This is a genomic window from Celeribacter arenosi, from assembly GCF_039539485.1.
In the GTDB taxonomy this organism is placed as follows: Bacteria; Pseudomonadota; Alphaproteobacteria; order Rhodobacterales; family Rhodobacteraceae; genus Celeribacter; species Celeribacter arenosi.
The window spans coordinates 1-57,095 of the sequence record NZ_BAABDF010000001.1 but is presented as its reverse complement, the minus strand read 5'-3'; the positions used below and the strand labels follow the sequence as shown (position 1 = coordinate 57,095).

General features: G+C 59.2%; 57 protein-coding genes and 1 tRNA gene (1 of these 58 running past the window's edge). 24 read left to right on the top strand and 34 right to left on the bottom strand.

Annotated features, from left to right (window positions below; genetic code table 11):
• The 8 genes from ABD815_RS00290 to dtd form a co-directional block, all read left to right on the top strand.
• Window positions 1–1,084 carry the 3' portion of a toxic anion resistance protein gene (locus tag ABD815_RS00290; RefSeq protein WP_344841866.1) on the top strand. 95 nt of this gene lie to the left of the window's left edge, so 1,084 of the gene's 1,179 nt are visible here — the last part of the coding sequence; the start codon falls outside the window, past its left edge; it ends in the stop codon at window positions 1,082–1,084.
• A 2-nt stretch (window positions 1,085–1,086) separates the two neighbouring features.
• On the top strand, window positions 1,087–2,058 hold the full coding sequence (locus tag ABD815_RS00285) for a DUF2927 domain-containing protein (RefSeq protein ID WP_344841864.1): 972 nt from the start codon (window positions 1,087–1,089) through the stop codon (window positions 2,056–2,058).
• A gap of 4 nt (window positions 2,059–2,062) precedes the next feature.
• On the top strand, window positions 2,063–3,535 hold the full coding sequence (locus ABD815_RS00280; RefSeq protein WP_344841861.1) for an L-lactate permease: 1,473 nt from the start codon (window positions 2,063–2,065) through the stop codon (window positions 3,533–3,535).
• 53 nt (window positions 3,536–3,588) lie between these two features.
• Complete coding sequence (locus ABD815_RS00275) at window positions 3,589–4,692, top strand: SPFH domain-containing protein (RefSeq protein WP_344841858.1); 1,104 nt, start codon at window positions 3,589–3,591, stop codon at window positions 4,690–4,692.
• 10 nt (window positions 4,693–4,702) lie between these two features.
• Window positions 4,703–5,086 (top strand): hypothetical protein, encoded by a 384-nt coding sequence (locus ABD815_RS00270; protein WP_344841856.1) that lies wholly within the window; start codon window positions 4,703–4,705, stop codon window positions 5,084–5,086.
• A complete protein-coding gene (locus ABD815_RS00265) occupies window positions 5,079–6,206 on the top strand; it encodes a TFIIB-type zinc ribbon-containing protein (protein ID WP_344841853.1) in 1,128 nt (375 codons plus the stop codon). Before ABD815_RS00270 ends, ABD815_RS00265 begins: the two co-directional genes overlap by 8 nt.
• 63 nt (window positions 6,207–6,269) lie before the next feature.
• Complete coding sequence (locus tag ABD815_RS00260; protein ID WP_344841850.1) at window positions 6,270–7,190, top strand: carbohydrate kinase family protein; 921 nt, start codon at window positions 6,270–6,272, stop codon at window positions 7,188–7,190.
• On the top strand, window positions 7,187–7,630 hold the full coding sequence (gene dtd, locus ABD815_RS00255; RefSeq protein ID WP_344841847.1) for a D-aminoacyl-tRNA deacylase: 444 nt from the start codon (window positions 7,187–7,189) through the stop codon (window positions 7,628–7,630). The genes ABD815_RS00260 and dtd overlap by 4 nt, the downstream gene beginning before the upstream one ends.
• Here dtd and ABD815_RS00250 read toward each other — a convergent pair.
• The 3 genes from ABD815_RS00250 to ABD815_RS00240 are packed head-to-tail and all read right to left on the bottom strand — an operon-like array spanning window position 7,627 to window position 10,141.
• Complete coding sequence (locus ABD815_RS00250) at window positions 7,627–9,366, bottom strand: sensor histidine kinase (RefSeq protein WP_344841844.1); 1,740 nt, start codon at window positions 9,364–9,366, stop codon at window positions 7,627–7,629. The genes dtd and ABD815_RS00250 overlap by 4 nt on opposite strands.
• Window positions 9,363–9,959, bottom strand: coding sequence for an RNA polymerase sigma factor (locus ABD815_RS00245; protein WP_344841842.1), 597 nt, complete (start codon window positions 9,957–9,959; stop codon window positions 9,363–9,365). Before ABD815_RS00245 ends, ABD815_RS00250 begins: the two co-directional genes overlap by 4 nt.
• Window positions 9,956–10,141 carry a NepR family anti-sigma factor gene (locus tag ABD815_RS00240; RefSeq protein WP_344841840.1) on the bottom strand — a complete coding sequence of 62 codons (186 nt, stop codon included), beginning with the start codon at window positions 10,139–10,141 and terminating at the stop codon, window positions 9,956–9,958. Before ABD815_RS00240 ends, ABD815_RS00245 begins: the two co-directional genes overlap by 4 nt.
• A 95-nt stretch (window positions 10,142–10,236) precedes the next feature.
• On the opposite strand from ABD815_RS00240, the gene ABD815_RS00235 reads away from it, so the two are divergent.
• Window positions 10,237–11,052 carry a response regulator gene (locus tag ABD815_RS00235; protein ID WP_344841837.1) on the top strand — a complete coding sequence of 272 codons (816 nt, stop codon included), beginning with the start codon at window positions 10,237–10,239 and terminating at the stop codon, window positions 11,050–11,052.
• 78 nt (window positions 11,053–11,130) lie between these two features.
• Here ABD815_RS00235 and ABD815_RS00230 read toward each other — a convergent pair whose 3' ends face one another.
• Together ABD815_RS00230 and ABD815_RS00225 are read right to left on the bottom strand one after the other, a co-directional pair.
• Window positions 11,131–11,628, bottom strand: a complete 498-nt coding sequence (locus ABD815_RS00230) for a Dps family protein (RefSeq protein ID WP_344841834.1) — start codon at window positions 11,626–11,628, stop codon at window positions 11,131–11,133.
• Window positions 11,629–11,675: 47 nt separating this feature from the next.
• Complete coding sequence (locus ABD815_RS00225; protein WP_344841832.1) at window positions 11,676–11,849, bottom strand: DUF1328 domain-containing protein; 174 nt, start codon at window positions 11,847–11,849, stop codon at window positions 11,676–11,678.
• Window positions 11,850–12,028: 179 nt separating this feature from the next.
• On the opposite strand from ABD815_RS00225, the gene ABD815_RS00220 reads away from it, so the two are divergent.
• Window positions 12,029–12,355 (top strand): ElaB/YgaM/YqjD family protein, encoded by a 327-nt coding sequence (locus tag ABD815_RS00220; protein WP_344841829.1) that lies wholly within the window; start codon window positions 12,029–12,031, stop codon window positions 12,353–12,355.
• A 9-nt stretch (window positions 12,356–12,364) separates the two neighbouring features.
• On the top strand, window positions 12,365–12,697 hold the full coding sequence (locus ABD815_RS00215; RefSeq protein ID WP_344841826.1) for a phage holin family protein: 333 nt from the start codon (window positions 12,365–12,367) through the stop codon (window positions 12,695–12,697).
• Window positions 12,698–12,763: 66 nt separating this feature from the next.
• On the opposite strand, the gene ABD815_RS00210 is transcribed toward ABD815_RS00215, so the two are convergent.
• The 3 genes from ABD815_RS00210 to ABD815_RS00200 form a co-directional block, all read right to left on the bottom strand.
• A complete protein-coding gene (locus ABD815_RS00210) occupies window positions 12,764–13,402 on the bottom strand; it encodes a ChrR family anti-sigma-E factor (RefSeq protein WP_344841824.1) in 639 nt (212 codons plus the stop codon).
• A 5-nt stretch (window positions 13,403–13,407) separates the two neighbouring features.
• Window positions 13,408–13,923 (bottom strand): sigma-70 family RNA polymerase sigma factor, encoded by a 516-nt coding sequence (locus tag ABD815_RS00205; protein ID WP_344842442.1) that lies wholly within the window; start codon window positions 13,921–13,923, stop codon window positions 13,408–13,410.
• 258 nt (window positions 13,924–14,181) lie between these two features.
• The gene (locus ABD815_RS00200; RefSeq protein WP_344841821.1) at window positions 14,182–14,871 is read right to left on the bottom strand and encodes a DUF4336 domain-containing protein; all 690 of its coding nucleotides are present in this window, start codon (window positions 14,869–14,871) and stop codon (window positions 14,182–14,184) included.
• A gap of 186 nt (window positions 14,872–15,057) precedes the next feature.
• Between ABD815_RS00200 and ABD815_RS00195 the strand changes: the two genes are divergently transcribed.
• From ABD815_RS00195 to ABD815_RS00160, 8 genes are all read left to right on the top strand, one after another.
• On the top strand, window positions 15,058–16,353 hold the full coding sequence (locus ABD815_RS00195) for an NAD(P)/FAD-dependent oxidoreductase (RefSeq protein ID WP_344841818.1): 1,296 nt from the start codon (window positions 15,058–15,060) through the stop codon (window positions 16,351–16,353).
• Window positions 16,350–17,123 carry a DUF1365 domain-containing protein gene (locus tag ABD815_RS00190; RefSeq protein ID WP_344841815.1) on the top strand — a complete coding sequence of 258 codons (774 nt, stop codon included), beginning with the start codon at window positions 16,350–16,352 and terminating at the stop codon, window positions 17,121–17,123. The genes ABD815_RS00195 and ABD815_RS00190 overlap by 4 nt, the downstream gene beginning before the upstream one ends.
• The gene (locus tag ABD815_RS00185) at window positions 17,113–17,838 is read left to right on the top strand and encodes an SDR family NAD(P)-dependent oxidoreductase (protein WP_344841812.1); all 726 of its coding nucleotides are present in this window, start codon (window positions 17,113–17,115) and stop codon (window positions 17,836–17,838) included. Before ABD815_RS00190 ends, ABD815_RS00185 begins: the two co-directional genes overlap by 11 nt.
• 44 nt (window positions 17,839–17,882) lie before the next feature.
• Window positions 17,883–18,344, top strand: coding sequence for a tRNA (adenosine(37)-N6)-threonylcarbamoyltransferase complex ATPase subunit type 1 TsaE (gene tsaE / locus ABD815_RS00180; protein WP_344841810.1), 462 nt, complete (start codon window positions 17,883–17,885; stop codon window positions 18,342–18,344).
• A complete protein-coding gene (locus tag ABD815_RS00175; RefSeq protein ID WP_344841807.1) occupies window positions 18,341–18,949 on the top strand; it encodes a hypothetical protein in 609 nt (202 codons plus the stop codon). The genes tsaE and ABD815_RS00175 overlap by 4 nt, the downstream gene beginning before the upstream one ends.
• Window positions 18,946–19,542 (top strand): L-threonylcarbamoyladenylate synthase, encoded by a 597-nt coding sequence (locus tag ABD815_RS00170; RefSeq protein WP_344841804.1) that lies wholly within the window; start codon window positions 18,946–18,948, stop codon window positions 19,540–19,542. The genes ABD815_RS00175 and ABD815_RS00170 overlap by 4 nt, the downstream gene beginning before the upstream one ends.
• Window positions 19,539–20,531 carry a tRNA (adenosine(37)-N6)-threonylcarbamoyltransferase complex transferase subunit TsaD gene (gene tsaD / locus ABD815_RS00165; protein WP_344841802.1) on the top strand — a complete coding sequence of 331 codons (993 nt, stop codon included), beginning with the start codon at window positions 19,539–19,541 and terminating at the stop codon, window positions 20,529–20,531. The genes ABD815_RS00170 and tsaD overlap by 4 nt, the downstream gene beginning before the upstream one ends.
• A gap of 124 nt (window positions 20,532–20,655) precedes the next feature.
• Window positions 20,656–22,842, top strand: coding sequence for an NADP-dependent isocitrate dehydrogenase (locus ABD815_RS00160; protein ID WP_344841800.1), 2,187 nt, complete (start codon window positions 20,656–20,658; stop codon window positions 22,840–22,842).
• Between the two features lie 53 nt (window positions 22,843–22,895).
• Here the strand turns inward: ABD815_RS00160 and ABD815_RS00155 are convergent, their stop codons facing one another.
• From ABD815_RS00155 to ABD815_RS00120, 8 genes are all read right to left on the bottom strand, one after another.
• Window positions 22,896–23,654: an SDR family NAD(P)-dependent oxidoreductase gene (locus ABD815_RS00155; protein ID WP_344841794.1), complete on the bottom strand. Its 759-nt coding sequence runs from the start codon at window positions 23,652–23,654 to the stop codon at window positions 22,896–22,898.
• Window positions 23,647–24,729 (bottom strand): molybdenum ABC transporter ATP-binding protein, encoded by a 1,083-nt coding sequence (gene modC, locus ABD815_RS00150; RefSeq protein ID WP_344842439.1) that lies wholly within the window; start codon window positions 24,727–24,729, stop codon window positions 23,647–23,649. Before modC ends, ABD815_RS00155 begins: the two co-directional genes overlap by 8 nt.
• Window positions 24,729–25,418: a molybdate ABC transporter permease subunit gene (modB, locus tag ABD815_RS00145; RefSeq protein ID WP_344841791.1), complete on the bottom strand. Its 690-nt coding sequence runs from the start codon at window positions 25,416–25,418 to the stop codon at window positions 24,729–24,731. Before modB ends, modC begins: the two co-directional genes overlap by 1 nt.
• A 2-nt stretch (window positions 25,419–25,420) precedes the next feature.
• Complete coding sequence (gene modA / locus ABD815_RS00140) at window positions 25,421–26,161, bottom strand: molybdate ABC transporter substrate-binding protein (protein WP_344841787.1); 741 nt, start codon at window positions 26,159–26,161, stop codon at window positions 25,421–25,423.
• A 55-nt stretch (window positions 26,162–26,216) separates the two neighbouring features.
• On the bottom strand, window positions 26,217–27,227 hold the full coding sequence (locus tag ABD815_RS00135) for an NAD-dependent epimerase/dehydratase family protein (protein WP_344841783.1): 1,011 nt from the start codon (window positions 27,225–27,227) through the stop codon (window positions 26,217–26,219).
• 1 nt (window position 27,228) lies between these two features.
• Window positions 27,229–28,395: a nucleotide sugar dehydrogenase gene (locus ABD815_RS00130; RefSeq protein ID WP_344841778.1), complete on the bottom strand. Its 1,167-nt coding sequence runs from the start codon at window positions 28,393–28,395 to the stop codon at window positions 27,229–27,231.
• 197 nt (window positions 28,396–28,592) lie between these two features.
• Window positions 28,593–29,285: a sugar transferase gene (locus ABD815_RS00125; protein ID WP_344841758.1), complete on the bottom strand. Its 693-nt coding sequence runs from the start codon at window positions 29,283–29,285 to the stop codon at window positions 28,593–28,595.
• Between the two features lie 258 nt (window positions 29,286–29,543).
• Window positions 29,544–30,884 carry a lipopolysaccharide biosynthesis protein gene (locus ABD815_RS00120; RefSeq protein WP_344841752.1) on the bottom strand — a complete coding sequence of 447 codons (1,341 nt, stop codon included), beginning with the start codon at window positions 30,882–30,884 and terminating at the stop codon, window positions 29,544–29,546.
• 220 nt (window positions 30,885–31,104) lie between these two features.
• Between ABD815_RS00120 and ABD815_RS00115 the strand changes: the two genes are divergently transcribed.
• Window positions 31,105–32,991: an acyltransferase family protein gene (locus ABD815_RS00115; protein ID WP_344841747.1), complete on the top strand. Its 1,887-nt coding sequence runs from the start codon at window positions 31,105–31,107 to the stop codon at window positions 32,989–32,991.
• 37 nt (window positions 32,992–33,028) lie between these two features.
• Here ABD815_RS00115 and ABD815_RS00110 read toward each other — a convergent pair whose 3' ends face one another.
• Window positions 33,029–34,336: a sialate O-acetylesterase gene (locus ABD815_RS00110; RefSeq protein ID WP_344841744.1), complete on the bottom strand. Its 1,308-nt coding sequence runs from the start codon at window positions 34,334–34,336 to the stop codon at window positions 33,029–33,031.
• On the bottom strand, window positions 34,333–34,593 hold the full coding sequence (locus ABD815_RS00105; protein WP_344841742.1) for a spike base protein, RCAP_Rcc01079 family: 261 nt from the start codon (window positions 34,591–34,593) through the stop codon (window positions 34,333–34,335). Before ABD815_RS00105 ends, ABD815_RS00110 begins: the two co-directional genes overlap by 4 nt.
• 256 nt (window positions 34,594–34,849) lie before the next feature.
• Here ABD815_RS00105 and ABD815_RS00100 point away from each other — a divergent pair, with 256 nt between their 5' ends.
• From ABD815_RS00100 to ABD815_RS00090, 3 genes are read left to right on the top strand one after another with little or no spacing between them, the layout of a single operon-like run.
• Entirely contained in the window at window positions 34,850–35,731 is an 882-nt protein-coding gene (locus ABD815_RS00100; protein ID WP_344842436.1) for a glycosyltransferase family A protein, read from the top strand.
• On the top strand, window positions 35,731–36,888 hold the full coding sequence (locus ABD815_RS00095) for a glycosyltransferase (protein WP_344841739.1): 1,158 nt from the start codon (window positions 35,731–35,733) through the stop codon (window positions 36,886–36,888). The genes ABD815_RS00100 and ABD815_RS00095 overlap by 1 nt, the downstream gene beginning before the upstream one ends.
• A complete protein-coding gene (locus ABD815_RS00090) occupies window positions 36,885–37,769 on the top strand; it encodes a sulfotransferase family protein (RefSeq protein ID WP_344841736.1) in 885 nt (294 codons plus the stop codon). Before ABD815_RS00095 ends, ABD815_RS00090 begins: the two co-directional genes overlap by 4 nt.
• Here ABD815_RS00090 and ABD815_RS00085 read toward each other — a convergent pair.
• From ABD815_RS00085 to katG, 11 genes are all read right to left on the bottom strand, one after another.
• Window positions 37,705–38,928: an O-antigen ligase family protein gene (locus ABD815_RS00085; protein WP_344841732.1), complete on the bottom strand. Its 1,224-nt coding sequence runs from the start codon at window positions 38,926–38,928 to the stop codon at window positions 37,705–37,707. The two genes, ABD815_RS00090 and ABD815_RS00085, sit on opposite strands and share 65 nt — an antisense overlap.
• A gap of 31 nt (window positions 38,929–38,959) precedes the next feature.
• The gene (locus ABD815_RS00080) at window positions 38,960–40,132 is read right to left on the bottom strand and encodes an acyltransferase family protein (RefSeq protein ID WP_344841729.1); all 1,173 of its coding nucleotides are present in this window, start codon (window positions 40,130–40,132) and stop codon (window positions 38,960–38,962) included.
• Window positions 40,129–40,983, bottom strand: a complete 855-nt coding sequence (locus tag ABD815_RS00075; protein WP_344841725.1) for a sulfotransferase family protein — start codon at window positions 40,981–40,983, stop codon at window positions 40,129–40,131. Before ABD815_RS00075 ends, ABD815_RS00080 begins: the two co-directional genes overlap by 4 nt.
• Window positions 40,980–41,717: a hypothetical protein gene (locus ABD815_RS00070; protein WP_344841722.1), complete on the bottom strand. Its 738-nt coding sequence runs from the start codon at window positions 41,715–41,717 to the stop codon at window positions 40,980–40,982. The genes ABD815_RS00075 and ABD815_RS00070 overlap by 4 nt, the downstream gene beginning before the upstream one ends.
• A 144-nt stretch (window positions 41,718–41,861) precedes the next feature.
• Complete coding sequence (locus tag ABD815_RS00065; protein WP_344841719.1) at window positions 41,862–43,835, bottom strand: polysaccharide biosynthesis tyrosine autokinase; 1,974 nt, start codon at window positions 43,833–43,835, stop codon at window positions 41,862–41,864.
• Between the two features lie 148 nt (window positions 43,836–43,983).
• A complete protein-coding gene (locus tag ABD815_RS00060) occupies window positions 43,984–44,973 on the bottom strand; it encodes a glycosyltransferase family 2 protein (RefSeq protein ID WP_344841715.1) in 990 nt (329 codons plus the stop codon).
• Between the two features lie 40 nt (window positions 44,974–45,013).
• A complete protein-coding gene (gene rfbA / locus ABD815_RS00055) occupies window positions 45,014–45,886 on the bottom strand; it encodes a glucose-1-phosphate thymidylyltransferase RfbA (RefSeq protein WP_344841712.1) in 873 nt (290 codons plus the stop codon).
• Entirely contained in the window at window positions 45,883–46,734 is an 852-nt protein-coding gene (gene rfbD / locus ABD815_RS00050) for a dTDP-4-dehydrorhamnose reductase (RefSeq protein WP_344841709.1), read from the bottom strand. The genes rfbA and rfbD overlap by 4 nt, the downstream gene beginning before the upstream one ends.
• Window positions 46,731–47,774 (bottom strand): dTDP-glucose 4,6-dehydratase, encoded by a 1,044-nt coding sequence (rfbB, locus tag ABD815_RS00045; RefSeq protein WP_344841703.1) that lies wholly within the window; start codon window positions 47,772–47,774, stop codon window positions 46,731–46,733. The genes rfbD and rfbB overlap by 4 nt, the downstream gene beginning before the upstream one ends.
• Before the next feature lie 3 nt (window positions 47,775–47,777).
• A complete protein-coding gene (gene rfbC / locus ABD815_RS00040) occupies window positions 47,778–48,338 on the bottom strand; it encodes a dTDP-4-dehydrorhamnose 3,5-epimerase (RefSeq protein WP_344841699.1) in 561 nt (186 codons plus the stop codon).
• 205 nt (window positions 48,339–48,543) lie between these two features.
• The gene (gene katG / locus ABD815_RS00035) at window positions 48,544–50,754 is read right to left on the bottom strand and encodes a catalase/peroxidase HPI (protein WP_344841696.1); all 2,211 of its coding nucleotides are present in this window, start codon (window positions 50,752–50,754) and stop codon (window positions 48,544–48,546) included.
• A gap of 99 nt (window positions 50,755–50,853) precedes the next feature.
• On the opposite strand from katG, the gene ABD815_RS00030 reads away from it, so the two are divergent.
• Window positions 50,854–51,759 (top strand): hydrogen peroxide-inducible genes activator, encoded by a 906-nt coding sequence (locus ABD815_RS00030; RefSeq protein WP_344841691.1) that lies wholly within the window; start codon window positions 50,854–50,856, stop codon window positions 51,757–51,759.
• Here ABD815_RS00030 and ABD815_RS00025 read toward each other — a convergent pair.
• The 5 genes from ABD815_RS00025 to ABD815_RS00005 form a co-directional block, all read right to left on the bottom strand.
• Entirely contained in the window at window positions 51,756–52,589 is an 834-nt protein-coding gene (locus ABD815_RS00025; protein ID WP_344841688.1) for an alpha/beta fold hydrolase, read from the bottom strand. The two genes, ABD815_RS00030 and ABD815_RS00025, sit on opposite strands and share 4 nt — an antisense overlap.
• Before the next feature lie 192 nt (window positions 52,590–52,781).
• Window positions 52,782–53,360: a hypothetical protein gene (locus ABD815_RS00020; RefSeq protein WP_344841682.1), complete on the bottom strand. Its 579-nt coding sequence runs from the start codon at window positions 53,358–53,360 to the stop codon at window positions 52,782–52,784.
• 35 nt (window positions 53,361–53,395) lie between these two features.
• Window positions 53,396–55,771, bottom strand: coding sequence for a calcium-binding protein (locus ABD815_RS00015; RefSeq protein ID WP_344841678.1), 2,376 nt, complete (start codon window positions 55,769–55,771; stop codon window positions 53,396–53,398).
• A 646-nt stretch (window positions 55,772–56,417) separates the two neighbouring features.
• On the bottom strand, window positions 56,418–56,609 hold the full coding sequence (locus ABD815_RS00010; protein WP_344841676.1) for a hypothetical protein: 192 nt from the start codon (window positions 56,607–56,609) through the stop codon (window positions 56,418–56,420).
• Between the two features lie 297 nt (window positions 56,610–56,906).
• Window positions 56,907–56,983: transfer RNA gene (locus ABD815_RS00005), tRNA-Met, on the bottom strand.
• Window positions 56,984–57,095: the final 112 nt, after the last annotated feature.

Here is a 57,095-nt window from a genome sequence, read left to right as displayed (position 1 = left end):
GCCGCTCGAAGGGCCCGATGCGCCCGTTGCGGCAGATGTCAAAACGGCCATGGCCGAAATCGACATGACAAACACGCAATCCATCGTGCGTTTCGGTTCCGCCGCTCAGGCGGAATTGCAGGAAATCTCGCAAGCCATGCTGGCGGATGTGCGCAACAAGGACGTCGGCCCCGCCGGTGACAGCCTGCGCAACATCGTCTCCACCATTCGCGGGTTTTCGGTCTCCGAACTGGACGTGCGCCGCAAACGGTCGTGGTGGGAACGCCTGCTCGGTCGCGCCGCCCCCATGGCGAAATTCGTGGCACGCTACGAGAACGTGCAGACCCAGATCGACAAGATCACGGACAGCCTTCTCACCCATGAGCACAAGCTGCTCAAAGACATCAAATCGCTCGATGTGCTCTACGAAAAGACGCTCAACTTCTACGACGAGTTGGCGGTTTACATCGCAGCCGGCGAGCAGAAACTGAAAACCCTCGACGAGGTCGAAATCCCTGCCATGGCCGCCGCTGTCGATGCAGCACCCGAAGACAAACAGGTGATCAAAGCGCAGGAATTGCGCGACATGCGCGCCGCGCGCGATGACCTCGAACGCCGTGTGCACGACCTCAAACTGACCCGTCAGGTCACGATGCAGTCCCTTCCTTCCATCCGCTTGGTGCAGGAGAACGACAAATCGCTCGTGACCAAAATCAACTCGACGCTGGTCAACACTGTGCCGCTCTGGGAAACCCAGCTGGCGCAGGCCGTTACGATCCAACGCTCCGCAGAAGCCGCGGGTGCGGTGCGTGAGGCCTCTGATCTGACCAACGAACTGTTGACCGCCAACGCCAAGAACCTGCGTCAGGCCAACAAGGTCGTGCGCGAGGAAATGGAACGCGGCGTCTTCGATATCGAGGCTGTGAAAACCGCCAATGCCGAACTGGTCGCGACCATCGAAGAAAGCCTTCAGATCGCCGACGAAGGCAAACGCAAACGCGCCCTGGCCGAGCAAGAACTCAAAGAGCTGGAGGCGCGCCTGCGCGACACTCTGGCTTCTGCCAAGTCGACAGCGAACGCGTCTGGCACTGCAGTTCCGACCTGATCATGCCACGCGCGCAGAATTTGCGGTGCCTCGGCGCGGGAGCCTTTGCTCTCGCGCTGTCCGCCTGCGTGCCCGCGATCGAAAGCCCAAAACCGGCGGCGCGCCCCACGACCGTTTCTGCGCCCTCGGCACAAGCGAAGCCCGAAACACGGCCCTCTGCGCAAAGCCGTGCGCTTTCGCAGTATTACCGCGACCTGCAGTCCGATCTTTTGGCCAATGACCTGTTGCGCACCGACGGCGGTGGCCCCGACACGCCGTTCAGCGCACGCACGCTCGCGCGCAACTTTGAGGACATCGCACTCTTTGATGAATACGCCAGCATCAATGGCCAATATGTGACCCAGACCACTCCCACGACGCTCCATCGTTGGGACGACTCCGTGCGGCTCGGGCTCGTCTTTGGCGAAAGCGTAAGTGCCGCCCAGCGCAGCGAGGATCGCAAAACGCTCACCGCACTCGCGGCGCGCCTTTCCGCGGCGACCGGACACCCGATCGGGCTCAATGCGTCGCCGAATTTTACCATTTTCATCATCGGGCATGATGATCGCGCCGGTCTCGGGGCGCAGATTGCCCAACGCATTCCGGGCATCAGCGCGGCGGCCCTGCGCACGGTCGAAACACTGCCGCGTTCGATTTACTGCCTCGCCTTTGCATCCGACCCCGACAACGACGGGGTCTACGAGCGTGCCGTTGCCGTCATCCGCGCCGAACATCCTTCCCTCCTGCGGCGCGCGTGCTTGCATGAAGAGGTCGCCCAAGGCCTCGGACTCGGTAACGACAGCCCGCACGCGCGGCCTTCAATTTTCAACGACGACGAAGAATTCGCACTGTTGACACGACACGACGAACTGCTGCTTTCGATCCTGTACGATCCCCGTCTGTCGCCCGGTATGAACGCGCAAACCGCACGCCCGATTGTGGCGCGGATTGCACAAGAGCTTTTGGAGGACGCGCCAACTGGCAGCGTACAGTGAACCGATGACCGCCCTTCTCGCTGCCCTGCCGCTCGCCGTAATCCTGCTCGCCATGGGCGTTCTGCGCCTATCGGCGGCCAAGGCCGGTTTGATCGGCCTGATCGTCGCGGTCGGTCTTGGCGTCACCCTCTTTGATCTCTCGGCCGCTCCGGTTGCCCTGCTGAGCGGCATTAGCGCGGAGGCCATTTTTACCACCGGTACCATCCTGTGGATCATTTTCCCTGCCCTCGCGCTCTACGAGTTTCAGAGCCGTACCGGTGCAATTGACCACATCCGCGACGCCCTCAGTCACCTCACAGAGAACCGCCGACTTCAAGCCATTCTAATCGCGTGGTTTTTCGGTCTCTTCATTGAGGGCGCCGCAGGTTTCGGAACACCGGTCGCCTTGGCCGCCCCCCTATTGGTGGGGCTCGGCTACCCGCCCGTTCAGGCGGTTGTTCTCGCCCTCTTGGGGCATGCGGCGGGCGTTTCTTTCGGGGCAATCGGGACGCCGACCATCACGCAGGTCGAGCTTTCGGGACTGGATGCAGTGCGGTTGGCAGGTACCGTCGCCTCACTGCACGCAGCGCTTGGCACGATGCTTTTGGTGGCCACGGTTCGGCTCGCGGGCGAAGGCCCCCTGACACGGACCGACTGGTCATGGATCCTTCGCGCGGCTTTGGCGTTCTTTATTCCCTTTCTGCTGCTTGCATGGCTCGTCGGGCCGGAACTGCCCAGCCTCGGTGGCGGGCTCTTCGGGGCAATCGCGGTGATATTTATCATAACGCGCGGCAAAAAGAGCACCGGTCTGGACCTGCGCCTCCTGCTGCGCGATCTCGCGCCCTACCTCATCATCCTAGCGCTGGTGCTCACATCGCGCCTCGCGGCGCCGCTCAAAGAAATGCTCCTCGCCCCGACACTCGGCTGGCAGTGGCAGGGTCAGTTTGCCGGCAAGTTCCAGCCCCTATATCACCCCGGAACGCTGCTCTTGCTCGGTCTGGTTGCGGCCGCACTCCTCACGGGGCGCGCATCGGCGCTTGCGCCAAGCCTCGGCGCGGCATTGCGCAAACTCGGCGGCGTTGCTTTGGCCCTCTTGGCGATGTTGGCGCTGTCTCGCGTCATGGTCCACTCGGGCATGATCGATCGTCTCGCAGAGGCCGCGGCGGGCCTCGGATCCGTCTGGCCGCTACTCGCGCCGGCGCTCGGCGTGTTGGGCACGTTCATCACCGGATCGGCCACCGCCTCCAACATCCTCTTCACCGAATTGCAGCTCTCGACAGCCGCGGCACTCGGCCTCGGGGCGACCAAAATGGTCGCAGCCCAGGGGTTCGGCGCCGCCATAGGTAACGTCATTGCGCCACATAACATCATCGCAGGAAGCGCCACCGTGGGCCTTGTCGGGCGCGAAGGCGACATCCTGCGCAAAACATTCTGGATCGGGATCGGATACGCCTTCTTGGGGGGCGTTTTGATCTTTGCACTCACATTGACGGGCTGACAGGCCCGCCGTCACAAAGGTATAAACGCACAGAGCGTAAGAAAGGTTGAACCATGGGTATTCTCGATTTCCTAACCGGCGAATTCATCGACGTCATTCACTGGACGGATGACACACGCGACACGATGGTCTGGCGTTTTGAGCGCGAAGGGCATGCCATCAAATATGGCGCCAAGCTCACCGTGCGCGAAGGTCAGGCGGCTGTGTTTGTCCACGAAGGACAATTGGCGGATGTCTTCACGCCGGGTCTCTACATGTTGGAGACCAACAACATGCCGATCCTGACGACGATCAACCATTGGGATCACGGCTTCCGTTCGCCCTTTAAATCCGAGATCTACTACGTCAACACGACGCGGTTTTCCGATCTGAAATGGGGCACCAAAAACCCGATCCTGTGCCGTGATCCGGAGTTCGGCCCGATCCGCCTGCGCGCCTATGGCACATACACCGTCAAGGTGTCCGATCCGGCCCTGTTCCTGACCGAAATCGTGGGCACCGATGGTGAATTCACCATGGACGAGATTTCCTATCAGGTCCGCAATATCATTGTGCAGGCCTTTTCACGCATCATCGCGCAGTCCAATATCCCTGTCCTCGACATGGCTGCCAACACTGACGATCTGGGCAAGCTTGTTGCGACGGAAATCTCGAAAGTGGTTGCGGAATACGGCCTGACCATTCCCGAGTTCTATGTCGAAAACATCTCGCTTCCCGAAACGGTCGAAGCCGCACTCGACAAACGCACCTCGATGGGGATCGTCGGCAGCCTCGATAACTACATGAAATTCAACGCGGCCGAAGGCATGGGGGCCGAAAACTCCGCCATGGGCGCATCCATGGGTGCGGGCATGGGCGCGGGCATCGGCATGTCCATGGCCACACAGGCCGGACCATGGGGCTCACGTCCGGTATCGGTGCAACCCGTTCAGGTTCCCCCACCCCCGCCTGTGGAGCACGTGTGGCACATTGCGGTAGCCGGTAAGACCAAAGGCCCCTTCTCCAAAGCCGAGATCGGACAGATGGCTGATAAGGGCGAAGTCGCCCGCGACACCTATGTCTGGACCCCGGGTCAGGACGGATGGCTCAAAGCAGATGCGGTCACTGAACTGGCACAGCTGTTCACCATTTCTCCGCCCCCGCCCCCCGCCGACTGAGGAGGCCCCGATGCAGACGCGGGTGACACGGTCCCCCGAGTGCGGCAACGCGCCCGAAAACGCCCGCGCCGAGGCAATCGCGCTGGCGCTGATGGGCGTGGGCAGACTCGAAGAGGACGCTTTGGCAGAGATTGTAACATGGGACCGCTCGCAATCCGCCGTTGTCGTGGGGCGCGAAGCGGTAAGCCACGCGGTGGCAAAGGTGGATCCACCCGCGTCGATCTCTCTCGCAGAGGTCGTCACACACGGGCGCGCGGGCACGGTTTCCGGCCGCATGACCCGCGACGGGGCGGGCACGGTCCTGTTTTGCCATGTGATCCGGTTCACTTCGCCGAGCACGCACCAAATCGCGCAACTCGTGTCGTTCGAGCGCCAAGAGGTGTCCCATGGATGAGGTCGCAACAGTCCACGACGACCACCGCTTTCCCTGCGGCACCTGTGGCGCAGATATGCGCTATGCGCCGGGTACACGGCGGCTGATTTGCGACCACTGCGGGGCCACGGAACCGTTGGATACCGCAGGCGCGATGCCGCCCCGCGAACAGGACTTTGCGCGCGCAATCGCGACCGGCCTGCACGCGGATGGTGCTGAAACCGAAGAAATTCGCGTGTCCCACTGCCCCAACTGCGGTGCGACGGTCGAATTTCATGCCACGCTCCACGCATCCGAATGCCCCTACTGCGCAACGCCCGTCGTGGCCGACACCGGCGGACATCGCCAGATCAAACCCCATGGATTATTGCCCTTCGCTCTCGACGAAAAGACCGCCCATGCGGCCATGTCGGATTGGCTCGGGCAGTTGTGGTTCGCCCCGAACGGCCTGCGTGCCTATGCGCGCAAGGGGCGCCGACTGTCGGGCGTTTATGTGCCCTACTGGACGTTTGATGCGGACACGCAGTCGGGCTATCGCGGCGAGCGAGGCGATGACTACTACGTGACGAAAACGATCCGCCGCAATGGTGAGAACGTTCAAGTGCGCCAACGTAAGACGCGCTGGCGGTCGAAATCAGGGCGGGTATCGCGGTTCTTTGACGATGTGCTGATCCTCGCCTCACACGCCTTGCCGCGAAAATACACCGAAGGGTTGGAGCCTTGGGATCTCTCCGCGCTGGAGCCCTATCTGCCTGACTACCTCGCCGGATTTCGATCCGAAGCCTACGCTGTGCGCCTCGACGAAGGTTATGCGGGCGCGCGTGAGTATATGGATCGCGTGATCCGCCGCGACGTGAAATTCGACATTGGCGGCGACCGCCAGCGCATCCACGACATTGACACCAAAGTGCGCGATGTGACCTACAAACACATCCTGCTTCCGGTCTGGATGGCGGCCTACAAATACCGCGGACGGACCTATCGTTTCGTGGTGAATGGCCGCACCGGCAGGGTTCAGGGCGAACGCCCGTTCTCGGCCTGGAAAATTGCATTCGCCGTCCTGCTCGGTGTAATCGTTGCAGCGGGTGTCGGATACGCGATTGCGCTCAACGAACAGGGCGCGTTCACGTCCGCATACTGACGATTTCACTTGTTGTGTTGGCGCTAACAGTCCTAAACAAGGGCGAATAGAGGAGTAGTAAAGATGATCCTTTGCGCGGGCGAAGCCCTGATAGACATGTTGCCACGTCAAAGCACGGAAGGTGAGGACGCATACGCTCCCTATGCCGGTGGCGCGGTGTTCAACACCGCCATCGCCCTTGGCCGCCTGGGCGCAAAGGTCGGGTTTTTCTCCGGCTTTTCACAGGATTTCTTTGGCGACCTACTCAAACAGAAACTGGATGAAAGCGGCGTTGACGCATCGCTGGCCATTACGGCAGACCGGCCCTGCACGGTTGCCTTTGTCAAACTGGTCGACGGCCATGCGACCTATGCTTTCTACGACGAAAACACAGCCGGCCGCATGTTGAGCCTACAAGATTTGCCGACCCTGCCCGCAGACATCGGCACGGTTTTTTGCGGTGGGATCTCTCTGCCCGTTGAACCCTGTGGTGCGGTCTACGAAAAACTGTTCGTGGATGCCTCCGCGACACGCGTCACCATGATCGATCCGAACATTCGCCCCGGATTTATTCGCGACGAAGCCCGTTATCGTGCACGTATCGAACATATGCTCGCGCATGCGGATATCGTCAAAATCTCGGATGAAGACCTCGACTGGATCGTTGGAAAAGGCGATCTGGACACGCAGGTCGCGGGCATTTTGGAAAAGGGTCCAAAGCTCGTTTGCCTCACCATGGGTGGTGAAGGTGTGCGTGGCTACACCGCGCGTGGTGCCGTCACCGTCAAGGCCGTGAAAGTCACTGTCGCCGATACCGTCGGCGCGGGGGACACCTTTAACGCAGGCCTCCTCGCCAGCCTTCAGGAGGCGGGAAAATTGACCAAGGACGCAATCGCGACGCTTGACGATGACACCATCCGCGCAGCCCTGACATTGGGGGCCAAAGCCGCCGCAATCACCGTATCACGTGCCGGGGCAAACCCGCCTTGGGCGCGCGAACTGTGAGGGCACTGGTTCAACGCGTCAGCGAAGCCAGCGTGCGCGTGGACGGCGAGGTTATCGGACAGTGCGGTCACGGGCTTTTGGTGCTGGTCTGCGCCATGGCGGGAGACACGGAGGCTGAGGCAGAAAAGCTCGCAGCCAAGGTCGCCAAGCTGCGCATTTTCCAAGATGACGCCAACAAAATGAACCTCTCCATCCGCGACGTTGGTGGATCTGCCTTGGTCATCAGCCAATTCACACTCGCGGCAGAGACCAAAGGCAACCGGCCCGGGTTCTCCAATGCCGCGCCCCCCGCAGAAGGGCGCATCGGCTACGAGGCGTTTTCGCAGGCCCTCGCGGCCAATGGCGTGCCGGTCGAAACCGGTCGTTTCGGCGCGGATATGAAAGTCAGCCTGATAAACGACGGGCCCGTCACCATCTGGCTCGACACCGTCGCGTCCTAGGTTTCAGGTTCGTCCTCGGTGAAATCGGCCACGTCGAAACTGACACGTAGGGTATATCGACTGTCGGTTTCGATCACCTCGTTTTCACCTTCAAGCTGCGATGTGAACGCCCCGATCAGCTGGTTGCCCAAACCCGTCCCGTCCTGCGCACCCAGCGTGAGAAGCAATGGGCCCTTTGAGTTGGTAACCTCCAACACGGCCTTTGTGCTGTTGGGATCCTTGCGCAGCAGAACACCCATCTCGACCGATCCGCCCTTCTGACAGCCTGCGTATTTCATCGCATTGCTTAGAGCCTCAGACACTACCAGCGACAATGGCACCGCCTGATCGGGATAAAGGACAACGCGATCAAAGTGCTCTTCCACCTCGATTTTCGCCTCTCCTTGACGACCCGCGGTGAGAACGTTTTGAACGATGGAGCGTAGCAATTCATCCGCCCGCACACGCCCTTGTAGCGAGGTTTCGTAGAGATTGCGGTGCACGGTAGCGAGGCCCATGACCCGTGTCTGAACATCACCGAGCGCGCGCCGCGCATCATCAGTTTTCGCGCGCCGTATCTTCATGCTCACAATGGACGAAATGAGTTGGAGGTTGTTTTTGACCCTGTGATGCACTTCGCGCAGAAGCACGGTTTTGTCGTGTAGCGTGTCTTCCAGCTCCGCCTCGTCATGCAGGATGCTCTTGGCCATCAACGCCCATGTTTCGTCGATTTCACGAAATTCCCGTGCAGGTCTGGGTCGCACGTTTTCAAGCGTCGCAAACTGTCGAGAGCGCATGAACAACAACATTCGCGCCCGCAGGTTTCGCGTCGGGCGGATCACCTGACGCTGGATAGCGACGTAGGCGACGGTCAGGCTGGCCAGCCACATAATGACCGGAAACAGCAAAGGTGCGGTTGTCCAAATACGCTTCCACGTCAGGCCGAGATCGTCTGCGTCCCAACTCCCGATGCCGTAGATCAGGTCAGGGATGATCGGAACGACCGCAAAAACGCGCCGCTCCCCGTTTATCGTCATAGCCGTGAAGGCACGGTTTCCCCCAAAGGCAAAAGACCGAAGATCTCGCCCCTCCGGGAGACCGTCCGCGATATGGGACAAACCGCGCTCCGAGGAGAGGGGTTCGCCATCGACATTGAACGTCACGAGATCAACGGGGCGGCCACTGGCCAGCTCTTCGAATTTCTCGAAAAGCCTCGTGTGAGGGAGCGACACCGCCGCATAGCCATTGAACTCACCGGCCTCGGTGAAGGCGGGTTTGGAGATGATGACCACGGAGGTTTTGGAAATCGGGGCGTTGACGTTCACCGTCGCACGAATGCGCGGATCGTCCATCTGTTGTTTGAACACCGGCAGGTCCGACACGTCAACTTCAGAGCCGGCACTGGAACAGGTCGTCTTACCCTCTGGGCTGACGTAGCCGACAAAGGAAAATGACCCTTCTTCATCGCGCAGCTTGCCCACCAACTCGTGGCACAACTCCGGCGTTTGAGACAAAGTCGGCGCGAGGGCCGCGACCGCTTCGGTGGCACCGAGCGCTGTGCGCAGCATCCCTTCCTCGACCGCCGCAGCTTCCGAGGTGAGCGCGAGCAAAGCCGCCTCATTCTGCGCACGGCTCTCCTTGAGGAGAGCCATCGTTTGCGCAATCGCGATGATCCCGATTGGCAATAGCGCCAAAGCGAGGATAAGGGAGACGCGAACCGCGAGGCTATCTGCCTGCGCGGCCATTTTATTCATCATGCGCGAAAGCCCCCGGTGGCGGACTGGGACCCGATAACGGCCATCGTGGATTTGTCCGTCATATCCATGCTGTCGTCTTCGGACAGATGCAAAAGCTCCGCGAGCTTTTTGCGACCGCGGTTCACGCGGCTTTTGATGGTGCCCACGGCAACGCCACAGGTTTCGGCCGCTTCCTCGTAGGAAAAACCGCTGCCCCCCACCAGAGTAAGCGCTTCGCGTTGCTCATCGGGCAGTTTGGCAAAGGCAAACTCGAAATCCCGCATGGCCAAGCGACCGTCATGTGCAGGCTTTTCGGCCAGACCACCCGCCATGACGCCATCCACATCCTCGACTTCGCGTTTGGCGCGACGCCGGCCGGAGTAAAATGTGTTGCGCAGGATGGTAAAGAGCCATGCGCGCATGTTTGTGCCCGGCTCGAAGGTCGCGATCTTGCTCCATGCCTTTACGATGGTGTCCTGAACCAGATCGTCCGCAGACGACCCGTCACGGGTCAGCGACATCGCAAACGCGCGCATTGCGCCGAGGTGCTGAATGATTTCATCACGTGGATCGCCGGATTTTGACGCCGGATCGTCGCCAACAGGTGCTTTCATTGGGAATTCTCCCCATCATCACCGGCATCCGGATCAGAAGAGGCTGCATCCTGTTCTTTCAATTGGGCAAGAAGGGCCGCAAACCGGTCAGGAACGGGTTCCTGAACGGTTTTCTCGTAAACCTTCTTTAGATTCGCTTCAATCTGGGCCTCAAAGCTGGAATTTTGTTCCTGGCGAGCCATTATCTGTCCTGCACATTTTTCATTGTCGATTTATGGGAACTTAACGCAGGTGTTTGGCGTTTAGTTCCCGTCGACTCGAAAAAAGGTTAGAAAAAATGACAGTGACACCACAAGCACCCAGCTTGGCCGAGATTATTGCGGGCCATCTGCCCTACTTGCGCCGCTACGCACGTGCTTTGACGGGGAGCCAGAAATCCGGGGACGCATATGCGGCGGCGACCCTTGAGGCTCTTTTGCAGGACCGGTCTGTTTTCACAAAAGAGATCAGCGAAAAGGTTGCCCTCTTCAAAGCCTTTCATTTGATCTGGAACAGTTCCGGCGCGCCTGTCGCAGAAGCGGACAGCCTTTTGGCAAAACGCGCGCAGGCCCATATGGAACGTTTGACCCCGAACTCGCGCGAGGCATTGCTATTGGCAACGATCGAAGAGTTCTCGACTGCTGAAATCGCGAAAATCATGGATACCGACACGGACGATGTCGCGGCTCTGGTTTCGGCGGCCCGCGCGGAAATGCAGGACAGCATCGCCGGTCGCGTCCTCATCATCGAAGACGAAGCAATCATCGCGCTGGACCTGCAGTCCATCGTCTCCGACATGGGTCACACAGTCACCGGCGTTGGACGCACCCGTGAAGGTGCGGTGAAACTGGCGGCCAAGGAAAAACCCGACCTCATCCTGTCCGATATCCAGCTTGCCGATAATTCGTCCGGCATTGATGCGGTCAACGATATCCTTGCGGAAATGGACGAACCGGTGCCTGTGATCTTCATCACCGCCTTCCCCGAACGCCTCCTCACCGGTGAGCGGCCTGAACCGGCCTTTGTGATCACCAAACCCTACACCGACGAACAAGTGTCCTCTGCGCTGAGCCAAGCGATGTTCTTTTCGTCAACCGAAACGCTTCTCGTCTAACGCGCGACACGTCGAACCAAACAAAAGCCCCGCCGGTAATTCCCGCGGGGCTTTTTCGTGGCTTCATGCCGGGGCGGGTTATTTCCCCAGTGTCGCGCGCAACATCCATGCGGCCTTTTCGTGAAAGCCGGAGCGCGCCGTCGCGAGGTCTGCGGTTACCGGATCATTGGCCCCTTCGGCGGTTTCGATGAGCGCGTGCAGGCGATGCGCCACGCGTTCGTGATCCTCGGCCAGATCCGCGATCATTTCCTCCGCGGTCATTTTGCCATCGGTTTCCCCAACCGCGTGATCGCCAACAACATCGCCGATTTTCGACGGCGCTACGTGGCCCAGCGCGCGGATACGTTCCGCCAGCTCGTCGGTCGCCGCGAAGAGGTTATTATATTGCGTCTCGGTCAGTTGGTGGATCGGGTAGAACATCGGCCCTTCCACGTTCCAATGGTAAATGTGCGATTTGATCAACAAACGGTAGGTGTCGCTGAGCACGTCGGCGAGACCATTTGCGACCTTTGATGTGTCCTTGGTGCCAGTGTCGAAGTCTTTGACCTTGGCGACGGATTTAAGTGCTTTTGCCATGATGTGTCCTTTCAGGATTCAATCGGATTTGGGGGTTCCGGCGCGGGTTAAACCGGCGGGTTGCCCCGCATCGCACGTGCGATCATCGCGATCACGAACAGGGCGATGAATACGAAGAACAGAATTTGCGCGATCCCGACGGACGCAGAGGCGATGCCGCCGAAACCAAAGAGGCCCGCAATGAGAGCCACGACGAGAAATGTGATTGCCCAACCAAGCATGGGAAGTCTCCTTGATGCATGTGTTTTCGACGCGGATAGATCCGGTCGTTCTGGGGTATCAACGGACCGGTCCGCGTGGTTGTTCCAAACTTTATTTCATCGCCTCGGCGGAACTTTCGCGCCGCGCCCCGCGTTGAGTGAGCGAACTTGAAACGCAAACAGCACGAAGGAGAAACGTCATGGCACGTTCCACCGCTGCGACAGAAAATGCGACAACCGAAGACCTTCAGGCGCAGATCGCGACCCTGAAAAAAGACATTTCTTCGCTCACCAAAACCTTTGCAGATTATGGCCGCGCCCAAGGTGAACAGGTGCGCAATGGCGCCACAGAGGCCTATGATGCGGCCCGTGTCGCGACCGAAAAACAGGCAGCAGACCTGCAAAAACAGGCCCTCGCCGCCTATGGCGACGTCGAGAATAAGGTGCGCGAAAACCCGTCCGCCTCCATCGGCGTTGCTGCCGGCCTCGGATTTCTGGTGGGCCTCGTCACCGCGGCACGCCGCTAAGGGCGCGTCATGGGCTTTTCCCTCCGCCATAAAGCACGCGCCGCCGCGCGACAGGCCGCTCTGGGCGCAGTCGGCGCCACGTTGATTGTGGTGGGCGTCATGTTCTTGACGCTCTCGGCCTACATCGCGCTGTCACTGGCGACAGAGCCCGTGGTTGCGGCTCTGATCCTCGGGGGCGCCTATTTGGGCACGGGGCTCATAACCTTGGCCTTTATCGGACCAAAGGAAGCTGATCACGTCCCTCCCCGTGATCAGCTCACCGCAAACGGTGACACGCTCGCATCCGCTTTCCTCCAGGGGATGCAAACCGGCACAGTCGTGCGACAGACGTTGCGCAACTGAACGCCACGCGCAAAAAATGCGCCCCTGAAACACGGGGCGCATTTTCTTTGTTCGGGTGGCTAGAATTCAGATCCGGAAGATCGGCTGGAATATCCGCGGGATGAGAGAGGAGAATTTCAACGGCGCGTCCGAGGCGGCCAGACAAATACATGCCTCACCCTGCTCTGCAATCGGCGTATGCTCCAAATCACTGTCCGCAACTTCAAGATCGCCGCGCCCATACCGTCCCGTAACATCGCGAAACGCGCCCTGAAGAACGAGGGTCAGTTCCAGCCCGTTGTGGCTATGGTCGGGCACCTCATATCCGGGCGAGATTTTCAACAATCGCACGGACCCCGCCGCCCCATGTTCCAGAATACATTGGCTCGCACCGGGACCGAGGCTGCGCCATTTCGGTTTGCGCCCGCCCAGCGCCTCGACAACCGGCGCGGGCAATGGCCCGTCTGCCTGAACCGGCGCGGGTTCTGGCGCGACTTCGTCATCAAGCGACGCCAAAACGCGCTCGCGAAGATCGGACGAAACCTCGATCGGCTCGAAACTGTCCAAAATCGCGCCCCCCGCCGCCTCATGCGCCAACATGGCCGCACGGCAGGTTTCACACAGCGACACATGCGCCGCAACAACGACCCCGAATGGACGCGGCAGCGCGCCCGATACATAGGCAGCCAACAGGCTGTCGGGAATATGGTGATGGATGGATTGCATCGCTCTCACCTGTCTCCTTTCAATTCGTGTCGCAACCGCTCGATACCGAGCCGGATGCGGGATTTTATCGTCCCCAGGGGTAGGCCGGTTTCGGCCTGAATTTCTGCGTGCGTGAGATCGCCCATATAGGCACGCTCCACCACGCTGCGTTGTTCGGGGCTGAGCGCGGATAGCGCCCTGCGAAGCTTTGCCGCCTCCTGTTCAAGGGCGACGATTTGCTCGCCGTCAGCTTCATCAACCGTGGGCTCAGAGAGATCTTCGGGCACAGGCCTGCGTTCGCGGCGAATGATGTCGATCTTTCGATTGCGCGCGATCTGGAAAACCCAGCCGGCAACATCTGCGCGCTCGGGATTGAAACTGGCCGCCTTGCGCCAGACTGACAGCATGACGTCCTGCACGATGTCTTCCGCCTGCGCCGCAGACACGCCCGAGCGCATCAGCATACCGCGTAGTCGCGGCCCGAAGTGATCAAACAGACACGCAAATGCCGCCTTGTCGCGGTGATCGCGCACCGCAAGCATCCATGTCGTTTGCGCCGAATAGGCAATTGGCTGGCCGTCTTGCACCGGGGAATTCCCCTCCGCGATCACGGGGTTGCATGGGCGCACAGGAGCGCTCCACCTCTCATATCCCACATGTTCAATCTGGTTCAGCATATGTCAATTACGCGCGTAATCGACCCATGGATCATACGTTACTGCAAAAAATATCTGGGGACCCGAAATCGCGCAATCACCACCCACCTAACCCGGCATAAATCACCCGAGACCGGCGGGACGTCACACCTTCAACCATGCAAATGCGCGGGCTAATGCCCCTTTGGCATCACGGGTCACGGGCGAACCATGCGCCATCACCAGTTTTTGCGCAGGCCAAGCCAATATGCGCCTCATTGCCTCCCGCGCCGCCTGTCGGTCCTTAAACGCCACACGGAATTTCCGTGGAACAGCAGGCTCCGGCGAGACCATCAGATCCAGTTTCGCGACGATTTTACGCCATCCCGAAAACCAGTTGTCAGGAAACTGCTGGAGCAGGTCCGTGAAAAGCACCGTTTCACTCCGCCTGTGGAAAAAGACCACCTCCGAGGTTATCGCGTTACCCTGCACGACCACCTGATCAATGTCACCGGCCCAAGCAGCGTTGGCTTCGTCCCCTAGGTCTTCGTCAAAGCGGATATCGGGCCGCTTGTCGCGCAACTTGGGCGGCGCATAGGTTTTTGCGGCGGGATATGCGCGTTGCCAATCGAGCACGGACAAATGATGGAGCGAGTTTGGCGCCACGATGTGAGCCACAACACCCAGCGCATCAACCTCAGCGCGAAGCTCATCACTCAGCGCGATGGGCGACCACACAAACAGGCTTTCGTCAGACAGCCGGATGAGAACCATGCGGGTGGGATATCGAAACCCCAAAACCTCAACTGTCGATCCGTCCGTCGTCCAGATGTCATCGCCAAACTTTTCCAACATATCCGACCCGTTCTGAGCACGCTCAAAGCGTAAAAGATATCGCCGCGCCTGACCAGTTGCCCCACCCTCAACTCATAGTGAAATTCCGGCGAACACAGAAATGTCGGGGCAATTGCGCCCGAATATGATCCAGTGTGGCGCAATGTGCGTAAAGCGTATGAACAAACAAAAACGGATAAGAAAAACATGTCGTTCGACGCACCGTTCCGCCCCAAACGACGCATCGCCATTGTCGGTGCAGGAATCTCCGGCTTGGCCAGCGCCTATCTTCTCGCACCCGATCACGACGTAACGGTGTTTGAGGCCGAGAACCGGTTGGGTGGTCACGCACGAACGATCATGGCGGGGCAACGTGGCAATGTCGCCGTGGACACAGGGTTTATCGTTTTCAATTATCCCAACTACCCGAATTTGACGGCGATGTTCGATGCCCTAGACGTGCCGGTCAAAAAGTCTGACATGTCGTTTGGCGCCTCCATTGACGGCGGGCGCATCGAATATGGGCTGCAAACCCTCAATCAGGTTTTTGGCCAACGCCGCAACATGGTGCGCCCCGAATTTTTGGGGATGGTGCGTGACATCCTGCGGTTCAACAAAGGCGCGATTGACGCGCTGCGCGATGACAACCAGACCATCGGCGACTTGATCGACGAAATGGGGCTGGGCGATTGGTTTATGCGCTACTACCTCATGCCGCTGTGCGGTGCGATCTGGTCTACCCCGCCCGCAGGCGTGCGCGCCTATCCGGCCGCCTCGCTGGTGCATTTCTTCAAAAACCACGCATTGCTGTCCACGACGGGTCAGCATCAATGGTGGACCGTTGATGGCGGTTCGATCGAATATGTCACCCTTCTGGAAAGACATCTGCGCCGTTTGGGCGTGACCTTCCATATGGGCGCAAAGGTCCGCGCCGTTACACGCACCGCAAACGGTGTCACAATCCGCGCTAAAGGTGGCGTCGCGATGCATTTCGACGAGGTCATTATGGCCAGCCATTCTGATCAGTCCCTCGCCATGCTCACCGACGCCACGCCTCAGGAGCAATCCGCGCTTGGTGATCTGACATATCAACCCAACCGAGTGCTCCTCCATGCAGACACCTCCCAGATGCCCAAACGGCGTTCGTGCTGGTCGTCGTGGATTTACAAAGCGGACAATGCGGGGGCCGAGACAAAGCTCGGCGTGACCTACTGGATGAACCGTTTGCAGGGGCTGCCGGAAAACGATCCCCTGTTCATTTCCCTCAACCCTGCCAGCTCGGTGCGCGAAGAGCTCATCTACGACGAAGTCTCTTTCGATCACCCTCTGTTCGACACTGCCGCGATGGCCGCGCAGAAACGTCTGGCCGCGCTTCAGGGCACAAATCGCACGTGGTTCGCAGGCGCATACATGCGCAACGGTTTCCACGAAGACGGCTTTCATTCGGCCGCAGAAGTCGCCCGCCAGATCGCCGACACCTCGGTCGCAATGGCCGCGCAATGACCCATTGGCCCCAACACATCGCCGGGCATACCGTCCACGGCAGACGTGGGGGGCCTCGCAATTCGTTTCGCTATGGCGTGGATTGCGTCCTGATCGACCCCGATGCCACAGAAGGTCCGCGCCTTTTCTCGCGCAACGGGTTCAACCTCGCTTCCGTGCATGATCGCGACCACGGCGGCCCTCTGACCCAAGGTATTGGGGCCACCTGGGCGCGCGCAGCCTTTGCGCAGGCAGGGTTGGGCGACCTCCGGTTGGAGTTGCTGACGCAGCCACGGTTTCTCGGCTATGCATTCAATCCGGTGTCGTTCTGGTTCGGTTGGCGCGGCGCGGACCTCATTGCGGTCATTGCGGAAGTGTCGACCCCATTTGGCGACCGCCATTCCTATCTCTGCTTCAATCCCGACCATGCACCGATCCGCAAAGATCACCGCATTACCGCCCGAAAACACCTGCACGTTTCCCCGTTTCAGGATGTGGCGGGGCTGTATCATTTCAATTTCGACATCGACGCGCAAAAGATTGCCATCCGCATTTTCCACGAAAACGGTGCCAAAGGCGTCATAGCGACCCTGCATGGCAAACGTGCCCGCTTAACCAATCGCGCGATCCTGCTGGCGACCCTGCGCCGCCCGTTCGGGCCGATGCGCACGATCGCCCTGATCCATTGGCAGGCACTGAAACTGAAACTGAAGGGCGCGCGGTGGCGCAGACAACCAACGCCCCCGACCCACGAACTCACCCTACCCGAGGCCTCCTCACATGACTTTTGAAGGACAAACATGGTGGCTTATCGGGGCATCTGAGGGCCTCGGACGCGCAATTTGCGAACAAATGACCGCAAAAGGCGCAACAATGATTCTCTCCGCGCGCTCCCAGGACCGGTTGAGGGAACTCTGCGCAGAATTTGGCGGATGCTCGGCGCTCCCGCTGGATGTCACAGACCCCGTGTCCGTCAGATACAGTTTCGACCTCGCACAGAAGGCGGATGGCATCATCTATTGCGCGGGCTTCTACGAACCGGTGAGCGCACCGGAGTGGGACGCAGAAGCGGTCGAGCGGATGATTGACGTCAACTTCACCGGCGCCGTGCGCGTGCTCTCCCATATCGTCCCGCATTTTGCGCGTCGCGGTCACGGGCGCATTATGTTGATCGGATCTTTATCGGGCTATCGCGGCCTGCCGGGCGCGATCGGATATGGTGCGTCAAAGGCGGCGCTGATGCATCTGGCCGAAAACCTTTTGGTCGATCTCGGCGGGAGCGGCGTCTCGGTACAAATCGCAAATCCCGGATTCATCGATACCCGCCTGACGAAAAAGAACGATTTCGCCATGCCCCAAATGATGACGCCCGACGCGGCCGCACGCCACGTTGTGCGCGCCCTTGAGCGCGGTCGGTTTGAAACCGCATTCCCGCGCCCCTTCGCATGGCTCTTCACGATGGGGCGCTACCTGCCGCGCACGTGGTTCAACCGTATCTTCAAATAGCGCCAACTGGACGTGGCGCGCCGTTTGGCCTAAAGCCTCACGCCATGACCACGACCGCCAAAATCCACGTCCCGGACGAGACCGCGAGTACCGCCCTCGCGCAAACCCTCGCACCGCATTTGCGGGCGGGCGACATTGTGATGCTCGACGGGGCACTGGCGGCGGGAAAGACGTTTTTCACACGCGCGCTCGGACTGGCGCTTGGCACCGACGATCCGGTAACGTCGCCGACCTACACGATTGCCAATATCTATGATCTGCCGCGTGGAAACCTGATTCATATCGACGCCTACCGCCTTAAAAATGAACGTGAATTTCATAATCTAGGGCTCGAGGATGACATGGAGCGTGCCATCACGGTCATCGAATGGGGTGCACGTTTGGGGGATGCGTTTCCCGAAGCGCTTTCGATCCGTATCGATCTCGCGAACGGCGAAACCGCGCGCAGCTACACGGTGACGGCCACGGATGCCCGATGGGCCCCTGTGCTGGAGGCTTTGGCATGAGCGCTTTGACACTGCTCCTTCAGGTTTCCAATGGCGCGCCCATTCTCGCCTTGGCCGAGGGTGAAAACATCCGCTTCGACACGCGATCCGATCCCGCTTTCGAGGACAACCGCGACTACCGCGCCATGTTGGAAGCCGGGCTGCGGACGCTGGGTGCCGCGGTGGGCGATCTCGAAATCCTCGCCAGTGATATCGGCCCCGGCGGTCTGGGCGCCACGCGCACCGGCGCGGCGTTTGTAAACGCGTTGGGATATGCCCTGTCAAAGCCCGTCATTGGCCTTCCGGCCTTTGAATTGTTGGGGCGCACGGTTTGGACGGGCAAAGGACCGGTCGCGATTCTGCGCAAAGCCGCGCGGCCCTTTGTTCATTTCGGAATCTTCGAGAACAATGAACTTGTACGATACGAATATTGCGAACGTGACACCGCGCTCGATGCCGTCAAAAACCTGTCAAATGTCGACATTGCGGGGAATGTGCCTCTCGACGGCTATCCCGCCCCGTTGACCAATGTTGCGGACATGGGAGTCATGGCGAAAATGGCCATGCACGCCCCCGGGCTGCCCAGTGATGCACGGGCCAGACCCATTGTGGAGACACTGCAATGACACCCGATGTCGTGGTCGCCGCCCTTAAGGCGGGCAAAGTGGTCCTACTGGCGACCGATACCGTTCTCGGCCTCGCCGTCTCACCCGCGCACGAAGATGCCGTCGAACGTCTCTACGCGCTCAAAGATCGCCCGCGCGAAAAGAACCTGCCTGTTATGGTCGCCGATCTGGATCAGATTGTTGCAATCGGTGGGATCATGACACCCAGTGCAACCGCGCTGGCGACCAGTGAATTCATGCCCGGCCCGCTGACGATTGTACTCGGCCTCGACCCCGCACGCACACCGGCGTGGCTGAAGGGGCGGAGCGAAATCGCCGTGCGCATTCCCGATGACGATTTCCTGCGCGCGGTCCTGCGGGACGCGGGACCCCTTTTCGTCACCTCCGCGAACCGGTCGGGGCGGCCAACCCCCGCAACCAGCGCCGCCGCCGCGGCCGATCTCACAGATGCACCTGACCTCGTGGTCACGGGGACTTCGCGCACCGAAACACCGTCGACCTTGGTCAATTGCCAAACCGTGCCTCCCAAAATCGAACGTCTTGGCGCGGTCTCGCGGGCGCAAATCACCCAAATTCTGGGGGATGTGACATGAGCCGCTTTGTCCTCGGGATCGAGACCTCCTGCGACGACACCTCAGTGGCCTTGGTGGATCGCAACGGCAATGTCGCAGCGATTGAAACCATGACCCAGTTCGACGTGCATGAAGCATTCGGTGGCGTCTATCCCGAACTGGCCTCGCGGGCGCATCTCGACGCGATCCTGCCGACCGTGCAAAAAGCAATGCAGTCCGCCAATGCGACCCCTGCCGATCTCGCCGCGATTGGTGTCACACGGGGGCCGGGCTTGATCGGTTCGCTCCTCGTCGGGTTGGCCACAGCCGATGCGCTATCTCTCGTGTGGGGCGTACCTGTCATCGGCGTGAACCATTTGCGCGGCCACCTCCGCTCGGTCGGATTGGACGGCGGATCCATGCCTTTGCCGGCGATCGTGATGTTGGTGTCGGGTGGCCATACGCTCATCGCGCGCATGGAAAATGAATGGGACATCTCCCTGCTTGGTTCCACACGCGATGACTCCGTGGGCGAATGCTACGACAAGGTCGCGCGCACGCTTGGCCTCGGCATGCCGGGCGGACCGGCGATCGACCGGCTTGCCCGCGAGGGTACCCCTGCCCTGCGCCTGCCCCGCCCGATGAAAGCGGAGGGGTTCGAATTTTCATTCTCGGGCCTGAAATCCGCTGTCGCCCGTCAAATGGAAAAAGCGCCCGAAACGCCCGTCGCCGATATGGCCGCGGCCTTTGTCGAAGCGACCATTGACGTACTGAGCACAAAGGCAGATCGCGCCCTGAGCGAGCATCCTGCAAAGGCTTTGACGATTGTCGGAGGCGTCGCCGCATCCCCGCAGGTGCGCGAGGCCATGCAGACCGTGGCCCAGACCCACAACGTCACCCTGTGCCTGCCGCCGACAAAATGGGCCACGGACAATGGTGCGATGATCGCCTTGGCGGCGTGGGATTATATCGAGCGCGACATTTCTCCAGCGCCGGTTCCCAAACCCAACCTGCCGTTGGGAACGCCCTGACAAAACGCCGCGCAGGCGCATTGTATACAGCGGGATACATTGACTTGAGCGCGCCGAACCGCTACGCGCATGGGCAACCGGCGCAAGCATTTTGCGCCCGCGGATTCGACCACTGGAGGACACCATGGCCAAGACACCCGATATTATCTACACCATCGTCGATGAAGCCCCCGAGCTCGCGCGCGGATCGCTTCTCCCGATCATCCAATCCTATGCCTCCGCGGCAGGGATCGAGGTTGAAACCCGCGACATTTCGGTGGCCGGTCGGATCCTGTCGATCTTCCCCGACTTCCTCACGGACGATCAAAAGATCACCGATGATCTCGCCGAACTCGGCCAGCTCGTCAAAACGCCCGAAGCGAACGTGATCAAACTCCCGAACGTCTCGGCCTCCGTGCCCCAACTTGAGGCCGCCGTCGCCGAATTGCAGAGCCAAGGCTACGCAATTCCCGACTACCCCGCCGACCCCAAGACCGATGCGGAAAAAGAAATCCGTGCGCGCTACGACACCATCAAAGGGTCGGCCGTGAACCCCGTTTTGCGCGAAGGTAACTCCGATCGTCGCTCCGCAAAGGCCGTCAAAGAATACGCGAAGGCAAACCCGCACCGCATGGGCGAATGGACGAAAGACTCCAAAACCACTGTGGCCTCCATGTCCGGGCGCGACTTCTTTGCCAACGAAAAATCCACGACCATCACCGCGGCGCAGGCCGGTGGCGCGAAAATCGTGTTCACCGCAGCCGACGGTACCGAAACGGTTCTCAAGGACGGTCTGTCATTTGACGAAGGCACCGTTGTTGACGCGACCTATATGTCGGCGTCCGCGCTGCGCGACTTTATACGGGCGGAGATCGCATCCATGCCCGAGGGCGTGCTGTTCTCCGTGCACCTCAAAGCGACCATGATGAAGGTCTCCGACCCGATCATCTTTGGCCACTTCGTTGCGGTCTACATCGAAGAGTTCCTCGCCAAACACGGTGATGCGCTTGACTTCAACCCGAACGGTGGCCTTGGCGCGCTCGAAAAACTGATCGCGGGTAACGCGCAGATGGAGGCCGATCTCAAAGCCGCCCTCGCCGCCCGCCCGCCGCTCTACATGGTCGACAGCGACCGCGGCATTACCAACCTGCACGTCCCCTCTGACGTCATCATCGACGCCTCCATGCCCGCCGTGATCAAAGCAGGCGGCATCGGTTGGGGCCCTGACGGCAAGGCCGCAGACACCAAATGCTGCATCCCCGACAACTGCTACGCGGGCGTTTATGACGAAACCATCGAGTACTTCAAGGAGACCGGAAAACTCGACGTCACCTCCTGTGGCGCGGTCTCCAACGTCGGCCTGATGGCGCAGAAGGCGGAAGAATACGGGTCCCACCCGACGACATTCGAAGCCCCTGCCAATGGCACGATCTCTCTGGTTCTCGCCTCCGGTGCTGTGTTGCACTCCCACGAGGTTGAAAAGGGCGACATCTGGCGGTCCTGCACAGCCAAAAAGGCCCCGATCGAGGATTGGATCCAGCTCGGCATCGAGCGCTACAAAGCCACCGGCACCGCTGCCTTCTGGCTCGACAGTGCACGTGCGCATGACGCCGAACTCATCAAGGTTGTCAAACCCGCGCTGGAAAAAGCCGGTGTGGAAATCCCGATCCTCGCACCGCGCGAGGCGACCCGCTTCACACTCATCAACATGCGTGAGGGCAAGGACGTCGTGACGATCACCGGCAACGTTCTGCGGGATTATCTGACCGATCTGTTCCCGATCCTCGAACTGGGGACGTCGGCGAAAATGCTCTCCATCGTGAAACTGATGCAGGGTGGCGGCCTCTTTGAGACCGGTGCCGGTGGCTCCGCGCCAAAGCACGTCCAGCAGCTACAAGAAGAAAACCACCTGCGTTGGGATTCCTTGGGCGAATTCTGCGCCTTGGGCGAAAGCTTCAACTTCCTCGCAGCGTCGCGTGGCAAGGTGAAAGCCGCAGTCCTCGGTGCCGCCGTTGAGGACGCGACCCAGAAGGTCCTCCTCGAAGGTCGCTCGCCAGAACGCAAAGTCGGCCAGAACGACAACCGCTCGTCGCACTACTGGTTCGCACGTTACTGGGCCGAGGCGCTCGCGGCACAAGGCGAAGACGCAGATCTGGCCGCCCACTTCAAACCGATTGCAGAGAAACTCTCCGCGAACGAAGAAAAGATCCTGGCTGAACTGAAAGCCGCTGAGGGTCAGCCCGCGGATATGGGCGGCTACTACCACGCCGACCCCGCGAAGGTTGCAAAGATCATGCGCCCGTCCGAGACGCTCAACGCCATCATCGGATAAGCGGGTCCCGATAATGATAGAGGGCGCCTTCGGGCGCCCTTTTCGTTGGAGGCCTATAAATCGTAGTCTGGCCAAGGCGCACGGGAAAAGACGCCGCCATCAACATACAACGTTTGGCCGGTTACGAACTGCGCGGCATCCGATGCGAAAAACAGAACCGGACCTGCGACATCTTCCGGCGTTCCCACACGGCCCAAAGGCGTCAGTGCCGCCCATTTGTCTGCGTATCCATCTGCCTCTTCCGCCGTTCGATCCGTCGCGATCGCGCCCGGCGCCACGCAATTCACCCGAATGCCATGAGGCCCGAGTTCCATTGCCGCGACTTTGGTCAATTGCTCGATCCCGCCCTTCGAGGCCGCGTAATCGGCGAGTCTCGGGAAGCCAAGTTTGTTGCAGCCCGACCCGATATTGACGATGGATCCCGCTACACCAGCGTCCCGCATCGCGCGCCCCGCAGCCTGTGTGTTGAGAAAACAACCGCGCAGGTTGGTGCGGATAACACGGTCGAAATCCTCCGCCGCAAGGTCCAGAAGGGGCGACCACGTTTGAATTCCTGCGTTGTTCACCAATAGATCAGGAACGCCGCCCAGGGCTTTTGCGACCGACGCATGACAGGCCGCGACCTGATCGGCGTCACCCGCATCGCATTGAAACGCGCGCGCGCCGGTGATCTCGGCCTCCAGCGTCTCGGCCGCCTCTGTAGAGGCATGATAGGTGAACGCGACGCGATAGCCCGCGTCAGATAGCGCCTTCACAAGACCGCGCCCGATCCCTGTGCTTCCACCCGTGACAATCGCGCGTTTCTCAGTCACCTGCCATGTCTCCTTTTGCGATTGCAATGGTCTTTACCACGGCAAAAACCTTCTGCCCTTCCTCCAACGCCATCGCGGCCACCGACCGCTTTGTGATCCGCGCAAATAGTGGCCCGGCAGGCGTTTCCAGAGTGACCAACACGCTCGCCTCCCCGCCATCGCGAAACCCGACAATGCGTCCCGAGACCACATTAAGGGCCGATATATCCAGAGGTCTGTCGCGCGCCAACATCACGTCAGAAGCCGAAATGCGTACACGGACCTCCACCCCGATATTGGCGGGCACCTGCGGCAGGAAAAACGCCACACCGCCTGCATCCAGCGCGCTCAACCCGTCGCTGTCATGCGAAACCACGCGCGCCGAGATAAGCGCCCCAGCCTCACGATCCCCATCGGGAAGCAGGGCCGGATCAGACAAGACATCCGCAGGCGCACCCGTCGCGATGACCCGCCCTGCGCCGAGAACCACGACCTGTGAGGCCAGTCGCGCGACCTCAAAGACCGAGTGGCTCACATATAGAACCGGCAACCCCGCCTCGTCCCGCAGCCGTTCGAAATAGGGAAGAATGCCCGCTTTGCGATCCCGATCCAACGCCGCGAGCGGTTCGTCGGCGAGCAAAAGGCGCGGTGCGGAAAACAACGCGCGCCCCAGAGCAACCCGCTGCCTCTCGCCTCCCGAAAGCTTCGCGGGGCGACGATCCAGCAAAGGCCGGATGCCGAGCATATCAATAATCCGCGCCTCCTCGGCCTCCCCCAAGGGCGTGCGCGCGTATCGCCGACCGTAACCGAGATTACGCGCGACACTCATATGCGGGAAGAGGCGTGCATCCTGAAACACCGTCGCAATGCCGCGTTGATGAGCAGGCAGATTGATACCCGATTTCGCGTCAAAAAGGACGGTATCCCCAAGCGTGATACGCCCCTCGTCGGGCATCGAAAGTCCCGATATCGCGTTGATAACAGATGTTTTTCCTGCGCCGGAGGCCCCGAACAACGCGGTGATCCCTTGGGGCGCATCAAAGCGCGCAGTGAGATCAAATGCGCCGAGCCTCTGTCGGATATCCACGGTCAACATCACGAACCCGCCAATCGCCGCGCCGCGCGTCGTGCGAGCATTTCAGACACCAATAACGCTCCCGTCGCAATGATGATGGACACCACCACGAGACGTAACGCTGCCCCCTCTCCGCCCGGCACCTGCAGGAATGCGTAGATCGCGGATGGCAGCGTTCTGGTTTGCCCCGGAATGTTGGACACAAACGTAATCGTCGCGCCAAATTCTCCCATGGCCTTCGCAAAGGCAAGGATTGCGCCAGTCAGAATACCGGGCAAGGCAAGGGGTAAGGAAATCGTTGCGAACACACGCATCGGCGGGGCACCGAGGGAGGCTGCGGCTTGCTCCAATTTGGGATCGGCGGCCTCGAAAGAGAGGCGAATGGCGCGCACCATGAGCGGGAACCCCATCACCGCCGCCGCAATCGCCGCGCCGGACCAACGGAATGCGACCGGCAGCCCCACGACCTCCAAAAATCGCCCCATTGGCGCATGAGGACCCAGAATGCTCAGAAGGATGTAACCCACGGCGACCGGCGGCAGGATGAGTGGCAGATGCACCAATGCGTTGACCAGCTGTTTACCGCGAAACTCATATCGCGCGAGAACGTAGGCCACGAAAATGCCGAATGGCAGGCTCGCCAGCGTTGCCCATGTCGCCACTTTGAGCGACAGAGCCACCGCGTCCCATTCTGCTGCGCCAAAACCCATCCCTATTTCTCCGGCATTGTGAAACCGGCGGCGCCAAAGATCGCACGCGCAGTTTCGCTTTGCAGGTAAGCGAGGAACCCGGCGTCGTCACCGCCCCTCACGCGGGCCGCCGGATAGACGATGTCAGGATGGCTGGCGCCCGTAAACTCCGCCACGATACGCACGCGCGGCTCCGCAATTGCGTCCGTTCGATAGACGATCCCGAAGGGTGCTGCGCCCTGCGCCACCAGAGCGAGAGCTGCGCGCACATTATCCGTTTGGGCGACCCGCGTCTCCAGTTCGCCCCATATGCCGGCATCAACCAGCGCGGCTTTGCCATAAACCCCCGCCGGCACGGCATCCACCAGAGCCATGGCCAACCGTCCCGACCCGAGTTGTTCGGGGAGCATTTCAATCTCGAACGGAAGCGCCGTCGGCCCACCTATGAGCACCAGCGCGTTTCCAAGGAGATCTACGCGCGACACAGCATCAATAGCCGCCTCGTTTTCGAGCACATCCATCCAGTCGATGTTCGCGGAGATAAACACATCTGCCGGCGCGCCTGCCGCGATCTGGCGGGCGAGGATCGCGCTACCTGCGTATGAAACCACCACGTCCTCACCTGTGTCATCGGAAAACGCATCGGCAACTGCGTCCAACGGTCCAGCGAGGCTGGCGGCCGCAAACACCGTCACGTCCGCACGGACCATGCCCGCCGACAGCGCGCTAAGTGTCAGTATTCCCGCAGCAATCGTGAGTTTCACCGGATGTCTCCCTTGGCCGCCCATAATGGGCGGCAGGCAGGAAAGCGCAAGACGCTTAGGCGCGGTAATAGTCGCGGTACCACGCCACAAAACGCCTCACGCCCTCGGCCACGGGTGTCTGTGGCGCATAACCAGTTAGTGATGTCAGGAGCGTTGTATCCGCCCATGTTGCGGGCACATCACCGGCCTGCATGTCCATGAGGTTCTGCGTCGCGCTCAGACCGGTTGCGTCCTCGATCGCCTCGATGAAGTCGGTGAGCTGAACTGGATTGGCGTTTCCGATGTTTACAACCCGAAAGGGCGCGACGGGAGAAATGCTGTCCCCCTCCGGCACGATCCCATTTTCGGGCGTCGTAGGGACCGCATCCATGAGGAGACGGATCGCGCGGACCAGATCGTCAATATAGGTGAAATCGCGCCGCATGTTGCCGTGGTTGTAGACATCAATCGGCAGCCCTTCGAGGATCGCCTTGGTGAATTTGAAAAGCGCCATATCGGGGCGCCCCCACGGCCCATAGACCGTAAAGAACCGGAACATGGTGACGGGCAAACCAAAGAGATGCGCATAGCTATGTGCCATGCTTTCCGTGGATTTTTTGGTCGCCGCATAAAACGACATCTGGTGGTCGGCTTTGTCGGCCTCGCGGTAGGGCATCGCCTCGTTCGCGCCATAGGCAGAGGATGTCGACGCCATCAGGAGGTGCCGTGGCGGATGCGCGCGCGCGGCCTCCAGCAATTCGAAAGTGCCCACGATATTGCTTTCCAGATAGGCACGCGGATTTTCGATTGAATAGCGCACCCCGGCCTGCGCCGCGAGGTGGATGACGACATCGGGCGTCTCTTCGGCAAACAGTCCGGCGAGCAAACCGGAATCCTCGACCATGCCATGGACACTGCGATAATTCTCAGACTGTAGCAGCATCGCCTCGCGCCGTTGTTTCAGCGCCACGTCGTAGTAATCCGACAGGCAATCCACCCCGACAACGCGCCATCCTTCATCCAGAAGCAGGCGCGAAATTGCCGCGCCAATAAAGCCTGCAGCACCGGTGACGAGCGCGGTGGGCATATCAGTTTGCGCCAAAGAGGTCTCGGGTGAAGACCTTTTCAGCCACGTCCTTTACGTCGTCCGTCAAACGGTTTGCGACGATGACATCGGCCTCCGATTTGAAGGCGTCGAGATCACGGACCACGCGGGAACCATAGAAGTCGCTGTCCTCTAGTACCGGTTCATAGACGATAACCTCGATCCCTTTTGCCTTGACCCGCTTCATGATGCCTTGGATCGAGGACTGGCGGAAATTGTCGGAACCCGCCTTCATCACGAGGCGGTAGACCCCCACGACTTTCGGGCCTTTGGCGATGATCTGATCCGCCAGAAAATCCTTGCGGGTGCGGTTCGCATCAACGATTGCGCGAATGAGGTTCTGGGGCACTTCGGAATAATTCGCCAACAACTGCTTGGTGTCTTTGGGCAGGCAATAGCCGCCATATCCGAAAGACGGGTTGTTGTAGTGCTCGCCGATCCGCGGATCGAGACCGACACCCTCAATGATTTGGCGCGAATCCATCCCGCCAGCCATGGCGTAGCTGTCGAGTTCATTGAAAAACGCGACGCGCATCGCGAGGTAGGTATTGGCGAACAATTTGATCGCCTCGGCCTCTGACGGGTCGGTGAAGAGGAGTTTGACGTCCTTTTTGATCGCCCCTTCGAGCAGCAACTCGGCAAAGACGCGCGCGCGCGGCGAGCGTTCGCCGACAATAATCCGGCTGGGGTGAAGGTTGTCGAAAAGGGCGCGCCCCTCGCGCAGGAACTCGGGGCTAAAAATGACCTGATCATTCCCGAGCTTCTGTCGCAGGTTGGCGACATAGCCGACGGGGATGGTGGATTTGATAACAATGGTGGCGCCTGAATTGAGTGCGATCACTTGATCAATCACCGCCTCGACGCTCGACGTGTCAAAGTAATTGGTGTCCGCATCGTAGTTCGTCGGCGTCGCGACGATAACGAAATCCGCGTCCGAATAGGCCGCTTCGGCATTTGTCGTCGCAGTCAGGTGCAGATTTCGGTTGGCCAGAAAATCAGTCAACTCGTCGTCGACGATCGGACATTGTCCGTTGTTCACCATGTTTACACGGCGTTCATCGACGTCAACGGCAATGACATCGTGATGTTGAGCCAGAAGAACAGCATTGGACAGGCCAACATAGCCAAGACCGGCAACCGCGATTTTCATACCAAACCCTTTCGTCACGCCCCCTGTTTGGGGTTAGCGCGCATGCCGCGCTGTGGCAATGAAAAGCGGGACGGGACTATGGCGCGGCGCTATGGATTTCTGCGCGGCGTCGCATTTTCGCCGCGCCTGCATAGCGTTGGTTGCATTTTGAGCCGCCGGGAAACCGGAGTGCCGCGGCTCAAATGGCTATCGTGAAATCAACACCCCGTGCGAACGAGGACGGATTTTACGGTTTTGAACACGATGAAGAGGTCGGAAACGAAGGACAGTTTCGTCACATACGCGATATCGAGCGCGACGCGATCGGGGTAGCTGACGGCGTTGCGCCCACTCACCTGCCAAAGGCCTGTGACACCGGGGCGAACGTTGAGGACCGAGGCCGCCTGCGCGCCATAGCATTCAATTTCGGGGGCGGTGACGGGCCGCGGGCCAACCACCGACATCTCGCCTGACAAGACGTTCAGAAACTGCGGCAACTCATCCAGGCTCGTGCGACGCAGAAAACGACCCAGACGGGTGACGCGGGGATCGTTTTGAAGTTTGAATTCCCGATCCCATTCCATGCGAGCTTCCGGATTTTCCGCCAGATGTTGCACCAGTCGCGCATCCGCGTCTGCCACCATGGAGCGCAGCTTCCAGCAGGTAAAACGCTGCCCGTTGCGTCCGACACGTTCATGGCCATAGAACGCGGCCCCGCCGTCCAGTCCGATGATGACCGCCAGAATTCCAACGATCGGCAAAATGATAGGCGCCACCAAGAGAACGAACACCACATCAAACACCCGCTTGCCGATTTGGGCATAGGGGCCACGGGTGCGTTTTGGCATCGAACGCATGCCGGCTGCATTGGGCACTTTCACAGAATAGGCTTCGATCATCCCGTCGTACATATTTCAGCGCTCTCCGCATTCAGGGGCTCCGAAGGCCCCGTAAAAGGTCAAAATCGCGCGCCTTGCACCGACTGAAACGATGCGAATTCGCGTGTCACCTTTTGGTAGCTATTGGAAACTGGTAAATGCGCTCTTAACGCTGAGAGAAGACGTAAAGCAGTCCGCACAACCTAGCGAAAAGCGCCAAAAAAATGGGCGTCGAAAAGGTTAATAGATATTTAATTTGTTACACTTGAGGGAAGTACCTCAAGTATTGCATTAATCTACGCGGCGCATTACCGAGAGAGCGCCAAGGATAGATGGATCCATCCCCGTCATATGGCGCGCAGAGAGCCAAAGAGCGATTGATCCGAACGTAAATGCCGCCACAAAACCGATACAAACGGCCGCTGTTCCACCGCCCATTTGCAGCACGCCAAATGCGCCCAAAGGCAATAGCGCCAGCGTGACCGACTGAACCCAGAAAATCCGCCGACGCGCTCCATGAACGAGAAGGACGAGGTCGGCCTTTCCAAAGAGTGCCTTCACAAATGGTATGGCTACAACAATCCAGACGAGGCCACGCGACTCGATATAATGGTCGCCGAACAGGCGCAGGATTGGCGTTAGAAATAGCGCAAGAGCCAGCGCCCCAATAACCAGAACCACCAGCTTCGCCACCAAGGCAGTGGCGAACAATCGCTGTGCCAAGCGATCTTCTTTTGCGTGGAGCGCGCGCGAAAGCTTTGCGGAAAAACTGACCTCGACGGCAGTCACGGCGAAGCTGAGCAATCCGGCGATGCTCAGTGCCACGGTGACGCGCGCAACCTCGCTCATTGGAAGAACAGCCGACGCAATGACGATCATCAACAGCTTTGCGTTTTCATTCAGCAGCCGAGTGGGCAAAAGGAAGAACCCCGTTTCGATGAGGTTGCGCCCGTTGGCAACCGCAGCCCCTTCAACGGAGCGCGGGCCAACCGCAATGCGCAGCGCCCAGAACTGCGCCAGAAAGGTCAGCCCAGCGCCCAGCGCCAAAATAGAGAGCGCCCTGCCCGACGATAGGTCGTAGCCCGCCCCATAGACCGCCAGCAGGATCAGGAGAAAGATCAAGGGGCGCAGGAATTCGCGTGGTATTTGGCTCAGCACAGCGCGGTCATAGGCGACACCCGTTGCGGCCCATACCTGAACCAGCCCGGAGAGTGGAATGGTAAGGGCCAGAACCGTCGCGCCGATCCACGCCTCGCGCCCTGTAAGACCGTATCGATACGCCACAATCGCGGCGAAGAGCGCACAGGCAGGAACAGCCATAAACGCGATGACGTGCCATGCGAAACGCACAAAACCGCGCGCACGCGCCTCGTCGCCTGCATGGCGGGCGGCCACAACTTCCTTGATCGCCACGGGCGCGAGATTGAGCGTCGCCAATGGCACCAATAACAATGCCAGCGCCCAGAGCGCCGAAACTGTCCCGAAATCCTCCGGCGCCAGAAGACGCGTGAGGAGAACAGTGTACGCCAACGTGGCCAAAGTTCCGCCAACACGCGCAAACATCACGCCTGAGACTGAAACGAGGGCCTGCAATGTCTGCGACGAAGCGAGTCGTTGCCGGATGATTTCCACTATCGCTCCTTGTGCGGGTTGAGCGCTGCTTTCGGCGGGCGCCCCATGTTGGTGTTTAAGATCGCCCCTTTAGGTCGCGCAATACGACGGTGAAGAGCACATGCTTTGGAAATGGTTTCGCCGCTTTTCGTTAACTCTGCCTTAACCACGATCCCGTTAGGCAAAACAAAGCGATAAAAGAACCACACGCCCCCTCGCCCTGTGTCATGAAGGCTACGCAGTGACCAATTACAGACCGGAAATCGACGGGTTGCGCACCCTCGCTGTCCTCCCCGTCATTCTATATCACGCGGATGCGACGCTCATCAGTGGCGGCTTTGTCGGTGTGGACGTCTTTTTTGTAATCTCCGGATACCTCATCACGTCGATCCTGATTTCGGAACTCGATGAGGGGCGCTTTAGCCTGATGCGGTTTTACGAACGCCGGGCGCGTCGAATCCTGCCTGCGCTGTTCACGGTGATGATCTGCTGCATCCCCTTTGCGTTGGCATGGATGCCGCCCCGACAAATGGCCGAGTTCGCGCAAAGCCTGATCGCCGTGGTCTTTTTCGTCTCGAACATGCTGTTCTTTCGCCAAAGCGACTATCACGCGCCCGCCGCAGAGGAAAAGCCCCTGCTCCACACATGGAGCCTTGCAGTTGAGGAGCAGTACTACCTGTTCTTCCCGATCCTGCTGTTCATTCTATGGCGCTTCGGACGGGGTCGCGTTGTGACTGTTCTGGCCATTACCGCGGGCATTAGCCTGCTTCTCTCCGAATGGGGATGGCGCAACCACCCCACCGCAAATTTCTACCTCGCGCCGGGGCGTGTCTGGGAACTCTTTGCCGGTTCGTTTTGTGCATTCGCCCTGTCGCGACGCACAATCGAAGGCCACGGGGGCCTTGCCGCCATCGGTATCACGTTGATAGTGCTCGCAAACTTCGCCTTCACGGAGATGACCCCGTTTCCGGGCCTTTATACCTTGGTGCCTGTTATCGGTGCCGCACTCATCATCCTGTTCGCCACGGGTTCGACCATCGTGGGAAAGGCCCTCTCCCTGCGGCCCATGGTCTGGATGGGGCTGATCAGCTATTCGGCGTACCTCTGGCATCAACCGATCTTCGCCTTCGCCCGCATCCGCAGCGACGCCGTACCTGGCACCCCCGCGATGCTCGCGCTTGCCATGGCGGCGATCGGGCTGGCCTATTTGACGTGGCGCTATATCGAGCAACCTTTTCGCACGCGCACGCCCATCTTCCCGATGCAAAAACAGGTATTTGGCGCAAGTGCGGTGGGAATTTCTGCGATGGCAATCATCGGCTACCTCGGTCAGTTGGATGACGGCCTCCAGTCACGCATGTCTGCCGAATTTCGCACACGTACCGCGCAGATCGACAGGCTCGCCAACCAAAGGCTTGAGGCAATCGGATATGGCACTTGCCACTATGACCGTTCAGAGACCACAGCGCAGTTCGTAGCAAACTGGACCTGTGCGCCGGACCGCATGGGCGCGCCCCTTCGCGTTGCCATTTACGGAGACAGCCATGCCGCCGATAAGGCCGCGGTTCTACGTCGTTCCGGTTTGGATGTAATCCAAATGACCGCGCCGGGATGTCCCTTGGCCGGGGATGGTGGACCAGCTTCCTGCTCGGTACTTCGGGCTGCTTTTCAGGACGCCATCGGGGCAAACCCGCCCGACGTTCTGATCCTCGCCAACCGGTTTTCCAGCAACGAATTGTCTGCTCGACATTTGCAGATGGTCGTAGATCAATGGGCATCCCGCGCCGCAAAACTCATCATCGCATCCCCCGCGCCGGAATTTTACAACTTCGATGACATCTACGCCCAAAGAGGCCGAAATGCCGCCAAGGCTTTGCACCATGATCCGGCGCCGTTGGAACGGTTTACCCATGCAATGGCAAAGGTTCATCAGCCCGAAAACGTGCAGGTTCTGGATGTTCTACCGCTTTTCTGCGAACTGAGCGGCACCTGCGCGCCTGTCGCAGATGGCCTCTTGCTCGTGGATTATGGACACCTCAGCCCAGAGGCCATGACAGCACTCGCCCCCGCCCTGCGACGTGAAGTGGACACGCTTGCCGGCATTCGGATTCTGAGCGAGGCGCACTAATGGCGGCGACAACAGCCGCCGCCAACTTTCAGCGCCTTTAAAGCAGCGCGCTCAGCGCCTGCCCCAGCACACGCCCATTCACCTGCATGCCATGTGCGTTAAAGTGTGGATCGGCAGAGTCTCCGGGGATCAACTCGTTTCCGGTCGGCGGACGACAGGTTTTGAGCCCCGCGACAGCCACCGGTGATCCGCTGTCCTGATCGAGACGCTCGATCGACGCAAGCATTCGGGTCCCGCGATCATCCTGTGGGTTAAAGTGTTCACCAACGGTCAGCCATGCAATGGGCAGATCAGGCGAAACATCGGCCCGCAAATCCGCCACGAACTGAAGCGCGATCGGCTCCCAAACCTGCGTATAATCCGCGCCGGTCGTGTCATTCGCACCCAGAGACACCACGGCCCCGACGATTTCATGCGCAGGCCCAAGCGCCGCGACAGCCGCCAACATATCGAGCATTTCCTGATACATACGGCCGCCCGTCGTGGCCTGGGAGGACCCTTTGCGCCAGTCTTCGGTATTGTTCAACCCCGATCCCGGATCAGCGAGTGACAGAATCAAAAGAGGTCGGTTGCGGGCCGCAGACCACCCCACCAACTCCCCAGCGCAGGCATGCACCGGCGACACGCGCTGTGCTGCCGCGGCTGTTTGAACCGGCTCAATACACGGCTGTGGAACGTGACGGGCACTTCCGGTCGGGCCAAATGTGGACGACGCGCGCAAACACGGAACATACCAAATGCGCGGATCAAACGCCGTTTCGACATTGGCCTGCGATGCGTAATCGGACACGGCATTCGACAGGTTGCTGTCCCCGAGACAGAGCACGACGTCGCACGCGACGGTATTGGGATCGACAGTCGACAGATCAAACAATGCAGGTTCGGCGAGCACCGCGTCGAAATTGTCGTCGTTCGGATTGAACCCGATACGGGTATAGGCACCCGAAACGCTTGATCCTGCAAAATACTCGAGCTGTGGAAGGGTTTCGTCGGCGAAGTGAAGCCGCCCGACCGCGCTCCCGCTCCCCCCGAACTGGACCTTAACGCCGCCGGTCGTGCCCGGTGTCACAACGCGGTGGGTGAACACATGCGGATGACCAGCGATCACTGGCGCCGCGAGGTCGATCCGAAGGTCATTGGCGCTACCGTTGCCCAAAACCTGCGACAGCGTACCGTTAGAGACAGTCCAGTTGCTGCGCAGGTTCACCGAGGACAGATCGCTCAACGCCGTCTGCTCGGGGGAAAGGAGATTAGCCGGCGCTTCCAGCACCGGCCCGACCTGTGGTGGCTGCGCATCGACAATCACCGACGGCTGCGCACCTAGCGAAAGCCCGATACGCATCATGAAAGACCCACGATACCCGTGGCATCCGTGCCGGTTGCCCATACACGCCGCGCGCGAATGGGGAAAATCGAGCCCGCCGGCATGAAAATCGTCCCCTCGCTGCCCGACACTGTCGTAACATGCACGAAACCGCTGCCAGCGACATGAAGCGCGCGTGTCGTTTCATTCAGGTCATTTGCATCGTCCGGTGTGATCGGCTCGATATGCGTCGCAGGGCTCTCAAGGCCGGCACTGGTATTTTCGAAACGGTCTGACATGCTCATCTCCTGAAATTCTGGCTCGTATCCTCTCGCGGACGCGATCGGTCTTCTGCGCACCCTACGCCGGACCCCTTGGCCATCCCCTACCTGTGCGCGCGCTCAACACGATGAATTGCAACGCAAACACCAAAGAATTGAGACTTGAGGGGGCTATCTGGCTTGACCTCAGACGCACGCCATGGGTTACTCGAAACAGGAAAAATCAACCTAAGGTCGCATATTGACTGTCTCTTCCCCTCACATCTCGGTTGATGTGTTGGTCTGCACGTTTCGCAGGCCACAATTGCGACGCACCCTTGAAAGCCTGAGCGACCAAGATCTTCCCGGATCGCTAAAAATGCGGGTGATTGTAGCTGACAATGACGAAACCCCGTCGGCACGCCCCGTCGTGGAGGCTGCCAAATTGGATTTCGGCCTCGACATAGATTACCTGCATGCCCCTGCCCGCAACATTTCGCTGGCGAGAAACGCGTGCCTCGATCATGCCTCGGCCGATTGGATCGCGTTCATTGACGACGATGAATTCGCTCCGCCGGACTGGTTGAGCGGCCTCATGGACGCCGCCCAATCTCACAAAGCGGATGCTGTCTTTGCGCCTGCACTCGCCGTCTATCCTGACGCAGCACCCGATTGGATCATCGCCGGCGGATACCATTCAAACATTCCCGTCGCGCACCGGACAAAGGTAACGACGGGCCATACCTGCAATGCCCTCCTGCGTTGGGGAAACGTGCCTTGGCGGGAGTTGCGCTTTGACATCGCGCGGGGTCGGAGTGGCGGGGAAGATACCGCCTACTTCCTGATGGTCGCCGCGCGAAACGCAAATATGATCGCGGTTAAAACGCCCGCTGTTTTCGAAGACGTCGATCCCGCGCGCCTGACCTACCGGTGGATTGCCCAGCGCAAGTTCCGATCGGGTCAAAGCCACGCCGCATCGGCAACAAACCCGCGTGCGCGCCTCACGCTCGCGATCCAAGCGTCAGGAAAAGCGGCATATTGCGCCCTTCGCGCTGCCACCTGCGCCTTTCACCCCCATCGCCGCCGGTTCTGGGCCCTGCGTTGCACATTGCATGCGGGCGTCGTTGCAGGATGCGCCGCACTCCCCCAATCCGAAATCTATGGGGGCACATCATAATGTCGCGCGTGTTGTTCTTTGCCTCCGACCGCGCCGAGATCGCGCAAATTCGTCGCATCCGCGCGGTGCGTCGGGCGGGCCACGATGTTCAATCAGTCTCAATGGTCAAATCTGACGGTCAACTGCGTGGAGACGTAGATTGGAAAGATATTGACCTCGGCACAATCACCAACGGACGATTGGCCATGCGCATGCGTCGCTCTGTAGCAGGCCTCTATCGAATTTGGCGCCACCGCGCAGCGCTCAGAAAAACGGATGTCATCATAGCGCGAAACATCGACATGGTGTTGCTCGCCCTGTCGGCCAAGGCCCTGTGCCGCATCCCCGCGCCGGTCATTTACGAATGCCTCGACATCCACGGCATGTTCATCGGCGATGACATAAAAGCGAAACTCGCGCGGCGCGTGGAGAGATGGGTCCTCGCGCGCACCGACCTGCTCGCTGTGTCTTCGGACGGATTTGTGGACGGCTATTTCTCACCCATCCAGAACTACACGGGGCCAACGCAGCTCATCGAAAACAAACTGACCTTTGATGGCCCGCCGCCCCCACGTGCCAGCGCGCACCCCGTTCCTGATCGCCCGCTTACCATCGGCTGGGTCGGCACGATACGATGCGAACCGACACTGCGACTATTGTCACAAACCGCACGCCAACTGGAGGGCCACGTTCAGATCGCGATCCATGGCATTATCCATCACCATGCGCTTGCGGACTTCGACGCCACCCTCGCAGAACACCCGAACATGACCTACCACGGACCCTATCCCTATCCCGATGGTTTGGCACAGGTTTACGCAGGCTGTGACCTTGTCTGGGCACAGGACCTTTGGCAAAGCGGATCGAACTCCGACTGGCTCCTGCCCAACCGGATATATGAAGCGAGTTGGTTCGGGTGCCCCTCTGTCGCGCTCGCCACCACGATGACCGGACGGACAATCGCCCAGCGCGGGCTCGGCTTCACAATTCCCGAACCGACGGTGGACGCACTAAAAACCCTTATTGCCGGACTTGGCCCACAGGACCTTACATCCGCTCGTGAACGCCTTGCGCGTGTTCCCGACGACGCACTTTGCCAGACCTCCGCGGACATCGACAGGTTGTTCGCCGCGCTTGAGGCACCAAAATCGCTGACAAAATTGGCGTCCCCCGCATGACGTCCGATGGTCCCACTCCGCATGTCATCGTGATCGGCGCCATGAAAGCTGGCACTACAACGCTATACGACTACATGGCGGCTCACCCACAAATCGGAGTCTCCTGCGAAAAAGAAACCGATTTCTTCATCGCCGAGAAAAACTGGAAACGCGGTCTGGATTGGTATCGATCCCTCTTCCCACCCGGCTCCAAGATAACCGTCGAAGCCTCCCCGAATTACACCAAACGCGCGGCGTTTTCTGGTGTTCCCGAACGGATCCACGCGACGCTGCCCGATTGCCGGTTTATCTACATCACTCGCAATCCCGTTGCGCGCGCAGAGAGCCAATATCGCCATGCGGTCGCAGCCGGGGCACCTGTTCCACCAGTTGAAAACTTGCTTGGGTCCCACACATTCGACCACCTCGTAGATACAAGCAGCTACGGGGCGCAGATCACCCCTTGGCTCGAACTGTTTCCGCGCGACCGTTTCCTGTTTCTCGACTTTGACGAATTGGTATCGGCGCCATCAACGCTGCAATCGCGCCTCGCCGCCTTTCTAGGTGTGGATGATAACTGGCCGACCCCGACCAAAACCGCCGCCAACAAAGGTGACGGATTGTCCCGACTGCCGCTTTGGGTCTTTCGTTGGCGCGAAGCCCGCCTGGTTTCCACCATAAAGCGCTATCTGCCACGGAGTGTCGTTGAGCGCGCCAAATCGGTGGTATCAGGCAAACCCAAACGCGTACCGCCGAGGTTTGCGGAGGAAATCAAACAGGCAATACACGATGCAACAAACGAAGATCTGTTGGCATTTGAACGGATCCGACCCCCGGCTACAACTGCTCCCGCAGCGCACGAGTTGCAAATACATAGCCCATCACAATCAGCACATGGTTGAGACCGTGTAGGGTAAACGTGACGTTGTCCGACAGTCCCGCGAACAAACTGACGAGCAGGATCATCCCCCATAGGATCGCCACGACACTCCCGCTGCGCACAATCCACCGCAAAGCTTGGCGCAGGAAGCGGACGATAACCAATGCCATGATTGCGGCGCCCAGAATTCCACCGCCGACCAGCATTTCGATGTAGATGTTGTGAAACCAAAACAGCCCGTCTTCGATCGTCGCATGGATATAGCGGATCGCAAATGAATCGACCGCCCAATAGGCTTTGAACCCGACCCCGAGTAGAGGATGTTCGCGAAACGACTCCAACCCGAACTGCCAGATCACCGTGCGTCCCGTGAGAGTTGGCGATTTTCCTGTGAATTCCAGAAGCGCGGTAATTGGTGAGCCTCCAGACCCGACATAGGCCAACCCGACCAACGTCAGCGCCAGCAAGGGAAAGATGATCCAGACCGCGCGTACCTGCGCAGACCGGCGCGACACCATGGCCAAGAAAAATAGCGCCGGAACGAGCAGGTATGTCATCAACGCACCCGCCGACATCGCCATGCGAACAACGGCAAAAAGTCCGATGTAAATGACCACCGGCAGAAGTGGGATGCGATAGAGGCGCGCCAGTCCCACCAGAATAAGCCCCCCCATGACGGCCGCTTTTCCCATCATGTTTTTCTGCGTGTAGATGCCTAAAAGCGCTCCGTTGTGTTCCCAAACCGGCGCCATAAAACCAGTCGCCACGTTCAACAGCGACAGAGAAATTCCAACGGCATAAACCCCACCCGCCACAACGAGCGCGCGCTTCGGATCAATACTCATTGCGATGCGTACGGCGATGATCGTCGTCATCAAAAATTGCACCCCACTCCACGCCGTCTGCATCGGCGCGATGCTCCAAAACGTGGACAAGATCGCGTAGAGCGGTGGAAGAAACACGACGGCATGCATCCAGAACGCGCCTTTCGTGCGGCCCCAATCATGCAGGCACCACAACGCGGTGGCGCCGTAGATCAGCATCCAAATTTCGGATTGGAGACCGCTGCGGATCAAAAGACTCCCCGCATTCGCACAGACCAGCGCAAAGAACATGGCGACTACCGTTGAGCGGCGGATTGCATAGCGCCCATGCGACGGCGCCAAAGCGTGATAGCTCAAAGAATGGGCACCATGCTCAGCCAAATCGCCCTCACTTGCCATCGCGCAATAACATCCGCTTCATGACCGATTGGCCGGGAAGCTCGATGTAGCGATAGGTGAAGGTCGATATCACAATGACAATGCCGAGCAGTAACAGGTTTATCGGCGTCGCAAGGTGGGTGGCGATTGCCAGATGACCCGGCGCAATCTCCGTGCGCTCAAGATTAAACAGCTGCTTCATCACGAACCCGCCAGCGCTAAGCACGATCGCATGGACGAGGTAGACGGAATACGAAATGCGGCCCAAAAACCGGAAAGGCGAGAGCGACAGAGCATCACTGAGTATCCCCCGACCCGAAGAGAAGACGAAAATCAGGACCACGAAACTGGCGATAGACGCCAACTGCATGCCCCGATCAGCGACGGAATTCACCACACAGTAGATCGACAGGCACAGTGCCCCAATCTCGACCAGGCTCGAAAGACCTCGCGAGAGGCAAAGGGGATAGCGTTGATATAGACCGTAGACGGCTGCGCCAGCAAAGAAACCCGCGATGCATCTCAAGAGGCCGAAATCGTGGCTGGCAAGGATCGACGGGCTGTCGCGCAGAATGCTGATGAAAAAGAGCCCCAGTGTCGCGGCGAGTGAGGCGAGTGTTATGGCAGTGTATTTGACACGCATAAAAACGCTCAAAAATACGAAAAAGATCAAATAAGTGTAGTACTCAGCCGATATGCTCCACGATGGATAGTTCCATGTCAGGTGATCCATGACGCCGAGCGAATGAATGAGGAGCACGTTGTAGACAAACGAAAGCAACGACGTGTCCCCGAACTCACCGTCCCCGATGCCCGCCCATTTGTGCAGCACGACTTGGGTGCCGATGTAGACAACCCAGACAAACAGCATTGCCATGTGCAGTGGCCATAGGCGCGCCAGTCGCAGTGCTGCAAAACGATAAAACCCCATGCCCGACTGAACGCGGCCCAGATAAGCATGCATCAAAACAAACCCCGACAGCACAAAGAAAAAATCCACGTAGATATTGGCAGGGCGCACCAGAAGGGGCTTTTCGAAATAGACAAATCCGGAATGAAACCAGGCCACGAGCAGTGCTGCGAAACCGCGAAAGGCTTCGAGTGGCGCAAAAAACGCACGCTGCCCAGTCGCAGCTTTGGGCACCACACCTATGGGCCCCGCTTCGATCTGCGCGATACTCATGCTGCGGCCTCGTGCAAAGACGTCCAAGGCAGATCGGAGCGCCCAAGGAGCGTCGATAGATGCGCGGCATCTGCTGCAAAGAAATCTCTGAGAAGCGCCCGTGTCTCGGCCTTCATGGGTGGAATCTCGCACCGGATATCAACCGAGTTGGCACGCATCAGCCGGGAAACGGGCCCCATGGCTTTCGCCCGCGCAAGATGAGCCTCCAGTCCATTGGCACGCAGAAAGTCGCCACCCGCCCGCAGAGCATTGCGCAAAAGCGGGACACGCGCCCGGTCGCTTTCATTGCGTCTCTCGTGGTGGATCGGCGAGCGGAAGGCGTCATCAACCCCCACAAACCGGTACAGGCGCGAAATAGCTGCCTCGGCATCGGCGGAAATTTCCTCTGCAAACAGAACCAAGACCTGATCCCGTGGGAACGCTGCGAACCAGCGCGCCAGATGCGCCCCATACCGGCCCTGATCGAGATAACCGGGATTATTGCGCAAACCCGTCTCGAAATCGACGGGACCAATGTGGCCTTTGATCACTTCGTGCAGGTGGTTGGAATAGGCCCGCTCAACCGGATCGCGCAACAAGGCGACGATTTTCAGTTCCGGAAAATAGGTCGCAACACGCTCTGGTGCGCGCGGGTCGTAGAGGTAACTTGGCGAGGCCTCATAGGCATGGTGCGATGATCCACAGTCCTCGAAATGCCGCTCATACCACGCGTAGCCTCGATCGAAGTAATAGCTGAAGAAATCGATCTCTTTGGGGGTCGACACGCTAATCTCGGGGTGACTTCCCATCACTGTATGCACCCATGAAGACGCACATTTTTGTGCACCGATCCCGATCACGGTTGGTTTCATGCGGCACGCTCCTGATGTGCGACGCTGATCTGTCGGGCATGATCGAAAATCGCGCGATCAGGGGCCGTCATTTGAACCATGCGCGCGCGTTGATCTTCGCTCAGCCCACTCGCACTCGAAGGCGCGGCATTGAGCACGGGGATGCGCAGCCGGACGCCAAAGACGTCACGGTAGCGTCGTTTGAAACTGCCGAGGTCGTCGAGAAAACCGATTACGTCAAATTGCGCCAGCCGCGACTTCGCCGTCGCAACTGCGGCCGCTATTTGGGTCTCCGACAGGTCCTGTTTTCCGCTGAGATACCGCAAATAGACCTGCGCATGTCGCCGCGCGAGCGGCCCATCGAGATAGGCATCCACGTCCGCATCGGCCAAACCAGCACGTTGCGCCATTCGCAGGTTCGAAATCATGCGCTCAACCGGATCGCGCAACAAGGTCACATAGGCGTAGCGGGGCCCGAAATGACGCTCGGCACGCTCCGAATAGAGGACATGACCGTGGATCATGAAACTGTCCCATGCCATGTGCTGCAACAGGACCTGCTCGCGAAACCCGAAAACCTCTTCGCCCCGCGCGAGATCTTCGTGACATAGGACAGCGTCATCTGCGTCATGATACGATAATGCCGCCGCACGACGCGTCGACACTGCGTCGAGCACGGCGAGACGTTCGGTGATAGGAACGGTCGCATACATAGCCTCGGAAACCGACGTACCGCCGCATTTGGGCATATGCATGAACACTGAGCGCCGACGTGGCGCCATGCCCGGCAGACTGTGGAAAAGCCGTCCGGATGCAATCGCGACGCGTCGCCGGGTTCGGTCTATGAAGGGCGCTTTGCGTGCCATACTACTCCTGTGCCGGCCAAATCATGACCGCTTTCATCGAACGATCCCCTTGCCCGTCATCCAGTTGTCGTAACCACGCCGCCCTGCATAGGCGCGCATTTTCTTTGGATTGATGCGGGAGAGGAACAAGCCAATTGAAGAAGGCGGGATATCGTCGATCCGCTCGAGCGCCTCCGCCACGGCTTCCTTGTTGGTGCGCGACCATTCCACGCCGAGAAGGACGCGATCGACATCCTGCAACATGATGCGCGCATCGGGCACCGCGAGGAGTGGCGGTGTGTCGAGAATTATAATGTCGTAGCGGCGGCGCAAATCGTCGATCAACTCGCCAAACCGGCGCATGGCCAACAGATCGGCGGGACTTCCGTGATAGGCATCTCCGGGCAACAGGTCGGCTGCGAACCCGTTGTGTGCCTTGACGATGACGTCCTCGGGTGTGGCGTTACCTTCCAGCAATGCAACCAGCCCCCGCTCACGCATATGGGGGAAATACTCGCCCAATACACGCCGACGCAGATCTCCTTCGATGTAAAGGACGCGACGCCCGAGCGCGCCGAAGCTATGCGCCAGCGCCAGCGCGGCAGTTGTTTTGCCTTCGTCGGGGTGCGCCGAGGTCACACCAATGACCTGCACAAACGCGCCAGGGGCGGTGAATTCGATGGATGTGCGCAGCCCACGCACCGCCTCTGCGACGGCGGACGTCGGCCGGTCTAGAAGATAGCGCAACACGCGTGCACGCCCCTTGACCGGAATCTTTGGCACCGCCCCAAACACCCGCAATCCCGTCGCGGCGGCAAGGTCATGAGGCGTCGAGAAGCCGCGCGAAAACAGCCCCCGCACCAGCACCAGAGCACTGCCGAGGATGACCCCGAAAGTCAGACAAAGGGCGAGAATTCGTGCCTTTTGCGGGCTGGCCGGATGGGATGGGGTAATGGCGGGCGACAGGATACGGCTGTCTGCGCGTTGAATGCCCTGCTGCGCGGTGGCTTCCTTGAGGCGCCCGAGAAAATACTCATAGAGAACCCGCACAGCTTGGACTTCACGGGCCAATTGTTGCACCTCGAGCTGATCCTCTCCGCCACGCTGCACCGCGCGTGCGAGGCGGGCCTCTTCGGCCTTCAGCGCTGTCAGATCGTTCGAAATCCCACGGTCCTCCTGCGCGGCGATTGTCGCCCGCAACTCCTTTAGATGCGTTTCCTGTGCGGCGAGGGTCGCAGTCGAAACGAGGGTCTTTGAGGTGTTGAAATCCGCCACCGCCTGTTCGGCCGCCGCGAGTTCCGATCCCAATTCTGCCACGCGCCCTGACAGCCAATCTGTCGCCTGTTCGGTCGCATTGAACTTGGTCTGGATCTGATCGCGGATGTACAACTCCACGAGGGTGTTTGCGACAAGTGCGGACTTTCGCGGATCGCTAGATTCCACAGTTACGTGGAATAGATAGGTCGTCGGCACATTGCGCACCGTCACCTTTTGCATCAGCGACCGCGTCACATCAAAGCGGATCTGCGCGTTCATCTCTCCGGTATCTTCCATGACCAGAGGCGCGTCCTCTTGTCCGAACAGACCGTCAAATAGGTTGCGCACCTGACCCTCAAAAGCGGCGAGGCCGGTCGGGGGGGCCAGACGCCCGTTGAAAACGGGATCATTGATCAGATCGAGCTGGTCCACGACCTGCGCGGCCAACCCGCGCGATTGGAGGACCTCAACTTCGGTGTTGAGCTGCGTCTCCCCTGCCCCGAGACGGCCAACGACGCTCTGCAGGTCAACGACCATTTCCTCGCGTGTGTCGAGGACGATCGTCGCGGTCGAGCGATAGGTCTCCTGCGCGAGCCCGAAGGCATAGTACCCGCCCAGCGCAACCGCGATGAGCGTAGAGGCAGCAATGATCCATTTGCCGCGCCACAATTGGCGGGCAACGACGAACAGATCGACAATCGTCGGGTCCGCTTCGCCGACACGTGCCAAACGGCCATCGCGCATCATGTGATCGAGGGGTTTGTGGTGCATGCTCCCGCCCATAAATCGTACCGACTGGCCGGTAGCACGCATGGCGCGCACATCAGGCCGTTGTTAACTTATGTATGGGGGTCATCTTGGTTAAATCTGTGTTAATTTTCGCCTTAGAGGCGAGTTAACAAATGGAGAAATGCAAGATTTATAGCTTGGAGCGGTAAAAGTCGCCAAATATCTGGAACAGGAACCCCGCAGCCCAGCCGTTGTGCATCGCAGCCATGGAAGGTCCCGCCCACAGGCCGGAGGGATCGCGCAGCCGAACCGCCGCCAACACAGACACCGCAGCCACGGTCGCGAAATAGGCGATGGGCAGCACCCATAATAGCGGAAAGAACATCCCGCCTAGCACCGTCAGGACGAGCAAGGCGAAATTCACGGCCGGAAGCAGTTGGCGCAGGCGCGGATGGAGGCTGTGTTTTCCGACTGTCCTTGCGCGACCTTTCCCGTAATTCCAATATTGGCGCAGAAGTCCGCGCAGTGTCGGGCGCATCACATAGTCGAGCCGTATGGTCGCATCGAGCCAGATCTTCCCGCCAGACTGCGCCAGACGCACATCCAGCTCGGCATCTTCGTTATGCGAAAAGGTTGGATCGTATCCGCCGACATCGCGAAATGCGGACAGATCAAACGCCGCATGATGCCCGTGATCAACAAACCCGGAATCCGCGCCCCCCCGATGCGCCGAGCCGCCCGATCCCAATGGCGTGTCCACGATCCAAGCCGCGGCGCGCGCGAACGGCGTCTCGCCCGTCGCATCCATCACCGTTACCACCGAGGCAGCCCCCGTTTGCATCAGGCGCGCCGTCAATCGTTCGATGTAATCAGGTGGATATATGGCATGCGCGTCACAACGGATCAGCACGTGGTGCTTGGGCCCGGCAAACCGTTCGACTGCGCGATTGACCCCAGCCGATTGGAAACGATCCGGATTATCGACCAGCGAAATCTGAGGATGCCGTTCGGCAAGTCGCCGCACAATCTTTCTGGTCTTGTCCTGACTCCCCCCGTCCACAACGACGAGCGAAGACTTCGACAGAGACACCGTGCCCTCCAGAATGGACATAAGGCACGCCTCGATATGCGCGGCCTCATTCAGCGTCGGGACAACGACCAAAACGGACGCACCGTCCACTTCCGCTCCATCCGTCGTGCGACGCTCCACCATCCGACGGTTAGACCAACAGTGACTTCAAATAGCGGCCATATTCCGTCTTGCGATACTTTTGCGCATGTTCGGACAGTTTCGCGTCGTCGATCCACCCGTGGTCATGTGCGATCTCTTCGGGACAGCCGGTCTGCATGCCCTGTCTTTTCGACAGTGTCCGAACAAAATTGCCCGCATCCAAAAGTGATCCATGCGTGCCGGTGTCGAGCCAAGCGTACCCACGCCCCATCCGTTCGACCGACAAAGTGCCGTCTTTCAAATAGGTTTCCAGAAGCGTCACAATCTCGAGCTCCCCGCGCTCTGACGGCTTCACCGCCTTGGCGCGAGCAGGCGCTTCGGCGTCGAGGAAATAGAGACCCGTCACCGCGTAATGGGACGGCGGAACCTCCGGCTTTTCGATAATCTCTTCAACCGTGCCGTCTGCGTCGAATTTCACCACGCCATAGCGCTCGGGATCAGCCACATGGTAGCCGAACACTGTTCCGCCGGTCTCTTTTGCGTCCGCGCTTTCCAACATTTCCGGCAAACCATGGCCAAAGAAGATGTTGTCGCCGAGCACCATCGCAGAGGGGGCCCCATCGAGGAAATCTTCCGCCAGGATATAGGCCTGCGCGAGACCATCAGGGGAAGGCTGCTCAATATAGGTGAGCGTCAGCCCCCATTGCGTGCCATCTCCGAGCAGGTGTTCAAACTGCGCCTTGTCCTGCGGCGTCGTGATCACTGCAATCTCGCGGATACCCGCCAGCATCAGAACCGACAAAGGGTAATAGATCATCGGTTTGTCATAGACCGGCATCAACTGTTTGGAGACTGCCTGCGTGAGGGGATACAACCGCGTCCCCGATCCGCCCGCCAGAATAATTCCTTTACGATTGCTCACTTTGTAACTCCCAAATCAGTCAATACGTCCGCCAGTCCCGATTTCCATTCGGGCCGCGCAATACCAAAAATCGTCTCGGTCGCGCTGCAATCCATTCGGCTGTTTGCCGGCCTTTTTGCAGGCGTCGGAAAATCGCGCGTCTCGATATCTTTCACGGTGCAGGTGATACCCGCCTGAGCAAAGATTTCACGCGCAAAGTCAGCCCAGGACACATCCGGCGCTCCGGAGAAATGATAGGTGCCGCTCTTGGCCGCATCTGCGCCCAACTGCTCTGCCATCGCCACACAGGCAGCTGCAATATCACGCGCGGGCGTCGGACCGCCAACCTGATCGGCCACAATGGTCAGCACGTCGCGCTCTGCGCCAAGGCGCAGCATGGTTTTGACGAAGTTCCCGCCATGCGCCGAAAATACCCATGAGGTGCGCATGATGGCGAACCGACTGCCGGCTGCGCGCACGCCCTCCTCACCCGCGAGCTTGGTGCGCCCATAGGCACCCAGAGGCGCGGTCGGATGGTCGACGCCAAATGGCGCCTCACCGGCACCATCGAAAACATAGTCGGTGGAGATATGAACAAACGGAATATCTAGCACCGCGCAGGCCTGCGCCATCGCAGAGGGGGCAAGACCGTTCACGGCATGTGCAGTGGCCTCGTCACTCTCCGCCTTATCCACCGCCGTATAGGCGGCGGCGTTGATCACGGCAGTCGGACGACGCGCCTCGATCGCGCCCGCACAGGCAGCCGGATCACTCAAATCGGCAACATCGCGCCCTAAAAACTCTGCGTCCGGCAAAAGAGCCCGCAATTCGGTCGCAACCTGTCCGGTGGAACCAAAGACGAGGATCATGCCTTCACCCCGAGACGTTCACCGACGCCGTGGCGGTCCTGCAGCGCCTGCCACCATTCTGGATTGTCGAGATACCATTGAACGGTCTTCTCCAACCCTTCTTCGACAGTGACAGAGGGACGCCAGCCGAGTTCTTCGCGTATGCGCGCAGGATCAATGGCGTAGCGCGCATCATGCCCCGGACGGTCGGTGACAAAGGTAATTTGGTCGCTGTAAGAGCCCGCGTTCTTGGGGCGTTTTTCGTCGAGAATGGCACAAAGTGTATTGACCAACTCGAGGTTCGAACGCTCGTTCTCGCCGCCGATATTGTAACCGCGCCCGATCTCGCCCTTTTCCACGACGAGCAACAATGCATCCGCATGATCCTCGACATAGAGCCAGTCACGCACGTTAGAACCATCGCCGTAAATCGGCAAAGGCTGTCCTGCGAGCGCCTTGAGGATCACCACGGGGATGAGCTTTTCGGGGAAATGGTAGGGCCCGTAATTGTTGGAACAATTGGTCAGGACAACCGGCAAGCCGTAGGTTTCATGCCACGCGCGCACGAGGTGGTCAGATGCCGCCTTGGACGCCGAATAGGGGGAACGGGGATCATAGGGCGTTTCTTCGGTGAACTGCCCCTCTGCGCCGAGCGATCCAAAGACCTCATCGGTGGAAATATGATGAAACCGGAAACTCTCCGGTTTGCCCGCGGCCACCCAGTATTTGCGCGCCGCCTCCAGCATGTTGAAGGTGCCTGTGATGTTGGTTTCGATGAAATCACCCGGTGCGTCGATGGAGCGGTCTACATGGCTCTCGGCGGCCAAATGCATCACGGCATCCGGTTTGTGTTTCTCGAAAACCGCATCGAGCGCTTCGCGATCGCGAATATCCACCTGCTCGAACGCATAACACGGGCTTTTTGCCGCCTCGGCAACGTTGTCCAGACACGCTGCATAAGTCAGCGCATCTACGTTCACAATTTCATGGCCGCGCGAAATCGCGAGCCGCACAACTGCCGACCCGATAAACCCAGCGCCGCCCGTAACCAAAAGTTTCATTCTTTACCCTTCGTATGAAAACGGCGTGTCGAACGCATCCAGCGTTTGCGCCGCTTCGTCTTTTCCTGACAGAACCGGTGTAATGCCGTCCAGCGGCCATTCGATCCCGCAACTGTCCCACCGCACAGCGCCATCACAGTCAGGCGCATATCCATCCGTGCATTTGTAAACGATCTCCGTGTCCGCTTCGAGCGTCATGAAACCATGCAGGAAACCGGCGGGAATCCAGAGCTGTTTCCCGTTCTCGAAGGTCAGTTCTTCCCCGACCCAATTGCCAAAGGTCGGGCTACCGCGGCGCACATCGACGGCCACATCGAACAACCGGCCCCGACCACAACGGACCAGCTTGCCCTGCGCATGGGGAGGCGATTGGAAATGCAGGCCCCGCACAGTGCCGATCTCACGGCTCAGAGAATGGTTGTCCTGCACGAATTCCGGCAGCGACAGACCAGCGGCTTCGAGTTTCGCGCGGTTCCAGCTCTCGGAAAAAAATCCGCGATGATCCCCGAAACGGGGCGGTACAATAACGACCACATCCTTGATCGAGGTGGGGGTGATGTCCATTCGGCATCTCCTGTACTTACTAATTCAATACCGCATCTCCGGCCATTTCGGACGGGTCGCGTTCTGCCAGATAGATACGCGACCCCCTGCAAGGGCTGCAACCGCAAGCGACCGAAGGCGGCGGATTTTCTGCAAACGCACGAAAAACCCCCGAAACATCGCTGCTTCGGGGGTCCAATGTTTCGTTTATTGAAACGATCAACGCTTATGCGACGTCGAACCGGTCCGCGTTCATCACTTTCGTCCAGGCCGCGACAAAGTCGGCCACGAACCGGCCACCCGCATCCGACTGTGCGTAAAGCTCAGCGATTGCGCGCAGTTGCGAGTTGGAACCAAAGACGAGGTCCACGCGTGTCCCCGTCCATTTCACCGCGCCGGTTTTGCGGTCGCGGGCTTCGAACAGGTCTTCTTTTTCCGACACGGGCGTCCACTTCACGTCCATATCCATCAGAGCCGTGAAGAAGTCATTCGTGAGCTGGCCTTTGCGTGTTGTGAACACGCCGGTCTCGGAGCCATCCCACGTCGCGCCGAGCGCCCGCATGCCACCCACGAGTACCGTCATTTCCGGCGCCGTCAGGGTCAGAAGCTGGGCCTTGTCGATGAGCAATTCCTCGGACGACAGGCTGTATTCTTTCTTCTGATAGTTGCGGAAACCGTCAGCGATCGGCTCAAGCACTTCAAAGCTCTCCGCGTCGGTCTGCTCGTCGGTCGCGTCGGTGCGACCCGGCGTAAATGGAACCTCGACGGATTGGCCTGCGTCCTTCGCAGCCTTCTCCACCGCGGCAACTCCACCGAGTACGATCAGATCGGCGAGAGACACCTTTTTGCCACCGGTTGCGGAGGCGTCAAACTCCGCTTTGATGCCGTCAAAGGTCGCCAGAATGCCCTGCAGTTCTGCGGGACGGCTCACTTCCCATCCGCTCTGCGGTGCGAGACGCAGACGCGCGCCGTTGGCGCCGCCGCGTTTGTCGGACCCACGGAATGTCGATGCGGAGGCCCATGCCGTGCGCACCAGATCGGCCACAGACAGACCAGAGGCGAGGATTTTGGTCTTCAACGCCGCGATGTCTGCCGCGTCGACCAGCGGGTGATCGACCGCAGGCAGCGGGTCCTGCCAGATCAGATCTTCCGCCGGCACATCTGCCCCGAGATACCGGACCTTTGGCCCCATGTCGCGGTGGGTCAGTTTGAACCATGCGCGCGCAAAAGCATCCGCAAACTCGTCAGGGTTGGCATAGAAGTGGCGCGCGATTTTTTCATACGCAGGATCCATGCGCATCGCCATGTCAGCCGTCGACATCATGATGTGGGTTTTGCGCGACCCGTCCTCTGCGTCAGGCGCCATGTCCTCTTCTTTGAGGTCTTTTGGCTGCCATTGCTGCGCACCCGCAGGCGATTTTGTCAGTTCCCATTCGTAGCCGAAGAGAACGCCGAAATAGCTCATGTCCCAATTCGTCGGCGTGGGTGTCCACGCCCCTTCCAGACCCGAGGTAATCGTGTCGCGACCTTTTCCGGAGCCGTAAGTCGATATCCAGCCAAAGCCCTGCTCTTCGATCCCTGCGGCTTCCGGCTCGGGGCCGACGTTGGAGACATCGCCTGCACCGTGGGTTTTACCAAAGGTGTGACCACCCGCAGTCAGCGCCACAGTTTCATAGTCGTTCATCGCCATGCGCGCGAAAGTGTCGCGAATGTCACGCGCCGAGGCGAGCGGATCAGGGTTTCCGTCGGGACCTTCAGGGTTCACATAGATGAGACCCATCTGCACGGCGGCCAATGGATTTTCCAGATCGCGTTCACCCGAATAGCGGCTGTTGCGCTTGTCGGAGGTGGCGAGCCATTCGTCTTCGCCGCCCCAATACACATCCTCTTCGGGCTCCCACACATCCGCACGACCGCCGCCGAAACCGAACACAGGACCGCCCATGGATTCGATTGCCACGTTACCGGCCAGGATGAACAGGTCGGCCCAGGAAATCTTGTTGCGGTATTTCTGTTTGATCGGCCACAGCAGACGACGCGCTTTGTCGAGGTTGCCGTTATCGGGCCAGGAGTTGAGCGGCGCGAAACGCTGCTGGCCGCTGCCTGCGCCGCCACGACCGTCACCGGTGCGATACGTGCCTGCCGAGTGCCACGCCATGCGGATGAAGAACGGACCATAATGGCCGTAATCCGCAGGCCACCACTCCTGGCTGTCCGTCATCAGCGCGGTGAGATCGGCCTTCAATGCCTCAAGATCAAGGCTCTTGAATTCCTTGGCATAGTTAAACGCAGGGCCCATCGGGTCGGAGAGCGCCGAGTTCTGGTGCAGGATTTTGAGGTTCAACTGGTTAGGCCACCAGTCGCGGTTCGAGCGCACACCATTGTTGGTGTGCATCACCGGGCATTTGTTCAGGTCTGAGAGTTCTGCGCCGTCCATCGTCGATCTCCTTTTCGATACGGATGTTTGGAATCATTCTAACGCCGATTGGCGATTAGTTTTAGTTGAAAGTGCTGATTGGGGATATAAGTTAAACTTATGAAAAACGTCACCCTCCGTCAGTTTCGCTACTTCGAAGCGCTCGCGAAGACCGGTCATTTCGGCCATGCCGCAGAAATCTCGGCCATTTCCCAACCGGCTCTTTCGATGCAGATCAAAGAGTTGGAGCGATCCGTTGGCACGGTCCTGTTCGAACGAGGCAGCCATGGCGTGCGATTGACGCCTTTTGGCGAAACCTTCGCGACACGTGTGCGCGAGATCCTGCGCGCTGTGGACGAACTCGACGATCTGGCACGTGCCGCCCAAGGGCGTCTGGCGGGTCGTCTGCGTCTGGGCGTGATTCCCACCATCGCGCCCTACATCCTCCCATCCGTCATTCCCGAACTCACGCGGCATTTCCCCGACCTCGATATCCACATCCGCGAATCCCTGACGCAGCAACTCCTGTTGGAACTGGGTGCAGGCGCAATCGACGCCGCAATTGTAGCCCTGCCGGTCTCGGAACCGGCTCTCGAAGAGGTGCTGCTCTTTTCGGAACCATTCGTTCTGGTGCGTCCGCGCTCCGAGGCTGGCCTGCCGCTCCCCGACGTCGAACGGCTGCGAGAGATGCGCCTGCTGTTGCTCGAAGAAGGGCATTGTTTTCGCGATCAGGCCCTGTCGTTTTGCAACATGTCGGCCCCCTCGGCGCGTGAAACCCTCGACGCCTCGTCTCTGTCGACCTTGGTGCAAATGGTCGGCGCGGGCCTCGGCGTCACCCTGATCCCCGACATGGCCGTCGATGTCGAAACGCGCTCTGCGGATGTCGCGGTCACACGGTTCGCACCCCCCGTTCCGGCCCGCCGTGTCGGCATGGTGTGGCGGCGCACGAGCCCCCTCAGCTCACAACTCACAGAAATCGCCGACCTTGTGCGCGCGACCGCTGAGCCACAGCACCCTTCGACTTAGACTTTAGCTAGCCTTTCAATCCACGCATGGATCACGTCGAGCGCCGTTGGCTCATCAAGAAAGGGGATGTGCCCGCGATCAGGCACGTTGGCAAATCCCATGTCAGGTTGGCGACGGCACATCTCCTCCGCCGTCTTTGCGCTCAAAACATCCGAATTTGCGCCCCTTAACAGGGCCATCGGCAGCCCCGCGCATGCATCAAACAGAGGCCACAGGTCGACGGGTGGCGCGGCCAGCCCCGCCTCGAATGCCGTGCGCAACTCCGGATCATAGGGCACTGAAATGCCACTCTCGCCCGCCCTGTAATGGCGCACCGTTTCCTCCAGCCAACGCGTTGATGCGACATCGCGAAACCCCGCCATCGCGCCGGGTAACCGCTCAGCCACCTCTTCCAGACTGTCGACAGCCGGCGGCACGCCGATATAGGCCGCGATACGCTCCAACCCCGCGCGCTCCAACTCGGGTCCTACGTCATTGAGGCAAATCCCCAAAACCCGCGCGCGCGCTGTGGCGGCCATGACCATTGCGATAAGACCACCACGCGACGAACCGACCACAGCGGCGGCTGGAATGTCGAGATGATCGAGCAACGCCAGAGCATCCTGCGTTTCCTGTGGCACGGTATAGGTTTGCGCACCGGTCCATTGCGACGCGCCCCGCCCGCGGCTGTCGAGCCGGATGAGCCGGACGGCCCCCAAATCGAGATGCTGGGAGAGGTAATCGAAATCGCGCCCGTCCCGTGTCATTCCGGCCAATGCGAGGACCGGCAATCCGGCCCCTTCATCGCGATAGGCCAACCGCGCTCCGTCAGCTGTTGTGAATTCGCGCATGCTGCCACCTCGTTCATAGCCGGATTCCCGATGGATTATGCGCGAACTGGCACGGGATGCCAGCGTTGCGCGCAGAGCTTTCTCGGCGCGCTGGCCGATCTTGCCAATAGGCTAACAAAAAACGCCCCGCACATAATGCGGGGCGTTTTGGCTTTCTGAGCCCGAGAAGGACGCTTGCATATTTGCAGCGCGCTATTTCTCGACGGCGAAGACACCGGTCATCAGGTCAGTCCCGACGAGACCATCGGCCGTACCTGCGATTGCGCCAACCGGATCGCCCGAGGAGGAAACAAAGCTGCCCCCGAGACCGATCGAGGTCGTCAGGCTAGCCCCACCATATTCCAGACTACCGTCGAGAACCGTTGTCACCTGATCGTCGCCCAGAGGAGCTGTGGGCAAAATCACGCCCGTGCCTGACAGGGTGCCGGTGTAGGCCCCATTGGTTTCGTGGACAAAATTGGTGGCCGAGGCATTTGCGCTATTGGTAAAAAAGTTTGCATCGATTGTCAGATCAGCCACCATTTCACCACCACTCACCGTGCCCGAGACATAGCCCGTGTAAGTCGCATCAGCGGCGGCGAGGATATCCACAGTTGCCGCAGGTGCGACCCCTCCAAGAAGCTCACCATTTGCATCGGTATACTGGCTCTGCATGGCCGCAGATGAGGTCGACAAGCTCGCATAGCTCACGGCGTCGGTGGTTGACCCGCCGCAAGCGGTCAATAGGGCCAAACTCGCCACACCTAGAACGGTTGTGCCAAAGAGTTTCATGTCAGTTCCTTTCCATTCATATATCCGCAGGTGCATCAGGCGATCATCAGAGCGTCATCAAAGATGAAGTCGTCGATCGTGACGTTTGCCACCTCGGTGCCACGCAGGATCATCAGGTCGTCGCCTGCAGAGATCAGCGTGTCGGATATGCGGTAGGTTTGAATAATGACGTCGTCGAAGGAGACGCCGTCCAGCTGGATCATGTCGATGCCGTCTTCGAAATCATTCACGAAATCGAGGCCGGTGCCCAAAGCGAAGACAAAGGTGTCAGCGCCGGAACCACCGTAAAGGCGATCAAGGCCTGCCCCGCCGTCGAGGACATCATCGCCGGTCAGACCATAGAGGTAGTCACTACCGCCCAGACCTTCGATGGTATCATCATTGAGCGTGCCGTAGAGGACATCGGACCCGCTGGTGCCAACGATGGTTTCGGGGTCCTCAACAACTTCGCCCCCTTCAGAAGGGTTGGAGACAAAGAAGCTGTCGATCAGGCTCAGGCCTTCGCCCGCGTCCAGAGTGTCCCCGATCCCGAGTTCGAGACCGACACCGGTCAGGGTCGCCACGAGTTCGCCGTCCACGAAAACAGTCAGGTCGTCACCGTCTACGCCTTGCGAAATCACGGAAGCTTCATCGACGTCTTCAGGATCAAAATCGACAAGAGCATCAAAGCCGATGAAGGCCAGTTTGTCCGCGCCAACTTCAAAGTCGGTCACAACGCTGGTGGTCATGACATCCGTCAGCGAAGTGCCATAGGAGAGAACAAAGAAGTCCGATCCAAGGCCACCGGTAAAGGTATTACTACCGATCCCGACCAGGAAATCATCGCTGTCGCCGCCCATGATCTCGGCGCCAACACCATGCATTTCAATGGCTTGGTAGTCGATCAACACTTCGGTGCTATAGATGGTCGTTGGTTTCACATCGCCTTTGATGTAAATGGCAACATCCAGATCATCCGTCATGGTAAGACCGTTGATAGACACATCGCCCGCATTGTCCTGCCAACCGGCAGAAATGGAGAGGGGCGAATTATCGGTTGCCCAGTCGAGCAGGTTGATAACAGTCTGGGTTTCAGCCCCGACTTCGTATTTCACCTCGTCGTTTGTCACGGGCAATGGATCGCTCGGGTCAATCGGGATGACAACGCCGGGCAAGTCCTGACCGTATTTATCAGGCAGCAAACGCCAGCGTGGGCCTGTGATGTATTCGGTCCCGTCATCGTTGAGGACAGGTTCGAATGGCTCACGATCCATCGTGGTGTACCACGCGTTGGTATAGCCCAGTTCAAGGTCCGACGACATCGAGCCAATCAGAGCAGCCGTCGAGCCTTCAACAGCATCAACCAAGGCGCTGTCGCGCAGGATGGTCCCTGCTTCGAACAGCGTGCCGTCACCTGCGTAGTAGTCATCTGTGGTGACCCAAACCGTACGGCCCGCGTCACCATCGTAGTCCTCGATGATCTCATAGGTCGGCAAAGTACCGATGGCGGATTCGTTCTCGAAATCCTCCGGGCGAATTTGGTCGTTCGGGTTGTTCGTGATCGTATGGTGCACCACCAATTCGGCAGATGTGATTTGGTAGAGCTGTCTCAGCGAGTTGAATGGATCGAGCTGCGTCCACTCATCAGGCGTGTCGAGGTGCGCTTCCAGACGCACGTCATTTGGCCGTTTGATCGTGTTACCCCAACGATAGAGCAGCTTGCCATCGTCTTTCATCGTCACCGAATAGTCACTGCTATAGGCGATATCGTAGGCGATGGTGCTTTCGTTGGGATTGAGTAGATCGGAGAGGTCGATTTTCCCGTCAAGGTTCGCGTCCTCCACACCAAAATCCGCTGCGTTCGCGATGAGATCTTGGACATATTGGCCGTTCCAAGCCTCATTTTGACTGAGCAAGACCAGGTTGTCGTCCAATGCGTAAACTGCTGCAGGATCACCGGGATATTTCTGGTCGGAAAGCACGTTCTGCATCACGGTGTAATGCTCTGTAGAGGCCTTCACCGTGTTCCCGCCGATCCCGGCGAGCCATGTGCCCAGAACGGCTGGCGTCTTGAACGTATCAGTGGGGACGTTCGAAACAACGACGCCCGCTTGCTCTCCGCCAATCGTCACATCGCCGATCCATCCTTCGGCATAATCGCCATCCAGGACCTTGTCTTCGGCGCCAACGAAATCGGTCACATTGAACCCGAATTCACTATCGATCGGGAAAAGTGTGACGCCCTCCTTGGTGACTATTGTTCCATGCGCTCCAGTGAGATCGACGACACCGCCGTCTACACCTTGGTTTAGGCCGTCAAAGGAGCCTGTGACATCGTCTGTGCTGAATACGTGAAATGATGTGAAATCAGGGTCTTTATTCAGCGGTAGATCGAAGTCGATTGCTGTGGTCGGGTTCAGTGGCGTTGCCATGTCTTGGTCCCTCCAAATCTACAAATGACAGGGAGAATCGACAACGCTGCGTTCCTCCCCCAGTCGTATGCATTCATCTTAATATGAAATGGGAGAGAGCGACTTAACCTGGATCAATTGCCGGAAAAGTTGCCGCTGGCGGCCACAAAATGCGTCCTAAATCAACAAAATTGATCCATATATGGAAATTTTGTGGGGTATATAGAGGTTTGACTGCATTTGGCAGGGCAACAGCCCCACGAAACCCCGCGGGGCGTTAACATCCGGAAGTTCCCCGCAGGGTCAAAATAGCGCCCTGAAATTCGTGGGACAAAACGATGCCCAAGTCTTCCTTTGGGTCAATGGATGAGTTCTGGGAAGGTATCGACATCCTTCATGCACAACATCGCATGGGCGCTGAAAGTCATTAGGTCCGCGAGTGTCATCTACGGATGCTTTCCATGCTCGAAAAAGCTACAGGCAGGCCATAAGCCGCAGATCCACACCACGACCCAAAACCATTGGATTCGGACAGCCAAAACCCAAACGCACGTACAAAAGGCACGTCATCATCCATCCAAATGTAAAACGGTCGCACTCCAAAGAATGCGACCGCTTCACAAATTCCTATCGTATGTACAGAACACATCCGCACAAGGACCAACGGCTAGTTGCCGCCCGAACCAACTTGATCATTGGTGTGGGTCTGATCCTGCTCGTTGATCTGATCATGACCATCAACCACCACAGTTGAACTCTCACTAGCGGCATCAACAGCGCTGGCATCCGTTGCCATCTGGGTTGCGTCACAAGCGACCAGAGGAGCGGCCAACGCAAGGACAAAGATGAAATGTTTCATGGTGAATCCTCCACTTCCGAAACGATTATAGCCCCCGGCAAAAACCCGAGCCATGATCGTGATCAAGTTCGCGAAACCGGTACCATTTCGAACTCCCGGGAACGCACGTCATCCGAATTAGCGGTTCCAATCGGTACTTGAACACACCCGCTCTCAACCGAAGACAAATCCCTACGCGCCCCCTCGATTAAAACGTCAGCACCGAAGGGGATCACGACGGAAAGCATCGGGCCATAAAACAAAACAAAGCCCGCCTTTTGAGGGCGGGCTTTTGTCTTGCAGAGATTTTGCAAAATTTGGTTGCGGGGGTAGGATTTGAACCTACGACCTTCAGGTTATGAGCCTGACGAGCTACCGGGCTGCTCCACCCCGCGCCAATTGCGTCCCATTTGGGATTCGTATTCTGATATCGTATTAGAGAGAGCTTGGATTTTTACTAGGTTTGGCGGTGACCTACTCTCCCACGGCTTAAGCCGCAGTACCATT

Coding starts and splice junctions, on each gene's coding strand:
- ABD815_RS00285 (WP_344841864.1), top strand. CDS start 1,087: ATGCCACGCGCGCAGAATTTGCGGTGCCTCGGCGCGGGAGCCTTTGCT.
- ABD815_RS00280 (WP_344841861.1), top strand. CDS start 2,063: ATGACCGCCCTTCTCGCTGCCCTGCCGCTCGCCGTAATCCTGCTCGCC.
- ABD815_RS00275 (WP_344841858.1), top strand. CDS start 3,589: ATGGGTATTCTCGATTTCCTAACCGGCGAATTCATCGACGTCATTCAC.
- ABD815_RS00270 (WP_344841856.1), top strand. CDS start 4,703: ATGCAGACGCGGGTGACACGGTCCCCCGAGTGCGGCAACGCGCCCGAA.
- ABD815_RS00265 (WP_344841853.1), top strand. CDS start 5,079: ATGGATGAGGTCGCAACAGTCCACGACGACCACCGCTTTCCCTGCGGC.
- ABD815_RS00260 (WP_344841850.1), top strand. CDS start 6,270: ATGATCCTTTGCGCGGGCGAAGCCCTGATAGACATGTTGCCACGTCAA.
- ABD815_RS00250 (WP_344841844.1), bottom strand. CDS start 9,366: ATGATGAATAAAATGGCCGCGCAGGCAGATAGCCTCGCGGTTCGCGTC.
- ABD815_RS00245 (WP_344841842.1), bottom strand. CDS start 9,959: ATGAAAGCACCTGTTGGCGACGATCCGGCGTCAAAATCCGGCGATCCA.
- ABD815_RS00240 (WP_344841840.1), bottom strand. CDS start 10,141: ATGGCTCGCCAGGAACAAAATTCCAGCTTTGAGGCCCAGATTGAAGCG.
- ABD815_RS00235 (WP_344841837.1), top strand. CDS start 10,237: ATGACAGTGACACCACAAGCACCCAGCTTGGCCGAGATTATTGCGGGC.
- ABD815_RS00230 (WP_344841834.1), bottom strand. CDS start 11,628: ATGGCAAAAGCACTTAAATCCGTCGCCAAGGTCAAAGACTTCGACACT.
- ABD815_RS00225 (WP_344841832.1), bottom strand. CDS start 11,849: ATGCTTGGTTGGGCAATCACATTTCTCGTCGTGGCTCTCATTGCGGGC.
- ABD815_RS00220 (WP_344841829.1), top strand. CDS start 12,029: ATGGCACGTTCCACCGCTGCGACAGAAAATGCGACAACCGAAGACCTT.
- ABD815_RS00215 (WP_344841826.1), top strand. CDS start 12,365: ATGGGCTTTTCCCTCCGCCATAAAGCACGCGCCGCCGCGCGACAGGCC.
- ABD815_RS00210 (WP_344841824.1), bottom strand. CDS start 13,402: ATGCAATCCATCCATCACCATATTCCCGACAGCCTGTTGGCTGCCTAT.
- ABD815_RS00205 (WP_344842442.1), bottom strand. CDS start 13,923: ATGCTTGCGGTGCGCGATCACCGCGACAAGGCGGCATTTGCGTGTCTG.
- ABD815_RS00200 (WP_344841821.1), bottom strand. CDS start 14,871: ATGTTGGAAAAGTTTGGCGATGACATCTGGACGACGGACGGATCGACA.
- ABD815_RS00195 (WP_344841818.1), top strand. CDS start 15,058: ATGTCGTTCGACGCACCGTTCCGCCCCAAACGACGCATCGCCATTGTC.
- ABD815_RS00190 (WP_344841815.1), top strand. CDS start 16,350: ATGACCCATTGGCCCCAACACATCGCCGGGCATACCGTCCACGGCAGA.
- ABD815_RS00185 (WP_344841812.1), top strand. CDS start 17,113: ATGACTTTTGAAGGACAAACATGGTGGCTTATCGGGGCATCTGAGGGC.
- tsaE (WP_344841810.1), top strand. CDS start 17,883: ATGACCACGACCGCCAAAATCCACGTCCCGGACGAGACCGCGAGTACC.
- ABD815_RS00175 (WP_344841807.1), top strand. CDS start 18,341: ATGAGCGCTTTGACACTGCTCCTTCAGGTTTCCAATGGCGCGCCCATT.
- ABD815_RS00170 (WP_344841804.1), top strand. CDS start 18,946: ATGACACCCGATGTCGTGGTCGCCGCCCTTAAGGCGGGCAAAGTGGTC.
- tsaD (WP_344841802.1), top strand. CDS start 19,539: ATGAGCCGCTTTGTCCTCGGGATCGAGACCTCCTGCGACGACACCTCA.
- ABD815_RS00160 (WP_344841800.1), top strand. CDS start 20,656: ATGGCCAAGACACCCGATATTATCTACACCATCGTCGATGAAGCCCCC.
- modC (WP_344842439.1), bottom strand. CDS start 24,729: ATGTTGACCGTGGATATCCGACAGAGGCTCGGCGCATTTGATCTCACT.
- modB (WP_344841791.1), bottom strand. CDS start 25,418: ATGGGTTTTGGCGCAGCAGAATGGGACGCGGTGGCTCTGTCGCTCAAA.
- ABD815_RS00135 (WP_344841783.1), bottom strand. CDS start 27,227: ATGCCCACCGCGCTCGTCACCGGTGCTGCAGGCTTTATTGGCGCGGCA.
- ABD815_RS00130 (WP_344841778.1), bottom strand. CDS start 28,395: ATGAAAATCGCGGTTGCCGGTCTTGGCTATGTTGGCCTGTCCAATGCT.
- ABD815_RS00125 (WP_344841758.1), bottom strand. CDS start 29,285: ATGTACGACGGGATGATCGAAGCCTATTCTGTGAAAGTGCCCAATGCA.
- ABD815_RS00110 (WP_344841744.1), bottom strand. CDS start 34,336: ATGATGCGTATCGGGCTTTCGCTAGGTGCGCAGCCGTCGGTGATTGTC.
- ABD815_RS00105 (WP_344841742.1), bottom strand. CDS start 34,593: ATGTCAGACCGTTTCGAAAATACCAGTGCCGGCCTTGAGAGCCCTGCG.
- ABD815_RS00095 (WP_344841739.1), top strand. CDS start 35,731: ATGTCGCGCGTGTTGTTCTTTGCCTCCGACCGCGCCGAGATCGCGCAA.
- ABD815_RS00090 (WP_344841736.1), top strand. CDS start 36,885: ATGACGTCCGATGGTCCCACTCCGCATGTCATCGTGATCGGCGCCATG.
- ABD815_RS00080 (WP_344841729.1), bottom strand. CDS start 40,132: ATGAGTATCGCGCAGATCGAAGCGGGGCCCATAGGTGTGGTGCCCAAA.
- ABD815_RS00075 (WP_344841725.1), bottom strand. CDS start 40,983: ATGAAACCAACCGTGATCGGGATCGGTGCACAAAAATGTGCGTCTTCA.
- ABD815_RS00070 (WP_344841722.1), bottom strand. CDS start 41,717: ATGCATATGCCCAAATGCGGCGGTACGTCGGTTTCCGAGGCTATGTAT.
- ABD815_RS00065 (WP_344841719.1), bottom strand. CDS start 43,835: ATGCACCACAAACCCCTCGATCACATGATGCGCGATGGCCGTTTGGCA.
- rfbD (WP_344841709.1), bottom strand. CDS start 46,734: ATGATCCTCGTCTTTGGTTCCACCGGACAGGTTGCGACCGAATTGCGG.
- rfbB (WP_344841703.1), bottom strand. CDS start 47,774: ATGAAACTTTTGGTTACGGGCGGCGCTGGGTTTATCGGGTCGGCAGTT.
- rfbC (WP_344841699.1), bottom strand. CDS start 48,338: ATGGACATCACCCCCACCTCGATCAAGGATGTGGTCGTTATTGTACCG.
- katG (WP_344841696.1), bottom strand. CDS start 50,754: ATGGACGGCGCAGAACTCTCAGACCTGAACAAATGCCCGGTGATGCAC.
- ABD815_RS00030 (WP_344841691.1), top strand. CDS start 50,854: ATGAAAAACGTCACCCTCCGTCAGTTTCGCTACTTCGAAGCGCTCGCG.
- ABD815_RS00025 (WP_344841688.1), bottom strand. CDS start 52,589: ATGCGCGAATTCACAACAGCTGACGGAGCGCGGTTGGCCTATCGCGAT.
- ABD815_RS00020 (WP_344841682.1), bottom strand. CDS start 53,360: ATGAAACTCTTTGGCACAACCGTTCTAGGTGTGGCGAGTTTGGCCCTA.
- ABD815_RS00015 (WP_344841678.1), bottom strand. CDS start 55,771: ATGGCAACGCCACTGAACCCGACCACAGCAATCGACTTCGATCTACCG.
- ABD815_RS00010 (WP_344841676.1), bottom strand. CDS start 56,609: ATGAAACATTTCATCTTTGTCCTTGCGTTGGCCGCTCCTCTGGTCGCT.